Here is a 57,419-nt window from a genome sequence, read left to right as displayed (position 1 = left end):
CGAGCTTGACCTGGTCATAACCGCGTGCACGGACCCAACCGCCCTTCGGGGTAGCTGCGGCGCGCTCGGCAAGTGTCGCCATCAAGGCGGCCAGCGTTGGTGCGGCAGCGGGCGTTGCATCCACCCAGCCCATGGTGATGCCGGTGGAGATCAGGTGCAGGTGATTGTCGATGAGGCCGGGGCTGGCAAAGCGACCCTCAAGATCAATGACCTCGGTACGCGGCCCCCTGAGGCTCAACATGTCGGCATCGCTGCCCGTTGCAAGAACCTTACCTTGCCACACGGCAACAGCCTCGCTGATGCCCTCCTCCCGGCCGCGCCAAATGCGGCCATTGTGCACGATAAGATCGGCTTCGATTGCGAATGCCATTCACAGCTCCCCCTGTGGGCACCGGACGAACCGGTACCTATTTCCTCCACACACAACGTGGAAGGTTGTGGCTGACTTGGCCAATTCGGTTTTGGCACCACCCCATGCGAAATCGGCATACCCATTTTGATTGAATGACTTATGATCGTTTTCCGGGGTAAACAGGATCGGGGGAACGGTTTATGGAGATCAAGTGGCTGGAGGATTTCGTGACGCTTGCCGATACGTCCAGCTTTTCGCGGGCTGCTGAATTTCGCAATGTCACGCAGCCGGCCTTTAGCCGGAGGATCAAGCAGTTGGAGAGTTGGCTAGGCGCGACACTGATCAGCCGCGCCACCATGCCGGCCGAACTCACCCCCGCCGGACGTAATTTCCTTCCGGTCGCACAGGAAGCAATCCGTACCTTCTATGCAGCGCGTGAGACATTGCGCCCGTCGCACGAACCTGGCCTCATCCGCTTTGCCGCGCTGCATACGCTGACGGTCACTTTTTTCCCGGGTTGGGTGAAGGCGCTGGAAGACGCGGGCAGTACGTTCAGCACCTCGCTCATCCCTGACCGCGGTGGGATCGAAGCCAACCTCGATGCGCTTGTCAACGACGAGGCGGATTTCTTCCTGACCTATGCCCATCCGGAAGTGCCGTTTCACCTTGATCGCGGTCAGTTTGCCTCTCTGACTGTCGCTCATGACCGGCTGATCCCGCTGGTTTCGCCGGAGATCGTACTGTCGGGCAATGTACAGCCGGGCCGCAATCTCATTGACCGCGCTGTCGCGCAGCCGCGATTGGCCATTCCCTGCCTGAGTTATGGCCTCAATTCCTTCTTCGGGGTTGCGCTATCGCGCCTTTGGCTACGCCGCCCGCCCTTCCGGCGCCGCACGACACACGAAAATACAATCAGTGCTGGGCAAATGAATATGGCTGTGACGGGCGCAGGCGTATGCTGGCTGCCGGAAAGCCTGGCGCGCGACGAAATGCAGGCTGGCCGCCTGGTGCCCGCATCGGTAGACGAGGGCTGGAATCTCGACCTCGAAATCCGCCTCTATCGCCACGCCGCGAGCCGCAACAGAAAGGTCGAAGACCTCTGGCGCACAGCGGGGCAACTGTTGGAACGCGTGCCGGTCTGATCAGACCTTGAGGAAGACCAGTGCCCGCAGGATTTCGGCAAAATCCCTGTGTTCGAAGGCGACCGCACGGGGCCCGTGTGCACGAGCGCCGGGATACCAGCCGGCGCGATACGCATCCGTCGGATTGTTGAATTCGATGACCACCTCGTAGTGCTCCGGCATTGCGGGCAGTGCCTGCGCGAAATCGCCCGAGAGCGCCAAGGCTACGCCCTCGCGGATAAGGCGCCGCGACCATGCAGGCGAGATGGACGTTGAGGCGCGGCCCCGGCCGTCCAGCGTCTCCACGGCCGCGAGGCCCGGCACCATGGCCCGTGCCTCCGCGCAAATGCCGTCATCACCGGCCAGAAAAACGGAAGGCACCCCATAACCCGCAGCACACAGCGCATTGACGGTAAACTCGGACGCAACCTCGCCATTCAGCAGTAGCCGCGAAATGCGCAGGTTGGACGTATGGGCAAGCGGATTGGCCTCGCTGCCTGCCTTGGAGTGGTAGCCGGTATAAATGGCGGCGGCAAAGCCTTCGTCGAGCCCGAACATCATGGAGTCCGGATGGCCTGACCAGCCGCGCACGATCCGCGCGTAATCAGGCAACCGGTCGAGAATGAGATTGCGACCGCTGTCGTGGGCGTCCTTGATGACCACTTCCGTCGCGCCGGCAGAACGCGCGCCCTCGCAGGCGGCGACCACTTCGGCAGTCATCAAGGCCCGGAATTCGGCCCAGTCCGGGTGCGTGCGCTCGGTCTCGTCCCAATGGGCAATGCCGGCGGTTCCTTCGATATCGGCGGAGATAAAGACTTTCATGGCGTGGGGTTCTCCTTCAACCAGTCGGCAAGAGCGGGATAAATCCGGCCGTTGCGGGCCGGTGTGGCGGGGGCCATGCAGAGCGCGTTCAACACGGCCTCCTGCGTCGTCTCGGTGGCGGCTCGAAAGGCAATGTCGATGTTCTCATCGGCAAGCCGTTCCTGCGTGGCGAATGGTGTTGACGGGTCATGCGCCACCGGATCTGCGGTGGTGAAACACAGGACGACATCGCCACTGCCATGACCCCAGAAGGCGCCGAGCCGCGCAAGTCCTGCACCGCCGCGCCGCGCAACCCGTTGCAACTGGCGATCGCCGAGTGGCAGGTCTGTTGCCATGACGATGATGACCGAGCCCTGCTCGGGACTGGCAGGCGCGCGCGGATCGGGACGGCGGCCGTCTGGCAGGACGAGATCACCCGTTGCGCCGAAATTGGCGAGCACCAGAGTGCCGAGCGTGAAGTTGCGCTTGCCGATCCGCATTTGCCGCGAGGCCGTACCGATGCCGGCCTTGAACCCAAAGGCGGTCATACCCGAACCGGCACCCACCGCGCCCTGGTCCACAGGTCCAGTGCTGGCAGCGAGCAGCGCAGCTTCGGCGTCGGCTGATGTCACTGCCATCGCCTGAATATCATTGATGCTGCCGTCATTGCATTCGCAAACGAGTGCGTTGACCGTGGAGGTCTTTCGTCCGATGGCCGGATTGGCGGCGATGGCGCGGCGGATCAGCGCTTCCGTGCAGGCCGCAACCCCGAACGTGTTGGTAAGCAGGATCGGCGTCTCGATCGTTCCGAGTTCAGCAACCTGCATCAGGCCGGCCGACTTGCCAAAACCGTTGATGACCTCGACGGCGGCGCGTGGCTTCACGCGAAAAATGTCGCCGGCATGAGGCACGATAGCCGTCACGCCTGTGAAAAGCCCATCGCCGCGTACAGAGCTATGGCCAACCGAAACACCCGCGACATCGGTAATGGCATTGCCCAGACCCGGCTCAAGTCTCCCCTGCGGGATCAGTCCCAATTCGCGTGCCGTCTTCATGTTATCCCCCTGTCGTTCCGCCGTTCCTAGACCGGAACGCCCGCTGCTTCCAGATAGAGGGCCTGGAGTTTTCTGGTGATGGGACCGGGCTTACCGTCTCCGATCATTCGGCTGCCGATGCGCACGACGGGCATGACCAGGCTTGAGGCAGAGGTCTGGAAGGCTTCGGCGGAGCCTTGTGCCTCTTCGGGCGTGAAGGCGCGTTCCTCCAATTGTAGTCCCTCTGTGGCACAGAGCCGCGCAATGGCGCGCTGCGTGCAGCCCGGCAATGTTGCCTGCGAGGCGGCACGGGTCAGAATGCGTCCGTCGGCGGTAATGACATGAGCCGTCGATGATGCGCCTTCCGTCACCAGCCCGTTCTCGACCATCCAGACATCGTCGAAACCACTACCGCGCGCCGCCTGCTTGACCATGACCTGGCCGAGCAACATCGTCGTCTTGATGTCCCTCCGTTGCCAGCGCGGATCGTCCACCAACTTGACCGCTATGCCGTGCTGCTGCGCTTTCGTGCCCGTCAGCGTCTTCGCCTGGGTGAAGCCGACGAGACGCGGAGCCAGCGCATCGGAATAGAAAAAGTCACGATCCGCTTCGCCGCGCGAGACCTGCAGATAGACAGTGCCATCCTGCAGGGCGTTGCGCGCAATGAGTTCTGCCTGGACGCTGGCAATTTCCGCTCGGGAAAAAGCAAGGGGAATAGCAAGCTCCTTCAGTGAGCGTTCCAGGCGGTTGAGGTGCAGGTCGTTATCGATCATCCGCCCTCCGATCACCGCTGTCACTTCGTAGACGGAATCGCCGAACAGGAAGCCGCGATCAAAGAGCCCGATGCGGGCCTCCTCCTCCGGTACGAATTGACCGTGCACATAGACGATCCTGCCCATCTGTTCCTCTTGCCGCGCCAGTTGACCTTGGTGCGGACCATAGAAACGATTTGCGGCAGCTGACCAATTCAATTTGGGCAGCACCCTATGCAAAATTAGCCTAGGGCTTTAATTTTCAACCGGTTGGCGCCATTACGCGCACCGGTCATAGCTGATCCCGCGCGCCAGCCAGCAGCCAAGCGTCAGCCCGATGACATGACCGTCTTCATCGCGAATGACCTGCAACGTCCAGTCACCTGGCGCGGGCGCGTCCATGGACCGGCGCGTCACGACGATCCAGAGATCCGGCCCTGCAGGCCTGATGATCTCAGGCCGCCGATACCCAAAAAACCTTCCGCCGTGAGATAAGCGGCGCCGTCCCGGTGCTCAATGACGATATCCGCCGCAAGCTCCGCCGAACGGTAGCGCCCTGCAATTTCCACATCCGCGACTGGCGTCGCGGCGGGCACCGGCACCAGTCTTTCGGAAAAATTCTCCTGCGGGCGCTGCATGAGGAGATCTGCGCCCTCTTGACTGACGCTGACGTCAAGGGAGGCAAGCTTCCCCTCTGGCGTTTCCTGCAGCGCCTCGACCGAAGTCCCGAAGCGGAGGCTTACCGTTTCGTATCCCGTTTCAAGCCGCGCAAGCAGGCCGGTCTCATGGCTGATCCATTGGCCCGCATAGCGTTTGTGCAGCGGCCGCGATACGGGATGCGGCAGGCCGAGTGCGGCCCTCAGCACCTGCTGAGCTGCTCCATGGGCATCGCCCTGGTGGTTGAACATGACCACAACGGAAAGCCGCGCTTGTGTCGAGCAAATCCGATGAGCGCGGAAGCCGCGCAGGGCACCACCGTGACCGGTAAAGGTGAAATCACCAACCTGCGAATGCTTGAGGCCGAAACCATAGGCGGCAGGTGTCCCATCGCGGAAGCTTTGGGGTGCCGCGATCCGCTGATAGAGGCTGTCCGGGTCCTCGCGCGTCGCGTCAATCCAGCATTCATAGGCAAGCATGTCATCAAGCGAGGCGGAAATGCCCGCATCGCCCCGCCAATAGATCCCATTTTCCGCCGGCAGGTATCCCGTTGCATCATTGCCTTCATAACCGGTCACGCCGTCTTCCGGCTGCCTCGTATCAGCGGTCAGCGTGGCGCCCGCCATACCGGCCGGTTGCCAAACATGCCGGGCATAGAGCGCTTCGAGCGCCTCCCCGGAAACCTCTTCCACCAAATCGGCAATGAGCCGGAAATTTCCGTTGCTGTAGGAATAGCGCGTACCCGGCGCAAAGTGCGCGGTGCGCGTGCGCCAGAGGACCGACGTTCCATCCGCCCGCGAGAAGGTTTGCTCAGCCTTTGCGCCATGCAAAACGGTCAACGCCCAATAGTCACGCAGGCCAGACTGGTTGTTGCAAAGGTCGCGCACAAGCGGTAGCGGCCCCTCGAAATTCGGCAGGTGGTCTGCAAGACGTGCATCCAGATGCTCGGGCTGCCCGCAGGTTGCCAACAGGGTCGCGCAGGTGAATTGTTTCGAGATTGAGCAGATTGGCAGCCGTGTCTGCGGCGTCATCCGGCTTCGCGTATCGAGGTTGGAAAAACCCCAGGCATGGCGGGCGATGACACGCCCTTGACTTACCACGCCAACAACGCCGCCAGGCCCCTGGAACTGAACGGGAATGCTATCCATTTCCGCATGGAACTGCTTGCCGTCGATCATGCCCTGCTGAACTTTCGTCTGCTGCGAAGCCGTGCAACCAGCGCTCGCCCTGATTCTATTTTTTGGGATACTGTTCCATGGCTGATGGCATCGCAACGGGCAAAATCCTGCTTCGATATTCTCGCGATTCTGTTTCCCGTTGCTCGGTCAATCACCGGCCCGTCAGTTGATTACGGCGTGGGAACGTGCTGCCACGGCGCTTGGCGGTTTCATTGTTGCATCGCCGGAAATGAGATTTGTCTATCCTGCCGTCAACAAGGACTGGGCAAACTGCGGGCGTTCGTCTCGTCGCCGGTCCGCCCGCCGGACGGCGCACAACCTGCTCGCCAGTTTTATCGCCGCTTAGACAAACGTCCTAGCCGCTCTGACACAAGCGCCTTCCAGTATTTTCTGTAATATCTCTGTTTGAATGTCCGAGTTGAAACGGCTGGCCGCTCTTTCCATGGCGGCATTGCCATATTTCCTGCGCAAATCCTCATCCGCAGCCAACAAAGCCATCGAGCTTGCCATCCTGCCAACGTCGCCCTCGTCAATGAGGAGTCCCGTCACCTTATCGATCACAAGGTCCGAAATTCCGCCCACCGGCGTTGAGATTGTGGGTAATCCACATGACATAGCTTCCACAATCGAGACGGGAGATCCCTCTTTTCTCAGAGAATGCTGAATGAAGATGTCATGCTTCGCCATTTGATGCGCAAGTTCAAGCTGGCCTACGTAACCATGAAAAATAACGCGGTTGGTTAGATTCAGTTTCGCGACCAGCTGTTCAAGATCAGAGCGCTGAGGACCATCACCGAAAACACTCAGGCGGGCTGCCGGGAAAATTTTAAGAAATTTGGAAAATGCAGCAATCGATAGGTGGCAACCTTTTTCCTCTGCCAATCGAGAGGCCATAATGAAATTTAGCTCTGAATTGCCGAGATCACGTACGGGATGGAATACGGAGATGGGCGCTCCGCACGGTACGACGTGTATCTTATGACTGGGAACACCATGTTTGAGGAGCCAATCACGTTCTGCATTCGTGACAACAACCACCGCAGCGAAATGTTCCAGGCAGGCGCGTAGACTCCAGCGATACCATCTGTTGGTTTTAAATAAAAAGTCGCCGTGCAAATAAGCGACAAGAGGTACCTTTTGTTCAAGGGCAACCGGCAATAGTCGCATCGCCATGTCACCAAAATAGCAAAGTATAACCCCTGGATGTAGTTGCGCCATTAATTCCGCGATCTGCCGGCGCTCCTTTCCAACGGATGCGTAGAAGTTCCCGGACATGGCCGTTCTGGACCTGTGAAGCCAACGGCCACGGTTATCATAAGGGGCTGGGTCGCCGGAAATTTGGAATTCTTCGAAATCGTTTCGTGGCTGACTGACTGTGTTCTCGCGTTTCCACCAAACGACTTGCTTCTTAAATCCTTGGATCCCGCTCACTTGCCGCCATATCCATGGTTGGCCGCTCGCACCGAATTGACGCGTCACTATCATGAGGTTTGGGCAAGGCGGAGCTGACCTGCCAGGTTCGTTGGTAGGCATCTGTTGCTTCATGGCAAGCGTCCTCAATTGTCAATCAAGCTGCGCATTTGGGCGCCTTGGAGAGCGGGGAAATATCTGCAAACATTTCTTTAAATTCAGCTTGACCCACGATTTTGAAAGTCGTGAAACCGGTGATATCGACAGCCCGTATCTTTCCAGATCTTTGCAAGCTTCACTTTCGTTCAAGTTTAATGCGGCGCTTGCGTAGTTAAACGCCTCTTTGGCAAGCATATATATCGACTTTTTATGTGTAAAAACCGGGACTTCCATCAAGTGGGAGTTTTCCTTGAAGAAATAGCGCAATGCTGCTTCTCTTTGGATCAGGTCCGGAAGCCAACCGTGAACCTGATATGATTTTGACATGTTCGTTTTGTGTTGCCGGTAGATTGCCTGATATTCGTTCAATATCCCGACGGAGCCATGGGCGGCAAAGCGGAGCCACATCTCCATGTCTCCCGAATGCGGAAGCTCCTGCTTGTATCCGCCGAGAAGCTTTTGGAGCTTTGTTCGGACAACGGCAGTCGGAGTAGGGACAATGTTTCGCGCGGCGGCTAACCTTATGAACGCGTGCCCGTGTAGAATTTGAGTCTTGCTAGGCGTTCGAGGGAAGTGCTCACCCGCCTCCTCAATCCGCTCATCGTCCCAGCGGTGGGCTCTGCCAAAAGTAAACCCGACCTCGGGGTTGGCATCCATGACGGCTGTCGATAATGCGAGAGAGTCCGGCATCAAGAAATCATCGGCCGATAACAGGAGGGTGTAATCGGCTTCCGCCCAATCCAACCCCTCATTGTATGTGCGTATATGCCCAATGTTAGAACTGTGCCTTGTATGGAGCACATTATTGTATTTACTAGATAATTCTGAGGCTATTTCATACGTATCGTCCGGTGAATTGTCGTCTATGATGAGGACCCTGGTGTCTACTCCGGCTTGACTGACAACGCTTTCAACGCTTCTGCGAAGGTATTTCCCGTAATTGTAACAAGGAATAACAACATCCACGGTTGCCATTTATCTGTATTCCTTCCCACTTGCGGTGTAGTGAATTGTAATTATTATTTAATAACGTGAATATATTTCGGTATAATATTTATAATATACTTGTATGAATTTGTTTGTTGGCGCGATTTTGAGGTCGCTTTCGACGTTTCGAGCGTCTCGAAAATGCTCCAATTGTGGGATCCCTCTCGGACTCAAATGGCAGCACGCGGAATGTATATGGCTCAACGGTTTCGGTGGGCATATATGCGCCCTCCCTTGGTGTGTTTGCACGACACAATATCAACGGCGCTCTTGTGGGAGCAATTACTCCATTGTGATGAAGCTCAGTTGGCGGGCTCATGACGGCGTATGAGGTGGTTATCTTTGTCGCTTTGGAGATGGTTTCAAACCAATGAAGGTTATGGCACTTATCCCTGCGCGACTGCTGAAACGCTCGATGACGGTATGCGAGCGGACGTTCAAGCTAAAAGAAGCCGATGCCCGATCGTATGGTTATAAGCCGGAGATCGCTCATGTGACCGATAAATTCGCTGCATTGCCAACAGCCAGCACGCTCGGGGGCGTTGCCCCTGGACTAGCCAAGTTGAAAATGTGGATGGCAGCTCTGTGCAATCGCCGATCAACATGCGGGCCTCTCGTCTGAGATGATCTTTCAGGATGCAGAGCATCTCGTCCAGTAAACCAATTCCTGTCTCGATGGGACATGCTGGATTTGATCGCTCCCCCTCGCAATCTGCCAAACTAGTGCCTGGTCAGAACTCCGAAACCTTACCCCACGACATTTTACTGAAACGCTCCAGCTTATAGTGAGCCGGATCCACCAATGTGGCCTGCCCGGTCAGCATCTGCGCGACAAGCAAGCCCGCCCCCGGGCCGATGCCAAATCCGTGCCCGGAAAAGCCGGCCGCAATCATGAAGCCCGGAATATGATCCACCGCGCCGATCACTGGCACACCGTCCGGGGTGCTGTCGATATACCCGGCCCAGGTCGCCTGCACCGGGTTTGCAGACAATCCCGGCAACAGCTTTCGCGCTCGTGCCAAAGTGTCCTCGGCAACCGCGCGGTTCGGCCGCGGATCGAGAATGCGCGCACGTTCCATTGGTGTCGGACGATCAAGCTTCCATATGCGGCGGCTCTCGTGGCCCCAACCCCAGCCTTGTAGGCTGCCGGCCGAAAGATTGCCCCAGCGGCGGGCAAACATCGGCAGAAAGGCTTTCGCGTAGCGAATGTTCTGCGGCGTCGGGTCCAATTGCGCGCGGCCGGAAACTGCCAGCGTCCAGCCACCATCGCCGCGTGCCGTTACCGATACATCCTTGGTATGAAGCGCTGGCGGAATATCGCCTGCGGCGCCGGGGCTGATGGAAAGAATGGTGGAGCGTGTCGAAGCCTGCGGCATTCCGATACCCAGTTGATGACAGAAGGACGACGCCCAGGCGCCGCCGGCAACAACCACCTGCGATGTCGCGATCATTCCCTTTTCCGTCACCACACCGCTGACGCGACCGGCTGAAAGTTCCACGCCCCGCGCCGCGCATTCCTGTAGAACGGCGCCACCGTACTTCATCACACCGAGTGCCAGAACGGGTGCGGCGCGGGCGGGATCGGCGATACCGTCATCCTGCGAAAACACGCCACCCTTCCAGGCTTTACCGGTTGCCCGGCCGCGTTCTGCCGCCTCCTGTGGGCTCAGCATGAAGGTGCGCACACCTTGGGTGATGGCGAAGTCGCGCCATTTGGCCCAGCCTTCGATTTCACTTCCGCTGTCAGAAAGATAGGTCAGCCCACAACGACGGAAACCGGCGTCCTCGCCGATCTCCGCGGCCAGCCTGTCCCAGAGTTCGAGGCTTTTCGTCGCCATCGGCAGTTCGCGGGCATCGCGGTTTTGCTGGCGGCACCAACCCCAGTTGCGGCTCGATTGCTCGGCGCCGATCCGGCCCTTTTCCAGGAGCACGACGTTGAGGCCTGATCGTGCCAGATAATAGGCGGCGGAGGTGCCGACGATTCCGCCCCCGATCACCACTGCATCGGCACGGGCCGGTACATCGGTTCCGGTGGCAATCGTCATCAAGGGCGCAGGCATGAAACTCTCCAGAGAATACAGGCAGTGTCGTTAGCCCACGACCGCAGTCCGGTCGCGGTGGAGATAAGGATGTGTGCGGCAGACACTGCGCTGCCGCATCTACCGGTATTAGCGGATCCCGGCGCGGACATCCGGATCTTCGAGTGTCAGATCAAGTACATGGCGCGTCCGCTCGATAATGGCATCGATCTCCGCGTTGGTGCAGCAGAGCGGCGGTGCATAACCGATGACGCCCCAGGCGAAGGCGCGGATGACGAGGCCTGCATCCCAAGCGCGATCGAAGATGCGCGCCGAAGGCAGAGAAGCGGCCGGCAGTGGCGTCTTTTTGGCCTTGTCGGTGGTCAACTCGATTGCAGCCAGCATGCCGCGGCCGCGCACATCACCGACCAGCGGATGATCCTTGAGCGAATGCAGGCCGGCCTGCAGGCGTTCACCCATACGACGGCCGTTTTCCAGCAGTCCACCTTCGTAGAGATCAAGGACAGCGAGGCCCACGGCGGCGGAAACCGGATGCGCGGAATAGGTATAACCATGGCCCACAGCAGTCTTGCCGGCACCATCAGCGATTGTCTGATAGACCTTTTCCGACATGAATACTGCGCCCATCGGTACATAGGCTGAAGTCAGGCCCTTGGCAGTGGTGATCATGTCCGGCACGATATCGTCTTCGCTGCAGGCAAAAAGCGGACCGGTGCGGCCGAAAGCGGTGATGACCTCATCAACGACGAAGAGGATATCCAGTTCGGCGCAAAGAGCGCGCATCGCCTTCATCCAGCCCTTTGGCGGCACGATGACACCACCCGAGCCCTGGATCGGTTCGGCATAAAACGCCGCGACACGCTCGGGACCGCCCAGTTCTTCGACCTTGGCCAGCAGTTGCGCCTTCGACTGTGCGATAATGTCAGTCGCGCCCTCCCCCACCGGGTTGCGATAGGGATAAGGCGACGGAATTTTATGCTGCCAGTCGTAAGGAACACCGAAACCAGCATGGAAAGCCGGGATGGCGGTTAGGCCTGCACCGACTGTAGAGGAACCGTGATAGCCATATTCCAGCGTTACAAACTGGTCTTTCTGCGGCAGGCCGCGAGCGTGCCAGTAATAACGGACGAAACGCACGGTGCTGTCTACCGCATCGGAACCACCGAGTGTAAAATAGACATGGTTCAAGTCACCCGGTGCATGATCGGCTAGACGCGCTGCCAGCCGGATCGCCGGTTCCGAACCGAGACCGAAATAGCCGGTCGCATAGGGCAGTTCGCGCATCTGCTGCATTGCAGCCTCAATGACGCTTTCCTGGCCATAACCGGCATTGACGCACCAAAGGCCGGCAAAACCGTCAATCAACTCCTTACCGGAAGCATCACGCACTTTGGCGCCCTGCCCGGAGGCCAGCACGCGTACGCCTGCCGCTTCATGACCACGCCAGCTGGCAACCGGATGGATAAGGTGACGGCGATCGAGTTCGACGAGAGAATTGGACAGCATGATCGTTTCCGGTTGTTTAGCCCGACCCGCACGTTCAGGTGAGCAATGGAGCCCTTTGATTTGCTCCGATTATCCGGCCTGGATCGCGCACTGTCCGATTGATTGACCGGCTGGCACGAAAGATTGCGCTGTTCGCAATCGATGAAGCCGAAGGATATGCCGCTCATGGTTCGGTTCATCATCCATCAAGGACAGGGCGCAGTCTGGCCTTCCGCAAGATCGTTCCGCGGCAACAGCAAGATACGGTGTTTTGTGCTTTCGCCGGCCCGCAATGCGGCCGGTCCATCTTCGATACGCCCCTAGGATTTGTCCCAGGAGCCCGGGAGGCTCGCCAACGCTCGCAACACAGGAATTCCCGCCATGACCTTCCGTCCGAAGTTCGTTACCTTCGATTGTTACGGCACGCTCACCAACTTCGACATGGCGGGCGCGGCACGGCGCATTTACGGCAACGACCTGCCGGAGCCGGAAATGCTCGCTTTCATCAAGAGCTTTTCCGCCTACCGCCTCGACGAAATTCTTGGTGCCTGGAAACCCTACGCGGACGTGGTTCACAACGCCGTCGAGCGCACCTGCAAGAGGCATGGCGTGATGTTCAAGGCTGACGATGCCAAGCGCATCTATGAGGAAGTGCCAACCTGGGGGCCGCATGCTGATGTGCCAGCTGGCCTGGCCGCCGTTGCCAAGGAAATCCCGCTCGTCATCCTTTCCAATGCGATGAAGAGCCAGATCATGTCCAATGTCGAAAAGCTTGGTGCGCCCTTCCATCTGGTTCTGACGGCAGAAGAGACCGGCAGCTACAAGCCGCAGATGAATGGCTTCGAATACATGCTCGACACGCTCGGCTGTGGCCCGGAGGACATTACCCATGTCTCTTCCTCGTTCCGCTACGACCTGATGACCGCGCACGACCTCGGCATCACGTCGAAGGTCTGGGTCAACCGCAAGCACGAGCCAGCCAACCCGTTCTACGAATATAGCGAAATCAATGACATCGGCGGTCTACCAGGCGTCTTCGGCCTGTGAGGAGATGAGATGAAATACCTCTCCTACTGGCACGATACGGCTCCCACCTTCGAAGCGGCATCGCTCGATGCCGGCGGCGGCAGTTTCGACTATGCGGTCATCGGCGCGGGGCTCACCGGGCTTGGTGCCGCGCGCAAGCTGGCTCAGGAGGGACATTCCGTCGTGGTACTTGAGGCAGAGACCGTTGGCTTCGGGGCCTCGGGCAGGAACGGCGGACATCTTAACAACGGCATTGCCCACAGTTACGCCCATGCCCGTGAGACCTTTGGCGCCGATAAGGCACGGGCGATCTACAGGGCCTTCGACGATGGCATCGCCACCATCGAGCGGATCATTGCGGAAGAAAATATCGACTGTAACTTTCGCCGTTCCGGCAAGCTGAAGCTCGCCTCGAAACCGGCCCATTACGAAAACCTCGCCCGCAATTTCGAAGCACTCCACAGCGATGCCGACCCGGATACGGCAATGCTCAGCCGCGCCGACCTGGTGAACGAGGTCCGCTCAGACGCCTTTCACGGTGGCATGCTGCAGACGAAAAGCGCAATGATGCATATGGGGCGTTTTGTCAGCGGGCTGGGAACCGCCGCCGCCCGCCACGGTGCTGTCGTTCACGAGCATACGCCGGTAACGGGGCGTGAGCGCGAAGGCAATGTCTGGCGACTGAAGACGCCGCACGGCGATATTCTCGCTGGGAAAGTATTGCTGGCGACCGGAGCCTATACCACCGCGGCCTTCCCTTTTTTCCGCCGCCGTATCATTCCGGTCGGCAGTTTTCTGATCGCCACACGGCCGCTGACGGATGACGAAGTGGCGGCAACGGTGCCGGGTCAACGCACCTACGTCAACACTATGAATGTCGGCAATTATTTCCGTCTCGCACCGGACAACCGGCTTATCTGGGGCGGACGTGCACGCTTTTCGGCAAGTTCGGATCAACGGTCGGATGCCAAGGCCGGCGCCATCCTGCGCGACAGCATGGCAAAGATCTTTCCGCACCTAGCTGATATCGGCATCGACTATTGCTGGGGCGGACTGGTCGATATGACCAAGGATCGCTATCCGCGCGCCGGCAAAGCCGACGGTCTCTATTACGCCATGGGCTATTCCGGCCATGGCGCACAACTCGCCACCCATATGGGTGAAATCATGGCCGATCTGATGACCGGCCGCATCAACCGCAACCCCTGGGATGGTCTCGCCTGGAACGCTGTTCCCGGTCATTTCGGCAAGCCTTGGTTTCTTCCCCTGGTCGGCGCCTATTATAAGGCGCTCGACCGCTTCCAATAAATTCAGGAGCAATACATGAGCCTTCTCATCAAATTCGATCAGTCCAAACTCGGCACGCCGACGGTGAAGAAATGTGATCCGGACAAGCTTATCGAAGGTGATCCCACTTACAGCACATGGGCTTTCGACGATGCCCGCAGCGGCGAAGTCATCACCGGCATCTGGGAAGCCACGCCGGGTTCAAACCATTCCATCAAGGGCGAAAAATTCGAGTTTTGCCATTTGCTCGAAGGTGTTGTCGAACTGACCGAACAGGGCCATGCACCGCGCATTTTCCAGAAGGGCGACAGCTTCATGATGAAGCCCGGTTATGTCGGTACCTGGAAGACGATAGAGACCGTTCGCAAGATCTACATCATCGTCGGTTGATCTGAACAAACAAGCTCCCCCAACGATTAGGCCCGGAGACATCGCTGTCTCCGGGCTTCTTTTTGATCCTTGCAATGGAAGTTGAAGCGTCAGCACAAGGCCTGGCTGGCCAACGCATAGACGCGCGCCTCGCCAGCCACATCGACACCTTCGGCTCCTGGCCGCGTCATGGCGATACCGCCGCCGACATGCACCAGCCCAGCTGCTTCGACCAATGCGGCGTCACCTGCAGCAGCCTCTGTCAGATCGATACGCAGAAACTCTCCTTCGTGGCGTTTTATGGAGGCGTTGAGAAGAATTCGGTACGCCTCATCGTCACGCGCCACCAGCGGCCCGAGAATGTAACCACGGCCGAACGGGCGGGAGGCGGCGAAGCCGCGCAAACCGTTTTGGTCGCGAAGTAGCAGAAACGGTTTTTCGGCGATCAGTTTCGCCATCAGCGCACTCCGATCCAGGCCGAGCGCTGCCTTGTCGAGGGCGATCAGATCGGCGAGATTGTCGTGGGTCGCCTCGCTCACCTCTGCCGTCGCGGCGACGGCTTTGACCAAACCTTGATGCTGCCGGATTCTTCCAGTCGCGACGAAGCCGAGTTTTTCGTAAAGCGGCAGACCCGACTGGGTGGCGATCAGCCGGTATTCGCGCCCACCCGCTTGCTCCAGGAGCCTTTCAATCAGCCGGCGGCCGAGCCCAAGACCACGCAGGGCCGGATCGACAATAATCATGTTACAGGTGGCAGCCGTATTGCCATAGGGCGTCAGCACCGCCGTTCCCACCAGCTTGCCGTCACGGATCGCACCGACGCCCTGGCTGATATCCAGCAAGAACTGCCAGTCTTCCACGCGATGCGGCCAGGATTCCTGTGATGAAAGGCGTTGAGCTTCCACCGTATCGGCAAGGCCCAGATCGACGATGGTGATGTCAGAAGCGGTAATGGTCTGCATGATGCCTCCACTGCGATAACACCCGATCATCGCACACGTTGTCCGGTGTAAGGCTTCGGCGAGGGCGTCATGGCCGCATTTTCTGCCAAGTTTTGGAGGTGTGCCGGCTATTGCTGCCTGAGGGCGGCATACCGCCTGCGATCGCGGATCAATATCCGTGGTTCGGATCGACAAGCCCCTTGGGTATTTCTCCAGAAAGATACCGGCGAATGTTGGCGATCGTCGCTTCGGCCGCGCTTTCCGGCCGGCTGTGACCGGCGATATGCGGCGTCAGCACCACATGCGGATGCGACCACATCCGATGGCCGGGCGGCAGCGGTTCCGGGTCGGTCACATCCACGAAAGCGCCGGAGAGATGGCCGCTGTCGAGCGCATCGAGAAGCGCGTCTTGATCGAGATGGCCACCACGACCCGCATGCACGAGGCCGGCACCCTTCGGCAATTGTGCGAAAAGACCAGCATTCAGGATATGGCGGGTCTCCTTCGTCAGCGGCAGCAGGCAGACGAGGATATCGGTCCCAGCCAGCATGTCGCGCAAACCATCGGCTCCATTGTAGCAATCGACACCCTTGATGCTTTTTTGCGTGCGGCTCCATCCTGAGAGTTTGAACCCGAAGGGCTGCAGCGCATTGACCGTCGCCATACCGAGTTCGCCCATGCCGAGAATACCGACTCGCCGCTGGTCCGGCCAGACGAAATCCCGCGTCTTCCAGATCTGTTGCCGCTGCTGCGCCAGAAATGCCGGCAGATCACGATGCAGACCGAGCACCCCCATGACCACGTAATCACGCACCAGCGTGGTAACGCCCTCTTCGATCATTCGCACAACTTTTGCACCGGGCGGAATCTCGGCGCCGGTCATCTGGTCGATGCCCGCACCTGTCGAGAAGATCAGTTTGAGATTGGGGTATCGCGCAGAAAGATTGTCCGGGAAAGTCCAGGCCATCAGGTAGCGCACATCGGCCGGATCGGCCTCCTCTGCCGAGCCAGCAAAGCCAATCTCCGGCATGTCGCGCTTAAAAATCTTGCGAAATGTCTCGACGCGTCCCGGATAGGACAGAATCTGAAAAGTCATTGCTTCTCCACAGGCTTTGAGGCACTCCCGCGCTCGACAGGCGGGGCTCTGCCCAAGAAGGTTCAGTCTTCCAAATCGGTGATGCTGAGGACCACTGCCAGAAGCGCATGCAGCGATTTCAGCTGCCCTTCGCGTTCCACGTCGATCCATTCGTCAAGCGAATGCACCCGGCCGCCGGCATCTGGACCGAAGCCCGAGCCGACGCAGACCGCCGGCACGCCGAGGCTGATCGGAATGTTCGCGTCGGTGGACGACGCCATCAAGGACGGTTCGAAACCGAACGCTTTTATCGCGTCGATGCTGGAGGTGACGATCGCCGAATTCGCGGCAACGGTACCTGCCGGTCGATGGCCGATACGCCTGGCTTCGACGGTGACCGGGCCGGACGAAATGTCAGCGCGGGCGTTTTCGGCAGCAACCGCGTTTTCGAGCATGGCATGGAACTCGCCGTCAATCCGGTCCAGCTCCGATTGCGAGAGCGAGCGAAGATCGAGTTCGAACCACACGGTTTCAGGCGTTGCGTTGATCGAAGTGCCGCCGCCGAACACGGATGGGGTCGCCGTCGTTTTGGGTTCGGTTGGCAGATACAGTTTCGACAGGCCGGTCAGCACTTCCGCCATGGCATAGGCGGGGTTGACTGTGCCGAAGGCGCCGTAGCTGTGACCGCCCGGGCCATTAAAAGTGACGCGGTAACGGTAGGAACCGACCGCCTGATTGACGATACTCGCCATCTCCGGCCCATCGACGGAAATGAACGCGTCAATTCGGTCTCGATATTTACCTTCGGTGAACAGGTGACGGATACCGCGCAGGTCGCCCTTGCCCTCTTCGCCGACATCACCAACGAACAGGATCGTCTTTTTCGGCCGGATACCGGACTGTTTGATGGCCCGCATCAGTGTCAGGTTTGCCGCAAGACCGCGGGTGTCGTCACCGATACCCGGCGCGAAGAGTTTTGTGCCCTCTCGGCGGACAGTGACGTCGGTTCCCTCGGGAAAGACCGTATCGAGATGCGCCGCGACAACCAGATACCCGTCATTGCCGGTGCCGCGGATCAGGCCGCAAACATTGCCGATCTCGTCGCTGGCGACCTCTTCGAGCCCGGCCTCCCTCATCATTTCCAGATAGGCGGCGGCCTTGCGCTCTTCCTTAAAGGGTGGAGCAGGGATTTCGGTGAGCGTGATCAATTCCGCAATGAAACGGTCAAAACCGGCATCGATATGGTCGAGAGCCTGTTGGAAACCAGCGTGTTTGAGAACGTTCTTAGTCACCACATTGGTCATGAAGCAGCTTTCCTTGATATGTTCTTGTCAGGCATCGCGGCACAATTCCGCACCGAGACCGCGCAGCATCGCCATGCAATCCCGCAATTCGGACTGAAGGATAAATTCATCCGGCCCATGCGCCCGCGCAATGTCGCCCGGTCCACAAATGATCGAAGGAATGCCGGCCTGATGGTAAAGGCCCGCCTCGGTACCATAACTGACCGCTTGCACGGAAGACCTGCCGCTCAGCCTTTCCATCAACTCGACAAACCCTCGATCCTCACACGGCGGCAGTGCCGGATAGCTGGAGGTTTCCCGCCATGCCGCCGAGAGGTTACGGCCCGCTGTTTTCGCTTCGGCATTGAGCGCATCGATGTGTTCGATGATCGGCGCGCTTAGCGAACGTGGGTCGATACCCGGTATCGCACGTGCTTCGAACTGAATTTCCGCGCTATCGGGAATGATATTGACCGCCGCTCCACCCCGCACGACACCGGCCTGACAGGTGGAATGGGCCGGTATGAACCGCGCGTCAAAAGGCCCGTCATGTTCCATGCTCTCGGCCATGCCACGGATATGCAGCAGCATATCGGCTGCGGCGTAAATGGCATTTTCGCCGAGCGTCGGATTGGAGGAATGCCCCGCCTTGCCGGTGAAGCGCAGTTCCAGCGCCTGCTTGCCCTTGTGTGAAAGAACCGGGTGTATGCCGCTCGGCTCGCCGATGATAGCGCCCATTGGCGGTGCGCATAACTCCGGCAACCGGGCAATCATATGCCCAACGCCGCGACAGCCGATTTCTTCGTCATAGGAAAAAGCCAGATGCACCGGCCGGCGCAACTGCATGGCGGCGAACTCCGGTGCCATGGCCAGCATGCAGGCGAGAAAACCCTTCATGTCGGTCGTGCCGCGTCCTGTCAGCTTTTCGCCATGCACGGCAAGCCGAAATGGATCGGTCGCCCAGATCTGATTGTCGACAGAAACGACATCGCTGTGGCCCGAAAGGATGTAACCCGGTTGGTCACGCGGGCCGATCGTCACAAACAGGTTGGCCCGATCCCCTTCCGGCCCCGGCAGCAAGCTCACTTCGACGCCATCATGCTGGAGATGCGCGAGCAGGCAATCGGTGACCACGCCATTCGGCGTGCCGGGCAGCGAAGGGATCGCCACCAGATCCGCCAGTATTTGCTGAACACACATCCGGGCCATCATCCTTGCCAATCACAGCCCGCCGATATGGAACGTCTTGGTCTCAAGATATTCCTCGATACCGAGCTGCGAACCTTCGCGGCCGAGGCCCGATTGTTTGATACCTCCGAACGGCGCAACTTCCGTCGAGATCAGGCCAGTGTTCAGCCCCACCATACCGGTCTCCAGCGCTTCTCCCACGCGAAAAGCCCGTGCCAAGTCGCGCGTGTAGAAGTAGGACGCCAGGCCGAAGGGGGTATCGTTGGCAATGGCGATGGCCTCCTCTTCCGTGTCGAAACGGAAAAGCGGAGCCACTGGCCCAAATGTTTCTTCCTGCGCCAGCATCATCTGCATATTGGCGCCGCTCAGAACAACCGGCGTGACGAACTGCGCGCCCTCAGGCCCGGGCGCGGCTGAAGAGACAATTCTAGCGCCCTTGGCGAGCGCATCGGCGACGTGGCGGCTGATCTTTTCCACCGCCGCCGTGTTGATCATCGGCCCGATATCTATGCCCTCCGCAAGACCGTCGCCAACCTTCAAGGCCGAAACACGTGCCGCCAGCTTTTCCGAAAAGGCATTGTAGATGCCGGATTGAACGAGAATGCGGTTGGCGCAGACGCAGGTCTGGCCGCCATTACGGAATTTCGACTGCAGCGCACCTTCGACGGCGAGATCGAGATCCGCGTCGTCGAACACAACGAACGGCGCGTTGCCGCCGAGTTCCAGCGACAGCCGTTTGACCGTGCTGGCGCATTGCTGCATCAGAAGCGAACCAACCCGCGTCGAGCCGGTAAAGGAAAGTTTTCGGACAACCGGGCTGGATGTCAGCACACCGCCGATCACCTCGGGCTTGCCTGTCAACACGTTGACGACACCGGCCGGAATGCCGGCACGCTCGGCCAGAACCGCCAGCGCCAGCGCCGAAAGCGGCGTGAAGTCAGAGGGCTTTATGACGACCGTGCAGCCGGCAGCCAGTGCCGGCGCCACCTTGCGGGTGATCATCGCATTCGGGAAATTCCATGGCGTGATGATGGCGCAGACGCCCACGGCCTCTTTCATCACCATGATCCGGCGGCCCGCCGTCGGTGACGGGATCGTGCTACCGGCGATGCGGCGCGCTTCTTCGGCGAACCATTTGATAAAGGCATTACCATAGGCGATTTCGCCGCGCGCTTCGGTCAACGGCTTGCCCTGTTCGAGCGTCAGGATACGAGCGAGATCTTCCGTATGCCCGGCCAGCAGCGCCGACCAGCGCTCCAGCAGTTTTGCACGCTCGGCAGCCGGTCGGGCACGCCATTCCGGCAGCGCCCTTTCAGCCGCGGCAATCGCTTCGACAGCATCTTCAGCCGTGCAGTCCGGCACATGCGCAATCATCTGTCCGTTTGCCGGATTGACCACGGCCATGCGCGCTCCATCGGAAGCATCACGCCATTCGCCACCAATCAGGCAGCCGGTTCTCAGAAGGGTGGTATCGGAAAGCCCAAGCATGAAAAGTGTCCTTTCGTCTTGATCCATATGTGCAACGCAAAGCGCGGGCGATCCTGCGGTTCTTTTCCGGAGGTGGGCAGAATATGCTGTGCTTTCGAAGGAGACCGGCAGCAAATCACGGGCGGGTCTGCGACCCTTGTGCGAAAGACATGAGGAGACACGGATGGGCGCTCACAAGATTGCATTGATCCCCGGTGACGGGATAGGAACCCCGGTTACGCAGGCGGCTTGGCAGGTCGTTTCACGCGCTTGCGCGCTTGGTGGCGCTGAATTGGACGGAACATGGTTCGACTGGTCCTGCGATACCTTTCTGAAGACCGGGCGTATGATGCCGGAAGACGGGATCGAGACACTTCGTGGGTTCGACGCCATCCTGCTCGGCGCCGTTGGTTGGCCGCAGAAAGTTCCGGATTCGGTTTCGCTGCATGGGCTGCTTCTGCCCATCCGCAAGAATTTTACCCAATACGCCAACATCCGTCCGCACCGGCTTCTGCCAGGAGTGGTTGGCCCGCTGCGAGCCGGAGATTTCGACATTCTCTGCATCCGCGAAAATACCGAGGGTGAATATTCCGGTGCCGGTGGCCGCGTGCATCAGGGCACAAGCGACGAAGTGGCGGTCGAAACCTCGATCTTCACCCGCAAGGGTGTGGAACGCATTCTCCGTTTCGGTTTCGAACAGGCTCGCAAGCGCCGCGGCAAGCTGGCTTCGGTGACCAAATCGAATGCCCAGAAATATTCGATGGTGTTCTGGGACGAAGTGACCGATCAGTTGGCCGCCGAATATCCGGATGTCGAGGTCTCGCGGTATCACGTCGATGCGATTGCCGCCCGTTTCGTCATAGCACCCGAAACGCTCGATGTCGTCGTCGCTTCCAATCTGTTTGGTGATATCCTCACCGATCTCGGTGCCGCCATCCAGGGGGGACTCGGCTTTGCGGCTTCGGCGAATATCAATCCTGACCGCAGCGCGCCATCGATGTTCGAGCCGGTTCACGGTTCGGCGCCGGATATCGCCCATCTCAACATAGCCAATCCGATTGCAACGATCTGGTCGGCAGCGATGATGCTCGAGCATCTGGGCGAAACCGCATCGGCCGCCCGTGTGATGGCTGCGATCGAAGCGGCCACTGCAGCTGGAATCGGCACCCAACCGGGCCAGAATTCGACCGGCGAAATCACCAAGGCAATCATCAATCAGATGTCTTGATAGGCGATGAAGGTAACGCGCCTGCTCCGTTATTCTGGAAACAGGGTGCGCAGCGGCAGGTGCCGTTTCACGAAGGGTGATTTCATAACGATGAAGCTGAAATATTTGTCGATACCGATCTCGGCTTCGAGCAGGCGCTCCATCAGTTCCTGATAATCGGAAATACTGGCTGTGACGAATTTCAGCAGATAATCATAGCCGCCGGAAATGAGATGGCATTCGATTGCCTCCTCGACCTTTTCGATCGCCTGTTGAAAACGCGAAAAATCGTTCTGGCGATGATTGCTGAGCGTCACCTCGGTGAAAACCGTCACGGTGGGGCCGAGCTTCGCCAGGTCGATATGGGCGGAATAACCGGTAATGTAACCGACCTGCTGCAGCTTTTTCACCCGCATCAGGCATGGGCTGGGCGACAGGTGAACGAGGTCGGCAAGTTCAACATTGGTCAGGCGGCCGTTCTTCTGCAGCTCGTGCAAAATCCGAATGTCAATGCGATCAAGCTTCACGTGCGTTCCCTTGTTTTATCGAGCCTTTGAGACCATCCCCGGAGTGATATCCGGGCCTTGGCGATCCTGCCGGAACACGAAGAGCGTGTCGCAGGCCTCCCGTTACCTCTCTTATGTCATCCCAGCGCTTGGTTGGCCAATCCATACACCGTCAGTTCCGGCTCTGTGCCGACCGGCTCCAACTGCATCGTGGTGACATGATCAATAAGCGCAAGCCCCGCCTGTTCAAGCGCCGCCTGCAGGGGGCCGTTCGGATGGCGGGTATCCATGCGCAGAAAATTGCCTTCGTGCAAGGCGATCAGCGGCCGGATCAGACTGATGGCATCTTGTTCGCTTGCTGCCACGACCGGGCCGAGCACATGACCGCGGCCAAAGCGGCGACACAGAGCATAGCCGTGGATCTTTCCATGGTCTTCCAGAACCATCGCTTCCGACAGCGGCAGAAGATGATCGATCACATGGCTGCGGTCCGATCCGAAACCACGGCGATCGGTCTCGATGACCGCCTGCCGATCCGCATCTGTCATCGGGCGCACACGGGCGTCTTCGCCCGGTAGTGCGATGGCCACCCCTTGATGTTGCAGTACCAGCGCAAAGGGCTGAAAACCCATGGAAAGGTAGAGATTGTATGCCGCCTTGGTGGCATTCAGGCGGCGTACCTTGCCTTTTGTCCGCTGCAGCATTTCATCCATCAGCCATCTGGCGGCGCCATGATTCTGAAGGCGTGGCGAGGTGATCACCATGCCGATATTGGCAACGCCTTCGCCGAGTGGAAACAGCATGGCAGAACTCACTGGCCTCCCGATCTCATCGAACGCGATGACCCCTTCACCAAGCGCCAGCGCAACGGCCCAATCTTCCGGGCGATGCGGCCAGTTCACGGCAATCGAAAGCTCATGCAGACGCGGAATGTGCTTCTCTTCCATAGGGACGAGCTGAAGCTCGAAATTGTCGATTTTTCTCGTTTCCATCCCGGTATCCGCTTATGGCCGCCTCTAACAGAACGACAGTCTAGAGACGAACGGCAGCATTTTCCGCGCTTTAATCTTGGTTACGCATCATTTTCTTCTGCAGCGATTTCAGCAGGCCGGCGCTCAAGGCGCAAATGCGCAGTATCTACGGCGGGCCAAGGCCGATACGGCATAAATGCCCACGCGCTTTCCGTTAGCCTGTCAGCACCATGGCCGGGCTCCCGCCGTCGGCCGATTGCTCAAGAACGGATGGACCTGCGCATGACACTCTCCTTTGATCCTGCCACGCTTCGTCTCCCGAAAGGTCATTATATCGGCGGCCGTTACGTCGAAGGCGCAGACGCGCTGGAAATCCTGCGACCGAGCGATGGCAAACCGCTGGCTGCCATCCCGGTCGCCGATGCGGCCCTGGTGGACGAGGCCATCCGGATTTCGGCGAAGGTGCAGCGCGAGTCCGATTGGGCGACCTGCATGCCCCGCGATCGCGCCCGCGCCCTGCATCGCTGGGCTGACCTCATAGACGAGGACGCCGATTATCTGGCCCAGTTGGAGGCCGTGTGCTCGACAAGACCGATCACCCAAGCGCGCCAAAGCGATGTGGTCGCCTGTGCCGACCACATCCGCTTCTTTGCCGAGTTTGCCGACAAGGCTGGCGGTCAGGTGGTTCCGACGGCCAACGCGCAGATGGGCATGATCCTGCACGAGCCTTATGGCGTGATCGGCGCGATCGCTCCTTGGAACGTGCCGCTTTCGATGGCCGCCTGGAAGCTCGGACCGGCTCTCGCCGCCGGTAACGGCATCGTCATCAAGCCCTCGGAAATGACGCCTTTTTCGACGCTCTATCTCGCCGAGCTGGCAGTGAGGGCTGGCATCCCCGCCGGTCTCGTCAATGTCGTGCTCGGGGATGGTCCAGTCACAGGCACTGCCATCACCACGCATCCGTTGGTCGGCAAGATCAGTTTCACCGGCTCCACCCGCGCCGGTGCGCAAATCATGCAGGACATTGCCCGCACCGGCATCAAGCCGATGACGCTTGAGCTTGGTGGCAAGAGCCCACAGGTGGTGTTTGCCGATGCCGATATCGATCTCGCCGCCGCCTGTATCGCCCGGTCGATCACCGGCAATGCCGGTCAGGTCTGCGTGGCCGGATCGAGGTTGATCGCCGAAAAGCCGGTGGCGGAAGAGCTCGCTGCCAAGATCGCTGGTCATATGACGGCGATGCGCCCGGGCAAGACATGGGATGAAAGGACGATCTACTCGCCGATCATCTCTGAGGCACAGATCACCCGTATCGAAACGATCGTCGATGCCGCCCGCTCTGCCGGTGCCGAGATCGTTGCCGGTGGCTGCCGGATGGAATCCGATGGCTATTTTTATGCTCCGACCATCCTTGCCGGGGTGGACGAAAACAATCCGGCGGTGACGGAAGAGATTTTTGGGCCTGTTCTCAGCATCCAGACGTTTGAAAGCGAAGAACAAGCCACTGCACTCGCCACGCATCCGACTTACGGTCTGGCATCGGGTCTATTCACCCGCGATCTATCGCGGGCGATACGGATGTCTCGCAAGCTTGAAGCCGGCACCGTCTGGGTCAACCGCTACGGTCGTTCCCGCGACATGATCCTGCCGACCGGCGGCTACAAGAGTTCGGGCCTTGGCAAGGATCTCGGGCGCGAGGCTTACATGGGCGCGATGCGCACCAAATCGGTCCTCATCGACCTCTGATTCCGCAAACGCACAATGGCCCGGTGCGACCCTGGCCATTGTGCGTTTGTATCGACATCTTCAACGTCAGGCGTGAGCGAATTTGCGCACCAGTTCCGGGTCCTGCTTCAGGTTGTCGAGCCATCCCGGATCGAGCGTCGGCAGCGACGAGGCCAGCAGTTTCGTGTAGGGGTGACGTGCCTCGGCGTGCAAATCGGCCGCCGCAAAGGTTTCCAGCTTCTTGCCGCCGAACATCACCATTACCTCGTCGCAAAGCGATTGCACGGTGTGGATATCGTGGCTGACAAACAGATAGGATAGATGCAGTTCGCGCTGTAGCTCCTTCAGCAGTTCCAACACCTTGGCGGCAACGACGGTATCCAGCGCCGAGGTGATCTCGTCGCAGAGCAGCACGTCGGGCTTGGCAGCCAACGCACGGGCAAGATTGATACGCTGGCGTTGACCACCCGACAGTTCGCGCGGAAGCCGGTGGCGGAACTGCGCCGGCATGCGAACCATGTCCAGGAGTTCGATCACCTGTTTGTCGCGCGTCTCGCCCTTCATGCCGTGATAGAAGGTCAGTGGCCGGCCGATGATGTTGCCGACTGTCTGCGCCGGATTGAGTGCGGTATCCGCCAATTGGAAGACGATCTGCATTTTGCGCAACTCTTCCTTGCTGCGGGCACTGACCTGCGGCCGAAGGTCTTTCCCATCGAGAACGCAGGCGCCGGAAGCCGCCGGCAGCAGGCCGGCGGCAACGCGCAGAAGCGTGCTCTTGCCGCAACCGGATTCGCCGATCACACCGAGCGAATGCCCCCGTTGCAGGGCAAAGCTGACACCGTCAACCGCGATGATATGCGGCTTGCCGTCGCTTTTCATATTACCGTAGCCGGCAACGACATCGCGCATTTCCAAGACCGCACCATTGGCGAGGCGCGATCCGGCCGCTTTGGCTTCCACCGGCTCGAAAGCCGAAATCAACGCCTGCGTATAGGGATGCGCCGGGGCTCCGACGATCTGCTCAGTCTTGCCGGCTTCCTGAATCTCGCCGTCCTTCAACACGATGATGCGATCGGAAATCTGCGCCACGACCGCCAGATCGTGAGACACGTAAACGCCGGTCATGCCGCGGTCGAGAATAGCCGACTTGAACGCCTTCAGGACCTCTATCTGGGTGGTGACATCGAGTGCCGTCGTCGGTTCATCGAAAACGACCAGCTCCGGGTCTCCGAGCAGTGCCATCGCTGCCGCCAGGCGCTGTATCTGGCCGCCCGATACCTGATGTGGATAACGGTCACCGATCGTTTCTGGCGAAGGCAGAGAGAGGCTTCTAAACAGGCCGATCGCCTTGTCACGCGCAGATGCCTTGTCGAGAATGCCGTGAATTTCGGCAACTTCGACGACCTGATCCATAATCTTCTTGGACGGATTGAATGAAGCTGCCGCACTTTGCGGAACGTAGGACACTTTGTTGCCGCGCAGTTTTCGACGCGCGCCTTCGTCGAGCGTGATAAGGTCGACGCCGTCAAACAGCACGCGGCCGCCGGAAAAATGGCAGCCCGCACGGGCATAAGCAAGCAGCGACAGAGCGATCGTCGTTTTGCCTGAACCGGATTCGCCGATCAGTGCCAGCACCTCGCCGCGACGGACATTGAAGGAAACACCTTTGAGGATTTCTATAGTGCGGCCGCTGTCGGTGGTGGCTGTAACCCGAAGGTCTTTGATACTGACCAGCGTTTCGCCCGCGGTTTTTGGATATTTGGTCATGGTCTACTCCAACTGGTCGCGGATGCGCTGCGGCAGGTTATCGATCAGAAGATTGATGGCGAGGGCAAGGCTCGCCAGCGCCAGTGAAGGCACGACCACGGCCGGCGATCCGTAGGAAATGCCGATCATGTTCTCGCGCACAAGCGCCCCCCAGTCCGCGTTGGGCGGCTGCACGCCAAGACCAAGGAAGCTCAGGCCCGACAGAAGCAGAATGATGTGTACGAAACGCAGGCCGAGATCGGCCATGATCGGTCCGGCGATATTCGGCAGGATCTCGTGGATCATTATATAAAAATGTCCCTCCCCGCGTGCCCGGGCAGCGGAGATGAAGTCGAGAGCATTGACGTTGACGGCCATCGAGCGGGTGAAACGGTAGCATCCAGGGAAGAAAATGACGGTGATGGCGCCGATCAGGATCGGAATGCTGGAGCCGCCGCCTGCAACGATGACCAGCGCCAGTAGCAGGTTGGGAATGCCGACAAATGTATCGATGGCACGGCTGAGGATTGTGTCGAAGACACCTCCGAACGCTGCCGCCAGCAGGCCGAGTGTGATGCCGATCAGCGCGGCAAGAATTAAGCCAACGAAAGCGATGCCGATCGTATAGCGCGTGCCGACGATCAGGCGGGAATAGATGTCACGGCCGAGATAGTCTGTGCCGAGCCAGTATTCTTTGCTCATCGGGCCGAAATAGTCGTAGCTGACCATATCGCCGGCCGGATAATGAACCAGCAGCGGCGCAAAAAGAGCGACGATAATCCAGAACAGGACAACGAGCAGACAGACAGCGGCGATGGGCCGGATCTGGAAGCGGATCTTGCGTCGTGGCGCGGTGGAAACGGTCATCAACGCAACCTCGGATTGGACAGGATGGCGATGATATCGGCGGCGGTGATCAGCACGAGATAAAAGCCGCAGAAAATCATCGAACAGGTCTGGATAAGCGGCATGTCACGGGTAGAGACGCCATCCACCATCAATTTGGCAAGGCCCGGATAATTGAAGACCGTCTCAACGATGATGACGCCGCCGAGAAGGCCTGACATGCTGAGCGCGACGGAATTGACGATGGGCGCGACGGAGTTCGGTAGCGCATGGCCCAGCACCATGCGGCTGCGCGAGGCGCCCTTAAGCATGGCCATTTCGACGTAAGGAGTAACCATGGCATCGGCGATCGCTGCGCGCGACAGGCGGATCATCTGTGAGCAGCTGCCGAACACCAGAACCGAAACCGGCATGATGTAGGCAAGCACAACAGTATGCAGGTCCGCGGTGGTCGGAATGAAAGACAATGCCGGCAGCCACTGCAAATAAACCGACAGCCACATGACCAGCAACGTGGCGATCATGAATTCCGGGAAGGACACGAGCATGATGGCGACGGACGAGATTGCCCGGTCAAAAATTGAACCCTTCCAGATCGCCGCGAAAATGCCAAGACTGAGCGCCAATGGAATGGTGATCGCCATGGTGACGGCAGCAAGCGTGAGCGAGTTGGGGAGACGTTCCGCCACGAGACTTGCAACCGGCCTGTCGGATACGTGCGAATATCCCAGATCACCAGTGAGCAGGCCAAAGATCCATTCAAAATAACGCAGGATGGCTGGCCGGTCGAGGCCGAGCGTTTCCCGCAACTGCGAAGCAGCCTCCGTCGTGACGGCTTGGCCGAGCAATTCCTGCGCCGTATCCCCAGGCAGCAACTCCGTAATGAAGAAGACCGCCAGTGATACGAGGAACAGCGATAGAATGGCGACCGCCAACCGCCCGCCGATCATCTCTAGGATGCGTTTATTCATATAGGCTGCGCCTCTTGCTCAGTCAGGGAATCCAGTGCCGCAAACCCGGCAAACAGGATGCGCGGTCTCCCGCGCATCCTGTTTAATCAGGCATCAAGCCAGACGGTATCGGCAATATTATAGCCCTGAAGCATGCCGAGCGGATGCGGATTGAGACCGCCGACCTTGGTGCTCATGGCATCGGCGCTGGCGATATAGGCGGGGATGATCGTTGCGGCGTCCTTTGCCACCATCGCCTGCATCTCGCCGTAGATCTGCTTGCGCTGGGCTTCGTCCAGAGAACCGCGTGCTTCGAGCAGCATCTGGTCGAATTTCGGGTTGACGTAGCGGCTCTCGTTCCAGGCGGCATCCGACTTGTAGAGCAGTGAGAACAGGATATCGGCGGTTGGGCGGGCATTGATATTGCCGAAGTGGAACGGTGCCTTGATCCACTGGTTCGACCAGTAACCGTCAGCCGGCATGCGCTGCACGTCGATCGTGACGCCAATCTTGGCGGCATCCTGCTGCAGCACCATCGCCATGTCCGGCGAGGCCTTGGCGGCTTCCGAACAAACCAGCGGGATGCCGACACCGAGAAGGCCGGCCTTTTCGAAATGGTGCTTGGCGCGTTCCGGGTCGAAGGCCGGCGGCACGACTTCGGCGTTGAAATAGCGGCTGGCACGCTGGATCGGCTGATCGTTATGCGGCTCGCCGAAACCACGCAGAACCGCGCGGTTGATGGCATCGCGGTTGATGAGGGCGCGAACGCCGTCGATGAAGTCCTTCTTCGAACCCGGCTCCATGTCCATGCGGATATTGAGATTGGTATAGCTGCCGCCGGGCGCGACCATCAGGCGCAGATTGGGGTTGGCCTTGACGAGCGGCGCCGAGCGGGCATCCATCGAAGCGCCGATATGGATATCACCCGAAAGCAGTGCATTAAGGCGGGCGTTTTCGTCCGGGATACCGAACATCTCGATGCTGTCGACGAAAGCGGCATCCGACTTGAAATAGTTGGGGTTCCGCTTGCCGACGGTGCGGATGCCGGGCTCAAACACTTCCGTTATGTAAGGACCGGTACCGACTGCCTTGGTGAACTCCGTCGTGCCATCGGGGATGATGACGAAATGGTAGGTTCCCAGGATTGCCGGAAGGTCGGCATTGGGCTGATCGAGTTCGATACGGACCGTATTCTTGTCCACGGCTTCGATCTTGGTCATCGCCTTGGCAAGGGCATTGGCGCGCGAGGTCAGTTTCGGATCGACATGGCGGCTCAACGAATAGACCACGTCGGCGGAATCCATCGTCTTGCCATTGTGGAAGGTGACGCCTGTCTTGAGCTTGATCGTCCACACCTTGGCGTCCGTGGTATCGAAGCTTTCGGCCAACTCCATCTGCGGCGTGAACGAGTTATCAAGCACCGTCAGCTTGTTGTAGAAGGTCGACATGCGCATGTAATCTCCCTGGGCGGAGGCGCGCACCGGGTCCAGCGTATCGGCCGTCGAGGTGGAATTGAGCGCGACGCGCAGTGCGCCACCGCGCTTCGGCGTCTGGGCAACAGCATTTCGTGCTGAGCCGGCGAACATGCCGGCGGTGGCGGCAACGACGCCGCCGGCGGCCAGCATGCGAAGGAGATCGCGTCGGGTCGCACCGCGACGAATGGCATTCTCGACTGCGCTGTCGTCGTTCCGGTTAAAGCGGGACTTATCGAACTGATGTGTCATGGCGATGCTGTTCCCTATTGTTATTGATTGGAGGGTTGCCTTTGCATCTTTGCCCTCCCCGAGGGGACTGGCAAAAAGCAGAGAAACTCCGCCCGCTCACTATGGCGCGCCATTCGATGAAAGTTACGCGGTTTTCAGGACTGCGACCGCATAATGTTTTATGAAATGTTGGCGGACAGGCGTTGTGTGCTGTGCGTCACAGTTCACCCCCATTTCACCTGTGGCCTGTTGATTATGGAATGGTCTGCCCCTCCGAGGGCATTGAGTGGTTCCGACCGGCGTGGTGCATCGCTTCCAACCCGGAGGACGCCTGTTCTTAGATGACGATGACTACGCTGCCTTTGCCTAGCTCCGGGCGGATTTCAGGGGCTGTGGCATTTCTGCAGGTCGATATTATCCACCAACTCCACCATGCTTTGTTAGCCTGTTGCGGGTAGAAGAGGCACGCGCCTGAGTGTTGCCCCGTAAATCAGTTCCTGTCTCAGTGGGACATGCCGGATTTGATCGCTTCTCCCGCAAATGCCTCGCCGCTTTGCACCTGGGGCAGGTCGTAATTTCTACGCGACTTCGCTTTCATTTTCAGCAGGGACAGCAATTCATAGCCTCCCGTCCATCGGCCGAAGCCGCTCCCGATGTTGATATGACCGGCTGGCCCAAGGTTTCTGACCTGCGTCTTCCAGAGGCGGGCGTAGAGGGAGAGGCTTTCCAGAGGCATATAGATATCGTTCAAGCTTCCGACAGTGATTGTTGGAAAGGGCAGAGCGCGTGTGGGCATCCGGCCAAAATGGATTGCACCTGGATGGAGTTTTTCCGTCGTCGACAGATCGCACGGCGCAACCAGCAATGCACCTTTGATCAATCTCGCCGTGGGCCTGTCTGCACATTTTGCCGCCAGCAGGCAGCCAAGACTATGGGCGACGATGTAGGCTGGCCCTTCGTGAATCAGCACCTCTTCAAGGCGGTTCGTCCAGGCTTCAACTCTCGGAGATTTCCAGTCGTCCTGCTCGACCAGCCGGCTTTCGGTGTTATCATTAAGCCAGAACCGCTGCCAATGCCCGTCATCGGACCCGTTCAACCCAGGCAAGATCAGGGTGGGTGTCATATGTTTGTTCCTCACTGTTGAGCGCCGTCAGCTTTGGAAATAGGGAGACCGCTCCAGTGCAGAGATTTCCTGTGAAATCTCGGTTATGCGCTCGCGCAGATCACACCGTGCCCGGTAACCCATCCTGGAAAAACCTGCGTCGTCCAGGTCCAGTTTCGCTTCCAGTTGATCCCTCAGGGTCTGAAGGCGGTCAAAATGTCTGATCAGGCTCATTATGTCCTCACGTCTGCAGAGCGCTTCCCATGACCTGCCGATCCGGGTAGAGGGAATATTATTGTCCATAAATTCAGTAGACAAAAGAAACGACCGGCTATCGATGATCGCGATTGCGGAAATTCGCCACTGCTGTTCATGGAGTGCGTAGAAAAACGCGACGGAGAATGTGTTTTTCAGCTTCCGGCATGGCGTGGACATCCATGCCTGCCGGGACCCTCCGCCTGCGGAGGCTTTCCCCATGCCCCATGAGCCTCAGCGGATGGACAGGCTTCACTGTGGGTACAAAAATGCGGATTGGGATCAGACTTTGGACAAAACGTTTAATTTCGAGAAGGCTGCGGGATGTCATTCGTTGTTTGCAGGTGTTGCATCGAGCATACTGACAACGGTTGAAGTTCCAGATGCCCTCTCCTCCCGGGCCATCTTTTCAACTGTTCCCTCTGGAGGTTGATCCTTCAAAACTCAGGGTCTCCGTTTACTGGAGGCCCTTTTTTCTGGCTTGGTCTTGAAGCTCAGGCACATCTCAACCTGACGGGAGCCTTGGCACCCGATGGAACGTCGATTTGAAGTAGCGTAGCCCGATATCAAAGTGATAATGGAGCGATGCGGTTTGAGGGCTCCTAACCGGTTTTTGTCCGCCGGCGCAAAATCTCGATCTCGTGGTGCTCAAGCGCGCGGGCTTTGCCTTTCGCCAGGTCACCCAGCTTTATGTCGTCGATTGCCACCCGGATCAAACGAAGGCATTCGATATCCAGCCCTTTGAGCATTCTGCGGATCTGCCGGTAGCGGCCCTCCCGCAATTCGACTTCAAGCCACGTGTTTTTATCTCCTGCGCGCAGGATCTTGACGGATGAAGCGCTGAGCATTTCGCCGCCCTCGCTGACGCCGTGGCGCATCTGGGCAATCATGTCATCGGTCGGCATGCCCTTTACCTGCACATGATAAATCTTCCCGATATGGGTGACCGGGTCGAGCAGGCGCTGAGCGAGCACCGTATCGTTGGTGAACAGCAGCAAGCCCTCGCTCGCCTTGTCCAGGCGGCCGATGGGGGAAAGAAAAGGGTTGTCCATCTGTGCGAGGCAATCAAAGACCGTTGGCCGCCCTTCCGGATCGACCCTCGTGGTCACCATGCCCCTTGGCTTGTTGAGCATGAGATAAACGCTGGCTTCTGCAACAATGCGAACACCGTCGACCGCGATCAGGTCGGTATGAACGTCTGCCCATGTCAGGATATCAGTGACCACCCGGCCGCCGAGTGTCACGCGCCGTTCGGCCACCAGCTTTTCGGCTTGTGTGCGGGAGCAATAGCCAAGTTTGGACAGTGCACGGCAGATGGTTGCGCGCGCGCCGTTATCAGATGCCTGTTTTGCCAAGACGAAGTATTCCAGGAGCTTTGCTGTCTGAACTGCGTTTAGACAGGCAATATTGTTTGCTACTGCGCCGCCCATCTGCAGGGCGTTGCGCGATCAAACGTGGATGGTATCGAAATCCCGAAAAACTGCAACGGGTGCTCCATAATGGCCGAGTGATGTTGTCAGAAATCTGGCCGTCCCGAACGTCGGGCCAGGGCTTCTCAATCGTTCAGGATAAGTGCCGGTTTTCGAAAGTTTACATTCTTGCCGAAGGTAGATCACGATACGCGGCATCATGCCGTCGCATTGAGCCAAGCTTGGCCCGAAGTCAAGCCGCAAGCGCTGTCCCATGGCGGCAACTCTTCAGGCGGGGCGGTATCTTGGTGAGGATGACAAGGACAAGCACTATCCCTTTGCTGCGGCCACAACCTGATGCTATTTCGATGGAATATGGCAAATGAGGAAACCGGTGATGGCGTTCAGGATGAAGGAACCCAAGACTGCGCAAAAGGCTCGCACTCCTACGGAGCGCATTGGCGGGAGCCTTGTGACCTCCACGGTCCGTTCCTTGGAAGGCTGCGTTGGCCAGCGACACTTAACCGTTTAAATTATGCTGCCAGCCATCCGATCCCACTACCAAGGCCTAGCCCTTTACGGAGTACATCATGTCGAATGAAATGCAGGGTTTACCGGTTGGACAAGACGCTGGGCGTGGCGCCTACGTATTGGCTGCCACCTGTGATCTCAACGGTTGCTTTCGCGGCAAGCGTGTTGAGGCGGCATCGCTCGACAAGATTTTGAAGGGCGGTATCCGTATGCCGATGTCCTCCATCGGTGTTGATATCTGGGGCACGGATGTCTTTGCAAATTCCCTGACGCTGGATCAGGGCGATCTGGATGGCATTTGCGAACCGACGGAGCGCGGGCCGATCCCCTTGGCCTGGTCGGCAACGCAGGCGCAATTCGTGCCGATGTGGATGCGGATGGAAACCGGTGAGCCGTTTTTCGGCGATCCGCGCCGCACGCTGGCCGATATCCTTGACAGGTTTCAAGCGGTTCACCTGACCCCTGTCGTCGCGACGGAAGTCGAGTTCTATCTGATCGATCCCAAGTCACCGCGGGCCAAGCCGCTGACCCGGATGCCGGTCGGCCATGCGGATGCCAAGGATACGATCTATTCGCTGGAGGAACTGGCCGAGGTCGGGCCTTTCCTGGATGATGTCTATGCGATGGCTGCCGCATGCGGTGTCGCCGTCGATGCCGCGACCTCAGAGAGCGGGCCGAGCCAGTTCGAGTTCAACCTGATGCATGGTCCTGATGCTCTGAAGGTGGCCGACGATACAGTTTTCTTCAAGCAGATCGTTCGCAACATGGCGCGCAAGCACGGGTTTGCTGCGACCTTCATGGCCAAGCCCTACCCTGCCCATTCCGGCAGCGGCTTGCATGTGCATTTCAGCATCGTGGATGCGCAAGGCCGCAATGTCTTCGATAATGGCGGTCCCGAAGGCACGGTTCTGATGCGGCAGGCCGTGGCCGGACTGATTGACGCCATGCCCGATTGCACCGCTCTGTTTGCGCCCCACCTGAATTCGTTTCGCAGGCTCTGCCCGGATAGCCTGGCGCCCACCACGGCCGCCTGGGGTTACGAAAACCGCACGGCCGCCATCCGCATTCCTGGCGGCCCTTCTGTCGCCCGCCGCATCGAACACCGCGTCGCTGGCATCGACGCAAATCCTTATCTTGCCATCGCTGCCATTCTGGGGGCGGCGATCGACGGGATCACCCGGCACGCTGAGCCGCCTGCGCCAACGGCAGGCAATACCTACGCCAGCGATGCGCAGTCCCTTCCCGCAACATGGCCGGCTGCTCTCGATCTCTTCGAGCAGAGCGAGATCGTCAAACGGATTTTCCAACCGAAACTGATCGAGATGTTCTCCACCTGCAAACGCCAGGAACTTGCCGTGTTCAACCGCGATATTTCCGACCTGGAATATGCGAGCTACCTGCTTAGCGTCTGACGCGAAGCATGCCAGCAATTCAACGTCGCAACCAACGTCAAAGGATTGTCGTTGCGTTGTGGCGCGAGGGCATACGCCGATCGGTTCCTGCAAGTTGAACCGATCTGTCTGTGCGTTTTGTCATAGTTGAAACAGTCAATCCTAATTTTCTTAAGTGGACCACGACCGCCGGGCTCAGCAGCATGCGGCCGCTCATTATCGGCTTCTTTTTTGGTAAATGCGGCATTTTGGCGCATGGCTGTCTTGACCAATCGGATGCGGCGCAATATTCGTTGGAGGAAAATAATTTGCCTTTAAGGCAACATTGGACTTGAAGGCGTATTCTGGGAGGAACGCATGATAATCCACGAGGCAGGTGCCGACGCGCACCTTGCGACGCGCATCGACCGGATGCATTCCCGCGACAGGGCCGGCCTGATTGTCTTTATAACCGTGCTGTGGTGCACCATGGTGTTCGCACTGGTGACGATCTGGCCGTACATCTCCGTACCTGCCATCCGTATCATCCTGACGGCCGCCTGTGGTCTGGTCTTGGTGTTCAACACCGCTGCCATCGTGGCGATGCTCCGGCACTATCACGAGGACAAGCATTTCATCTACGGGCTCGACCTCAAGCATCTCGATGAGATGCGCCGGCGCCGGCGTTAGGAGGAGATTATGGCTTACAAACCGCCGAAGCAGAGTTTTGCCGGGCAGATTTTCGACGTCATTACCCTTCTGGTCCTGACCGTCGGTGCGCTCTATCTTCCACTTTATCTTGGCCTGGCAGGTGCGGCCAAAACACCCGCGCCTATCGCCAACCCGACATGGGAAGCCCTTGGACAGAACGCCACCGAGCAGCAGCAATGGGCAGCCCTAGGCGTCACTGATCCGGCCGCCGCCAACGATATCATCACCGCCCGTTTTGACTATTCGTTCAGCTGGATGGCCCTCGTGGTCATGGCAATCCTGGTGATCGGGTATTTCGTGCTGGTGGTGCGGTTGTCTGACAAGGAATATCGCGACGTCATTGCTGAACGCTTCGGCGTCAAGAAGAGATAGTGGGGCTCCAATGGATATCTGGACTATTCTGGAATATGCGGCATGGGCCCTTTCGGCGCTCTTTGCCCTTTTGATGCTGTCGGACATGATCCGCATCGATACGACCTATGACAATGAGCTGCTGACATCATCCCGCGAAGGTGAGATCGAGGCGGCAGCTGAACGTCACACGCTGTGAGGGCCTGGACATGGTAGACACCAAAACTGCTCCCGGTCAGCCTGAACGGCTGCAATTGCTGCGCGTCCTTGGTCCCGCCCATATCTGGGCACTCGGCGTCGGCATTGTTCTCGTCGGCGAATATATGGGATGGAATTTTGCCGTCGGCAAAGGCGGCATGATTGCCGGCCTGATCGCCTGCTGGGTGGCTGGCCTGCTTTACACCTGCGTGGCAATGATCGATTCCGAGGTGACATCGACGGTTGCCGCCGCCGGCGGCCAATATGCGCAGGCCAAGCACATCGTCGGGCCGTTGATGGCCTTCAATGTCGGGCTGTTTCTGGTCATGGCCTATACGATGCTGGAGGCTGCCAATGCCATCACTATCGGCTTCCTGCTCGATACGGTGGCCGGAATGCAGGGCCATAGCGGCCTGCATCAGCAGCCGTTCATCGTGCTTTGCATCATGTTTCTGGCATGGCTGAATTATCGCGGCGTTTTGGCAACGCTGACATTCAATCTCGTCATCACCGCCATCGCCTTCATGGCCATCATCGCCCTGTTCCTGTCGGTGCAGTTCGGCGTGTCGAGCGTTCCGCTCGATTTCTCGGCGGTGACGACCGATCCTATGCCTTATGGTTGGATCGGTATCCTGGCCTCGCTGCATTTCGGCCTCTGGTATTACCTCGGCATCGAAGGCACCTGCCAGGCTGCCGAGGAAGTGCGTTCACCTGCCCGCTCTCTTCCCTACGGCACCATGGCCGGCATCATGACGCTGCTGATCGCCGCGACCATGACCTGGTATGTCTGCTCCGGGCTTATTCCTTGGGAATATCTCGGCCAGGCCGGCACACCGCTGTTTGATGCGGCGCGTGTTACGGGCAATCGCGGGCTGATGGTTCTGCTCTTCATCGGCACGATGTTCTCGACGCTCGCTTCGGCAAACGGCTGCATCAACGATGCGTCACGCGCCTGGTTCTCGATGGGCCGCGACCGTTATCTGCCGATCTGGTTCGGTGCCGTGCATCCGGTTTATCGCACACCGTATCGCTCGATCATCTTCCTCGTGCCGATTGCCTTGATCTTCGCGCTCGGCGCGCCGCTCGACCAGGTCGTCACGTTCTCGATCCTGTCCGGGCTGCTGGGCTACACGTTCATGACCTTCAACATGGTGATGTTCCGCAAGAAATGGCCTCTCGATACGATCAAGCGCGGTTACGTCCACCCGATGCATCCGTTGCCGACGATCGTGCTTCTGATCTTGTGCGCCACCGCCTATGTCGCCGTCTTCCTCGGATACGGGACGCAGCTCATCGCGATGGTCAGTTTTTATATCATTGCATCGCTGTGGTTCCACTTCCGGCGCTACCGGTTCGTGCGTCGAGGCGACCAGTTCACCATGCCCTGGCCACGGCCGGAGGGGTATTGATCTGAACACAATCCGCAGCCTGATCAGTGGCTGCGGGTCCAGTATCCGGAGGGAACAGGGTTGACGATCTATTATCTGCTCTTCGCCTTTGCCCTTTTGGCTGTCGCCTGGTTCGTCCGCGCCGCCATCCGTGGACATCGGCAGGCCATGCAACAGCGCGGCCGGTTGCTCGACGAAGCCCATGGGCTGCTCACCGAACCGGGCATCAGCATTGCAGCGGATCAGTTTCCCATCGTCACCGGATGGATCGGCGATGGCCGCCATGTCAGGATCGAACTGATTGCCGATACGATGGTGACACGCCGCCTGCCACAACTCTGGCTGAAGGTGACGTTGTTTGAGCGTGCTGCACGGGACTGTCCGTCACTCGGCGCGCTCGCCCGTCCAACCGGTTCGGAATACTATTCGCTCGTTCACGGCTTTCCGGAATGGATGAGTCCGCCCCAGATGGGCATTTCCTTGCTGATGCGTGGTGACGGACGGGCGAACGCTGAGCAGGCGGCGCTGGCCGGGCGGCATTTCCAGCGCCTGTTTGCTGACCAAAAGGTCAAGGAGGCGGTGATTACCGCGAAGGCGGCCCGGCTCGTTTATCAGGCATCGCAAGGGGAGCGTGCGGCGCACATGTTTTTGCGGCAGGCACGGTTTTCGCTCGAGACGGTTCCGGCTGCAACGATCGCTCAGGCCATTGCGCTGACGGCAGGCCTGAGTACGATTTACGCTGAAGCAGACAGTGTGCCTGTCTTGCAAGTTGCTTGAAGGCTGCTCGTGTCGAAACCGATAAATCCCTATCTCGTTCTTCTTCTGTCGATCATCCTGCCGGGTGCCGGCCATGTCGCCGTCGGCGAAGCACGCCGCGGGCTGGCATTCGCGCTGTTCGTCCTGTTGTTTTCGTTCCTGACCTACATGACCACCACGCCGGAACAGTCCTTTATCGGGAGACACGCGGGCGGTCTGTTCATCTGGGCACTGTCGATCCCCGATGCCTATCGCCGGGCACGGATACGGTTTTCGGTTGGATCGTGACTACATTGGCCGCCGCTGTCCCGTCGATGCCCGCTCGACCAGATGACAGGCGAGTTCGACGCGGCGCGGCGGCATCGGCAGGCCCGAGAGGCTGTCGCGCAAAAGGTCGAGCGCGACCGAGCCGATCTCGCGCATCGGGATATGCATTGTCGTCAGCGGCGGGTTGAGGAAGGATGCCTGCGGCAGGTCGTCCATGCCCATGACGGAAACGTCGCCCGGCACCGAATAGCCCCGCTGCTGGACGCCCATCATCGCGCCGACGGCGAGACTGTCACCTGCGGCCAGAACGGCGGTAAAATCAAGCCCGCGCGCCGCGATCCGTGAGGCAATGGCCTGCGCTGCCAGTTCCGGCAGCCAGTCCTCGACCGGAACGACCAGATCCGTGTCTGCGGCAAGCCCGTGATGCAACAGCGCATCCTTCCAGCCCTCATAGCGCCGCTCAATGGTGCGTCGCCCCGGCCGCATCAGAAACAAGATGCGCTCATGACCAAGCCCGATCAGGTGATCGGCGGCCAGCCGCGCGCTGGACCGGTTGCAGGGCGTGACGCTGGAAAGCCGCATGAACGGATCGTCGCTGTTGAGCAGTACCACCGGTTTGTCGAAGCCGCGGGTCGCGGCCAGCATGCCCTCGTCATCGACCGTTAGAAACAAGAGGCCTGCAACCTGCGGATCGTCTTGCGCCTCCTTGAGAACCGCCAGTTCCTCGTTGCGGTCGGCAATTGGCCGTGTGACGATCTCGAGACCCAGTGCTTGTGCCCGTTCCTTCAGTCCTTCAAGCACGTAGAGCGTGAACTGGTTGCGGACATAATCGATCATCGCCGCACTCGACGCGGCCAGAATGACCTTCTGGCCCGCGACCGCTGTCGGGATGACGTAATTGGCAATCTTTGCCGCTTCGAGCACCTGCTGGCGGATTTCCGGCCGCACCCCTTTTTCGCCCGCAATCGCCCGCGACGCTGTGCTCAGTGAGACGCCGCACGCCTCGGCAATGTCCTCCAAGCGGACCCGCCTGCTCTTCTTTCCGCGTTTGCCCGCGATGGGTTTGACAGCCATATCGATCTCCGTTGCATCAACATGAGAAAAATTTTCAGATTGCGCAACAAAATTCGACGTGCATTTATTTCGCCAACGAGCCGCCCTGAAGAGCGGCACATGTGGAGGAGCATTCATGGGTCCAGATGGCCGCGATATCAGCAATGGTCTCGATCGCCTTGTCGCCGGAACAACCGGCCTCAAGCATGACGGCCGTTTCCATGAGCCCAATCTCGATGGCACTGCCGGCGACTATATCAGCTTCGACAGCTGGGAATGGCCGCAGGGCGTCGGCCTCTATGGCCTGATCAAGCTCTGGCTTTTCACCGGCCGCGACGATCTGCGCCAGCTTGTCGAACAATGGTATGCGCAACGCATCGAAGCAGGCCTGCCGCAGCTCAACGTCAACACTACCGCGCCAATGCTCGGCCTGTCAGTCCTCTGGGCAAAAACCCGTGATCCACGTTGGCAGCCGGTTCTCGATGAATGGGCAAACCGGGTGCTGGCGGAGCTTGGCCGCACGCCGGAAGGCGGCTTCGAGCATCATGTCTCCGACAAGGTCAATCACGACGAGCTTTGGGATGACACGCTCTATATGGTCGCCCTGTTCCTCGCATCCTATGGTCAGGCCAGCGGTCGCCGTGAACTGGTCGATGAAGCCTCGCGTCAGTTTCTCGTTCACACCCGTTATCTTGCCGACACGCACACCGGTCTCTGGTTCCATGGCTGGACATTCGATGGCCGCCACAACTTCGCCGAAGCGCGCTGGGCACGCGGCAATGCCTGGATCACGGCAGGCCTGCTCGATCTCTTTGATCTCGCCGAGCTTGCCAAGCCCGTGAAGGATTTCCTGCAAGGTGTTCTGGTCGCGCAGGTCGATGCGCTCTTGTCGCTGCAGGCTCCATCCGGCGCATGGCGCACGCTGCTCGACGATGCCACCTCCTACGAAGAAATTTCCGCCACCGCCGGGATCGGTTACGGCCTGCTGAAGGGCTACCGCCTCGGCCTCGGCCCGCCGGCTTGGCGTGAAGCTGGCCTCAAGGCCTTACAGGTAGTCATGGATAACATCGACGAGACCGGCACTGTCGGAAACGTTTCCTATGGCACCCGCATGGGCCATGACCTCCAGTTCTACAAGGACATCCCCATTCAACCGACCGGCTATGGCCAGGCACTTGCCATCCTGTGCCTTTCCGAAGGCTTACAGCACGTCGGCCAAGAAGGACAAGCAGCATGACGATGAAGATTTTGTATGGAGCAGCCCCGGAAGACGTCAAAGGTTATGACACGGAAAAGCTCCGCAGCGCTTTCCTGATGACCGACCTGTTCGTGCCGGACGCAGCAAGTTTCACCTATACGCATGTCGACCGCCTGCTTCTCGGTGGCGCGATGCCGGTTTCCAAAAGCGTGACGTTCGGCTCTGGCGACGAAATCGGCACACCCTATCTCCTGTCGGCGCGTGAAATGGGCATCGCCAATCTGGGCGGCACCGGCACTATCACTGTCGATGGGCAATCCTTTACGCTGGAAAACCGCGACGTGCTCTATCTCGGCCGCGGTGCCCGCGAGATCGTCATGACGAGCCTTTCGGGAAAGACCCCGGCCCGTTTCTACATGAACTCGGTCCCAGCCGGCGCCGACATTCCACACAAGCTGATCAGGAAATCGGAATCGAAGGCCGTCGATCTGGGCGACGGCCGCCGGTCGAACAAGCGCCGCCTCGCCATGTATATTCACCCGGAAGTCACGCCGTCCTGCCTGCTGTTGATGGGCATTACCGATCTGGCCGAAGGCAGCGTCTGGAACACCATGCCGCCGCACCTGCATGAGCGCCGCATGGAAGCCTACTGCTATTTCGACATGGCGGCGGAAGATCGCATCATCCATCTGATGGGCCGCCCTGAAGAGACCCGCCATCTGATCGTCGCCAACGGTGACGCCGTCTTGTCACCCGCCTGGTCTATCCATATGGGCGCCGGCACCGGCCCCTATGCCTTCGTCTGGGGCATGACCGGAGAAAACCAGGAATATAACGACGTGGCCCCGGTAGCCCTGGCAGAGCTGAAATGACCCCGATGAGATCCCTGATGAACCGCAAACTGAACGCTGGCGATGCCATCCGCTACTGGCAGCTCGGAACGATTGCCGAAGAGCGTTTCGACGTGCCGGATGCGCCGATGAAGGGCGAGATGGACCCGTTCTTCTTTCTCACCAAGCATAAGAACTTCATTCCGCATGAATATCCTTGCCGCACGATCTTTGCCGAAACCTATCGTGGCAAACGTCCCGATGTCCGTGGCGCTTTCGAAGCCGCCCGCTGGTGGCTGCCTTTCGGTTCCCCACGGCTCGACCTCTCCGGCTTCTGGTTCCGCCCGACCCGGCTTGCCATTTTTGCCCGCACATTCATTGCGGCTGAGAAAGCCGGAACCGCCAAGGTTCGCCTCGGCACTTGCGGCGGCGCGGTCCTTTGGCTGAACGGCGAGGAAGCTGGTTGGATGGCTCCCTATAGCCGCAATCTCGAGGCAAAGGCCGAGTTCGAATTGCTGCTGCAGGAAGGCCTGAACGAGGTCACGATCTTCTTCGATGATCTCGCTGAACGCGACGCCCGCTATTTCTTCCAGCTTGACTATCTCAATGGCCCGGCGGCGAGCGTCGCCGTTCCTGTGCCGGTCGAAGGCAAGGTGGCTGAGACAATCGAGGCCGCCCTCGACAGCATGCATTTTGAGCGCACGGCTTATTTCGAAGGCGATATCACCCTGCTGCTTGCCGAGCCTCTGCCCGTGGATGTCGATGTCAATGTTGCGGTCGAAGGCGACTTCATGTCGACCGAACGCTTCGACTACGATTTCACCCTCAAGGCGGGTGCTGCCCGTCTGGTGATCGGTCCTTCCGAAAATGCCCCTGCCGATTTCCGTCACTTCCGCATCACGCTGAAAGCCGGCAGCTTCGTTGCATCGCGCTCGCTCGGTATCGAAATCTGCCACACCGCCCGGCAGGGCACTGCACCGGCGGCGCTTGCCGAACGCATCACGGAGACGCTCACCGAAGTCTCGGAATTCTCCGAACGTGACACCGTTCGAGCATTTGCACGGCTCGCCAGTGGCCGCTCCGGCGCCGATACCGATGCGATGATCGAGGAAATTCTGCCGTCGATCGAGGATTGCCACGATTGCGCCGATTTCTCGCTCGTGCCGCTCCTGTGGTCGCGTACCGTCTGGGGCAAGGACATCGGCGACAAGACCCGCGCCCGCATCGATCGTGCCATCCTCGATTTCCGCTACTGGATGGACGAACCCGGCAACGATGTTCAGTGGTATTTCTCCGAAAACCACGCCCTGCTATTCCATACGTCCGCCTATCTCGCCGGACATCTGCTGGCCGGTGAAACCTTCGCCCGCTCCGGCCGCAAGGGGACCGAGCAAAGCGCCGTTGGTGCCGCCCGCGTGCGCGCCTGGCTCGATCATTTCGAGGCTTGGGAGATGGCGGAGTTCAACTCGGCGCCATATTTCCCGATTGATCTCAAGGGCCTGACGGCACTCGCCGCGCTGTCGCCCGATGCGGATATCGCCGAGCGCGCCAAGAAAGGGATCATCCGCCTGTGCGAAGTCATCGCCCGCTCCGCCCACCACGGCATGGTCACGGCAGCGCAGGGGCGCTCCTACGAACACACGCTTTGCGCCGGCCGCTCGCTGGAGCTTTCGGGAGTCGCCCGCCTGCTGTGGGGCGCCGGCTGGTATGGTCGGCGTGTCCATGCTCTGCCGCAGCTTGCGGTCTGCCTGCGCGATCACGGTTTGATCATTCCCGAAACACTCGCCGCCGTTGCCAGTCATCAAGCCGGCGAACATCAGGAATGGCGGTTCGCCCAGGGCCAGGACCGGTTTGCCGCGCTCTATCACTACAAGAGCCGCGATTTCGCCATGGGCTCTGCAGCCCACTACCGCTGGAATGAGTGGGGTTATCAGGAAACCGTCCTGCATCTGCGTCTCGGCAAGCGGCCGGAAGCAGCCGTCTGGATCAACCATCCCGGCGAGACCATTCAGTTCGGGTACGGCCGGCCGTCCTTCTGGGGTGGGTGCGGCACCCTCCCTCGCGCCCACCAGTACCGGGGGCTGGCCGTACTCGACTTTTTGACCTTCGAGGAACAACCCGATTTCACCCATGCCTGGTTCCCGGTCGCCGAGTTCGACGAAAGCAGCGTGAAAGGGCGGGTGGCTTTGGCCCGTAGCGGCGGCGGCGCGGTCATTCTGCTCGGCAGTACCGAGTTGCAGCCGGTGACGACAGGCCCATCAGCCAATGCGGAACTGCGCCAATATGGCCAGAACACCCGCTGGATCGTCCGTGTTTGCGAATCCTCGGATCTCGCTGGTGTCGAAAGCCGGTTCGCCTCGCTATCCGTTGCGGAGACGGCAGACGGCTCGCTCGTGGTCGAAGACCCCGATTATGGCACGGTCACTTTCCGCAAGGATGGATCGGTCGAGGCCGAAGACCGGACGATCGTTCCGAAGGATTTCACGGTCGCAGGCGAGGTTGCCATGTTGGCCGCACACTAAAGGCGAAGCGCCGGCAAGGAGAGCCGGCGCCCGTTCAAATGCGGGCGAGGAGAAGCCTGCACCCAGAGGAGGAGGAAGACAATGGCAACGACAAGGACAAAAACGATGCTCGCGGCATTCGCCGTCGGGCTTTTGACCTCCACGGCGGCATTGGCCGGGGATGTGCGCATCATGTGGTATTCCGACGGCGTCGAGGGCGAGGTCCTGAAAGACCTCATCGGCCGCTTCATGAAGGACAACCCGGATATCAAGGTCACCATCGACAATGTGTCCTACAGCGTTGTACGCGAACAACTGCCGGTGCAGCTCGAGGCTGGCGACGGCCCGGATATTGCCCGCGTTACCGCTCTGAAGGCGCTCAGCAAACACTGGCTGGATCTGCGGCCACTGGTTGCCGATGCCGCCTATTGGGATACGAATTTTGGCGATCAGGCCGACTGGATGCGTCCCGACGGCACCGATCAGATTTCCGGCTTCATGACGCAGATCACGCTGACCGGCGGCTTTGCCAACAAGACGCTGTTCGAACAGGCCGGCGTTGCCCTTCCCGGCAAGGATGCCACATGGGATGACTGGGCAAAAGCCTCCAAGCAGGTCGCCGAAAGTCAACAGATACCCTTCCCGATGGCGCTCGACCGCTCCGGGCATCGCTTGACCGCGCCTGAGCTCGCTTTCGGTGCCAATTATATCGGCGCAGACGGCAAGCCGGCACCGATCGATGAGGCCTCCAAAGCCTTCATCTCCAAGTTCATCGGCTGGATCGAAGACGGCACGATGAGCAAGGACGTCTGGGTATCGGCTGCGGGCTCGACGTATCGCGCCGGCGCCGACGACTTCATTAACGGTCAGGTTGCTTTCTACTATTCCGGCTCCTGGCAGGTGCCGAACTTCTCCACCAAGATCGGTTCGAACTTCGATTGGGTTGCGACCGGCAGCCCCTGCGGCCCGGCAAACTGCACCGGCATGCCGGGTGGTGCCGGTCTGGTAGCGATCAAGTACACCAAAAATCCAAAAGACGTCGCCAAGGTCATGGACTATCTGGCAAGTGAGCCGGTCGTGAAGGAGTTTTCCGAGCGCACCCTGTTCCTGCCGGCCCACAAGGGCGTGATCGAAAAGGGACTGGACTTCAAGACTGACGATGCACAGGCAAAAACGGCGCTTGGCATCTTCGTTACTGCATCGACGTCGTTGGCAGACCTCGCCCGCAAACTGCCCGGTTGGGCCTGGTCCGATACGATCTACGGCGCCCTCGTCACCCGAGTCAGTCAGGCAGCGGCTGGTGAAATGACCCTGGAGGAGGCCTATACCCGCATCGACGCGGATATTGCCGCCAAGGTCAAGGACTCGGCTCTCTAAACAGCGAAACGCGGGCGGCGGCGGGCTATCCCCGTTCAGCCGCCCGTTTCGTATCGCCGGTGATGGCCGGACGTCACCGCCGTTCATCCGGCAAGGGGAAAGTGATCAACGATGGCAGACATAACCCGCCAGACCAGCGAGAGCCGGACAAGCCAGAGCCTGGGCGAAGCCGCCATGATGCCGGTACGCCTTGCCATGGGCGTCATTGATGCCCCTTTGCGCTGGGTTCAGAAGACGTTTGGCCTTGGCGGGATGGCGGCATTCTTCCTGCTGCCCAACATGCTGATCTTCGGCATCTTCGTGCTTCTACCGTTCTTCATCAATTTCGCCTATTCCATGACCGGCGGCTCGGCGCTTTTCCTGTCGGATCGCACCTTCGTCGGGGCCGATCAGTATACGCGGCTGTTCGACTGCTCGAACTATCTGGCCCCCAATACATGTGCTGAAGATACGTTCTGGACGGCGGTCGGCAATACCGGCTGGTTTGTCATCCTCCAGGTCACGTTGATGATCGCCGTGTCGCTGATCACCGCCCTGATCCTCAACCGCAACCTGATGGCCCGCAGTTTTTGGCGCGCCGTGTTTTTCTTTCCGGTGCTGTTGTCACCCGTGGTCGTGGGCCTGATCTGGAAATGGATCCTGCAGCGCCAGGGCCTCCTCAATTTCGGTCTCTACGGTTTCGGTTTCGACCCGCATGTCTGGCTCAACGACCGCAATTGGGCCTTCGCCGCCACCGTCGGCGTTTCGATTTGGGCGCATATGGGCTTCTACACGCTGATCATTCTCGCGGGCCTGCAGGCCATCCCGAAGGATCTGTACGAGGCTGCCGAGATGGACGGAACGCGAGCGATGCGCGTCTTTAGCCGCATCACCCTGCCTCTCCTAATGCCGAACCTGCTCGTTGTCATCGTGCTGGTGCTGATCCGCGCTGTACAGATCTTCGATGAAGTCTATGTGCTGACCGGCGGTGGGCCTGGCACCAGCACGCTGTTTGTCACGCAGTACATCTACGAGACCGGCTTTGCCGCCCAGTTGCGCAATCCCGGCCTTGCGGCTGCTGCCTCGATCCTGATGGGACTGGTGCTCGTTGTCCTCACACTCATGCAACTCGGCCTCAGCCGTTCCCGCGACAAGAAGGGAGCTCGCAAATGAGCCGCGTTACCGAATTCCTGTTTCGCCGCAAGGGTGGCAAAGGCTGGCACTGGACGGATATCGTCACTTGGGTCTGGCTGGTCGTGGGTCTGTTCGTGATGTTCGGCCCGGCCGTCTGGCTGACCGCATCATCCTTTAAGTCACCGGCGGCCCTTGCTGAATTCCCGCCGACAATCCTGCCTTATGTCACCCAGAAAGTGACGGTCGAAGGCTATGACAAACCGCTCGATCTCTACACAGCGACGTTGGAAGACGGCAGCACCGCGACACTCGCTGAAGTGCGCCGCATCGGCACCGTCAGCCAGATGGTCGATCCCAAGAAGCCGACGGAGATCGTCAAGGTCAACATCGCCAAGCGCGCGCCGGTCCGGGAGATGTCGTTCGCGACCGAAAACTACACCGAGCCCTTCACCCATTTCGATTTCGTCCGCTACCTCTGGAACTCCGTCTTTGTCACGGTGACGGCAACGCTGATCACCCTGGTGGTCAATTCCATGGCCGCGTTTGCGCTCAGCAAATACGAGTTCCGCGGCCGGACATTCGCGATGCTTCTGATCCTCGCGACACTGATGGTGCCGCTGTCGGTCATCATGGTTCCGCTCTATTCGATCGTCTCGGCGCTCGGCCTGTTCAACAACCTCTGGGGCGTGATCCTGCCGACGGTGGCGACACCGACCGGTGTGTTCATCCTGCGGCAGTATATGCTGACGATCCCCGACGAACTGCTCGACGCTGCTCGGATGGACAAGGCATCGGAATGGCAGATCTATTGGCGGATCATCCTGCCGTTGACCGCACCGGCGCTCGCCGTGCTTGCCATCTTCTCCGTCGTCTGGCGCTGGAACGATTTCCTCTGGCCGCTGATCGTGCTGTCGCGCAAGGAACTCTATACGCTGCAAGTGGGGCTGAGCATCTATTCCGGCGAACTCAATGTGCAGTGGCATTTCATCCTGGCGATGACCGTCGTGACCATGATCCCCGTGGTTCTGGTCTTCCTCTTCCTGCAGCGCTTCATCACCACCGGCATCGCCGGAACCGGCCTGAAATAAGGGTGCATCATGGGACACATCAAACTCACCAATATCACCAAGTCGTTCGGCGCGATCGACGTGCTCCATGGCATCAATCTGGAGATCGCTGATGGCGAACTCGTCGTCTTCGTCGGACCGTCCGGCTGCGGCAAGTCCACGCTGCTGCGAATGATTGCCGGCCTTGAGAAACCAACCGGAGGCGAGCTCGCCATTGACGGCAAGGTGGTCAACGCCATCCCCGCCGCCGATCGCGGCCTTGCCATGGTATTCCAGTCCTATGCGCTCTATCCGCATATGAGCGTGCGCCAGAACCTCGCCTTCGGTCTCGAAAATACCAAGATGCCGAAGGCGGAGATTGCCACGCGCATCGCCGAAGCGGCCCGCATGCTGGAAATCGAGCACTATCTCGACCGCCGCCCCGGTCAGCTCTCCGGCGGCCAGCGCCAGCGCGTCGCCATCGGCCGGGCGATCGTGCGCCGTCCCGTCGCCTTCCTGCTTGATGAGCCACTGTCCAACCTCGATGCCGAACTGCGCGGCTCGACCCGCGCCGAACTGGCGGCTTTGCATGCGCGGCTGTCGGCAACGATGATCTACGTCACCCACGATCAGGTCGAGGCGATGACTTTGGCTGACCGGATCGTCGTGCTGCGTGCCGGACGCATCGAACAGGTCGGCACGCCGATGGAACTCTATAACTCCCCGGCGAACCGCTTCGTCGCCGGCTTCATCGGCTCACCGCATATGAATTTCCTCGAAGGCTCGGTGGAACCCTCGTCTTCCGGCAAAGCCGTCGCCACCTTTGCAGGCGGCAACAGGCTGGAACTGCCGGTGGCCGCCAGCAGCCTTGCCAACGGCTCCGCCATCACGCTCGGCGTCCGACCACAGCATGTTTCGATTGGCAACGGCGGCGAAGGCATTGCGGCCAAGATCAAGCTGGTCGAAGCGCTCGGTTCCGAGACCATCGTCCACACCGATGTCGCCGGTCAGAAAATCCTGGTCGTGGCGCCAGGACAGCATAACCTGACACCGGGGGCGGATATCAATCTTTCGTTGTCTTCGGCCCCCCTCCATCTGTTCAACGAGAAGGGGTTGCGTCTTGAGCACGCTGTTTGATCTCTCCGGCACGGTGGCGCTGGTTACCGGCGCGCGAACGGGACTTGGCCAGGGCATGGCACTTGCGCTCGCACGTGCGGGCGCCGATATCGCCGCCCTCGGCTCCAGTCCGATGCCGGAAACGGCCGAAGCCATCCGGCAGACCGGCCGCCGGCTTCATGCGCTTGAAGTCGATCTCTCACAGAAATTCGACGCGAAAGATATTATCGCCTCGGTTGTCTCTGAACTCGGTGGCATCGATGTTCTCGTCAACAATGCCGGTATCATCCGCCGCGCCGATCTGCTCGATCATTCGGAAGAAGACTGGGACGACGTCCTCGACGTGAACCTGAAGTCGGCCTTCCTACTGTCGCAAGCCGTTGCCCGGCATATGGTCGAGACGAAACGGACTGGCCGCATCATCAATGTCGCCTCGATGCTGTCTTACCAGGGCGGCATCCGCGTGCCAGCCTACACAGCCTCCAAACACGGCATTGCCGGCCTGACGAAAGCCATGGCCAACGAGCTTGCCCCGCACGGCATCACCGTCAATGCCATAGCGCCCGGTTATATGGAAACGGACAATACCGAGGCCTTGCGCAACGACGCCAACCGTAACGCCCAGATCTCGGCCCGTATCCCGATGGGCCGCTGGGGTACACCGGACGATCTTGCCACATCCGTTCTATTCCTCGCCTCGCCGAGTTCCGGCTACGTCACCGGCATCACCGTTCCCGTCGATGGCGGCTGGCTCGTGCGCTAATGTGGGGATCGCAGATGCCTATCGCCATTGAACGGCTGAAGACCCTGCTTAGCGTAACGAAATCATCGCTGGATCTCGTGGCATCAACTGTCGTGGAGCATGACGATTACGCCGTCGAACGCCTGCGGTTTCGCCTGCCCGGCGGCGAAGAAATCCGTGGCTTCCTGACGAGACCACCCAGCAGCGCGAGACCCGGCCCAGCCGTCCTCTACGCCCATGCGCATGGCGCCCGCTATGATATCGGCGCCAGCGAACTGATCGATGGGCGGCCTGCCCTCCTTGATGCTCCCGGCCCAATCCTCGCCCGGGAAGGCTACGTCACGCTCTGCATCGACATGCCGACGTTCGGCGAACGCGCTCATGTCACCGAAAGCGCCGCAACCAAGGCGGCCCTCTGGCACGGCCGGACTCTGTTTGGTCAAATGCTCGGCGAGCAGGCCGCCGCTCTGAGCTGGCTTGCCGTACGCCCGGACGTTGACCCCACTCGTATCGGCATGACCGGCATTTCGATGGGCGCAACGCTCACCTATTTCCTGGCGGCCATCGACACACGCATTACGGCTGCCGCGCATCTCTGCTGCTACGCCGATTTTGCGACGCTGGTCGAGACCGGTGCACATGACTTGCATGGCCATTATCTTACCATCCCCGGACTTCTCGCAGAGACCTCGACCGGCGAGATCGCGGGCCTGATCGTCCCACGGCCGCAATTGATCTGTGCCGGGCTGGACGATCCGCTCACGCCACCACTCGCGATCAAGCGCGCTTTCATTCAGACGGTGGCCGCCTATGAAACAGCTGCTGCTACAAATGCCGTGACATTGTTGGAAGAGGCTGGCGTCGGACATCGGGAAACGTGGTCAATGCGGGGTGCAGTCCTCGGCTTCTTCAAGCGCCACCTCTCGTGATCACTCCGTTGAATAGCATCGGCTAAGGCAGCAACAGGCGATGTTCCCATTGTTGGTCCATCGGTACAGCCATCGACGGTTGATCCACCTCCCAAAACGCCCACGGTCGTGGCCTGTCAGCCGCCGAAGCGCACTGCGCAGAAGTTCGGCGAAAGATTCGATGCCGAAGAGTTTTCTGTTGTGGCAAATGAAAAATCTGATTTACTGCCATTTCGATAATTGGCTTTTGGGGGATATTGCCGATGGTGTCGACTCGCAGAGATATGTTGCTTGGCGGTCTGGCGTTACTTGGAGCCGGGACTGTCCCGAATCCGGTGTTTGCCGCAGCTGCTTCCTATTTTTCCGGTACGGCGGTCGATAACGGCGTCACGTTCCGGACGACCAATTTTGCCAAGATCGACAAGCAGTGGCGCCGCCAGGTCGTCAAGTATTTCAGTAGCGAGCCGATCGGCACAGTTGTTGTCGATACGAGACACCATTTTCTCTACGTGATCATGGAGAACAAGACGGCAATCCGGTACGGCGTCGGAGTCGGCCGTGATGGCTTCAAGTGGTTTGGCCGCGCCACGATTGACCAGAAATCCCTGTGGCCACGCTGGACGCCGCCAGCCGACATGCGCAAACGGCATCCAGAATTGCCTGAATTTGTTGATGGAGGCTCGCCGAAAAACCCGCTCGGCCCGCGGGCCATGTACCTCCACCGCGATGGTGTTGATACCGGTTACCGCTTTCACGGTACATTGGAGCCGGGCAGTATCGGCAAGGATGCCTCCAGCGGCTGCATCCGCATGTTCAACGAAGACGCGATCGACCTTTATCAGCGTTGCCCCATCGGCACGGCTGTGCAGGTTCTGCCGCATATTGCCGACCAGGCTCCCCAGGTCAGTGACGCCACCCCGGTCGAATAAGGAATCCCTGATGTCTGTTATGATCGGATACGCGCGGCACCTTTTGGCTGCGGCCACGCTCCTGGCGCTCGCCGCCTGCAACACCGCCGATATCGCCTCCGTCGAAGAGCCCGCGGCAGTGCCGATGACCGGCCAAACCAACGATCCGGCCCCCGGTTTCGAAACTGTCTCGGCCGGCAGTGAAGAGGATTTCATCCTCAATGTTGGCCGGCGGGTCTATTTTACGCAGGACTCTGCCGCGCTCGATTCCGTCGCCAAGGCAACCTTGGATAACCAGGCGGCTTGGCTCAACAGCAATCCGCGTTGGCTGGTCAAGCTTCAGGGATTTGCCGACGATTCCGGGTCAGGGTCCAAAATGGAGACGCTGTCGCAGAAGCGTGCCGAAGCGACGATGGCCTATCTCGCTTCGAAGGGTGTCGATCCAGGGCGCATGTGGGCCAAGGGCTATGGCAACGACCGTGAAGTTCGTGACTGCACGGATCGTTCGTGCAAGGTGCAGAACCGCCGCGTCGTCGCCAATCTGCGCACCCAGCGCGACGCAACCTAATCGCAAGAGAAGGTCTTAGCCGGAATCGACAGTTCTCTGGCGAATTGGTCCCAGCGATCGCCTCCGAGTGGATACGATACTCGATGTAGTCCGTTGCAAGCCGCGTTTCGCAACTGTCTGACCACCGTGCCCGCCGTGTCACCCGGGTGATACCCAGGTCCAGCAATTGTCCTTCGCTTAAATCATCGACTTCTCCGCGGACTGATAGGCTGCTTCCGCATGGTTTCCATCGAGCCGCCCAACCGCCTAACCTCTGGAGACGCTGTAAAAGACAGTTGGCCGTCGCGCGCTTTTCCGGCGGCTTGGAGGCTTCGGCCCGCCATTTTTCCATGGTCAGAAACGCTGCCAGTACGCCACACACCAGGCCTAGGGACAAGGGCAGTCCCTGGGGGCCGGCCGCCTGCATCGTGAGACCTGTCGCGGGTGATCCGACGATGCCGCCGACACCCCATACGAGCGCGAAAGCTGCGTTGCCGGCGATCAAGGCTTGGCCTGTGAAACGTTCGCTAAGCTGGATCAGCGAAAGGGTGTAGATCCCGAACGAAACTCCGCCCAGGCCGAAAACGAGCGGCCAGATAAGCCATGAACCGAAGGCTGCCGGCAGAGCGAGGCAGCCGACCAGTGACGCAAGAGCGCAGATCAACATGGTTCGCGCCGAGCCCACCTTGTCTGCCACGCGCCCGAGAAAAATCTGCAGCACGGCATTGCCTGTTATGAAGCAAGTGACGAGCGAAGCGATGTGCTTCTCGGTACCGCCAAGTGCTGCGCCATATACCGCCAAGAGGGAAAGCAGGGTCTGTTCGAAGGCGGCGGCCGTGAAAACCGCAAACAACAGAAGTGGCGCCAATGCGAAAAATCTGCGAACTGATGTTGTCGCGCCGCCATGAGATAGATCCGGCAGTCGTGGCACGACCGCAAGCAAGATCAGGCCGCACAAAATGAAGGCGACGATACCGATGATAAAGGGCGGCCAACCCTCGGTGCCAACCACGTGGAGCGACAGTGGGCCGATGGCAAAGCCGCTGGACACGATCGCCGAATAGAGGCCCATGATGCCGGCCCTGCGTGGCGGCGGTGTGATCGTCATCAGCCAGGTTTCGCTGATGACGTAAAGCGGGTTGGCGAAGAAGCCGAGCAGAAAGCGGAGCGGCATCCAGGCCCAGATGTCCTGTGTCCAGGCTATTGCTGCCAGGGTGCCTGCCGCAAAGACCGAGCACAGGATCGCAAACGGCGCTCCACCGATGCGGCGCACCAGCGCCGGGACGAACGGGGCGGATACAACGAAACCTAACGGTGTCATCGCCGCCGACAAGCCGATCAGGCCGGACGGCGTTCCCTGCCGTTCCAAGAGGAAGGAGAGTAGTGGGTAGGTCAGTCCTTGTGCCACGGCGAACACCGTAACGGTCGCGATGATGCCCGTCATCGGCGCCCATGGAACCTGATCCTTGCCCGCGAATACAGCGTTTCGCTGATGTTGGCGAACCTTTGCCGTATTGGGAAACTGGCGATCGGATGTCATTGCGGCATTTACCTATTGTTGCCAAAAGTGCTTGGCGATCTCCGCCTCGACCTGCCACCTTGTGAGGCCGATATCGTCCATCAGATGAGGATTGTCCCGAGATTTTTGCCGAAGCTCCCAGCGGAAGCGGTCCCGCCTGCGCCAAGTCAGGATGAGGCCTCGCAAGGTCCTTAGGCGGTTCCAGCGTGGCAGATCTTTTTGCCCTGTGGACGCATCTGCCCACGCCTCAAGATGCCGGGCTGATGTGATAGCGCAGGTATCATGCATGGCAAGCTCCATAGGTTTTGAGGCTCAAATGCCTCTGACTTGATGGAGACGGATTCTGCGGGATGCGATCAGCGCCGTAATTAAGCTCTTCCAAAACGTTCGCAAAAAGTTCCAAACGGATTATAGATTTGTCCTATGCAGGGATTGCGCTTTGCCTTTGGTCCATTCGTGCTTGATCCGGGTGCGGGAACGCTCCTCCGAAGCGGCGAACCCGTTGCCGTTGGCCATCGGGGGATTAAACTGCTTGCCGCGTTCGCCGGGCGGCCCGGCGAAATCCTAGCCAAGGGCGATTTGATGGACGCGGCATGGCCGGGTACGGCCGTCGAGGAAGGCAACCTCACCGTCCAGATCGCGCAGTTGCGCAAGCTGCTGGGGCCGCCGGTTGGAGGCGGTGAATGGATCGCAACGGTTCCCCGCATCGGTTACCGTTTCATAGGCCCCATCACACAGCTCAGCGATGCGAAACGGAAACCCTTGTCGCTGCCCGACAAGCCATCAATCGCCGTGCTGCCCTTCGTGAATGTCAGCAACGATCCAGAGCAGGGCGTGTTTGCGGATGGGTTGACCGAAGACCTGATTACCGACCTTTCCCGGACCTCCGGTCTGTTCGTCATCGCCCGCAATTCGGTTTTTTCCTACAAGGGCAAGCCGATGGATATGCGCGCGATTGTCGAGGAACTCGGCGTCCGCTACCTGCTCACGGGTAGCGCAAGACGCGCCGAAGGGCGCGTTCGCATCAACGTCCAGCTGGTCGATGCGCTGAGCGGCGATCATCTGTGGGCGGAACGCTTCGATCGTAGCCTGGACGATATCTTTGCCGTCCAGGACGAGGTGACCGCCAGGATTGTGCAGGCACTCCTTGGCCATCTGCGCGCACCCTTTCCGCGCAACCGGCCGAAAAATATGGAGGCCTACGATCTCTGTGTGCGGGCGCGCAAACTGATGGATGACACGCCACAGAGTGCCAGGGAAGCGCACCTGATGTTGACGCGCGCGGTCTCGCTTGATCCGGAATATGCCGAAGCCTATCGATGGCTTGCCATGAACCAGTGGATGGGATGGGTGCATTCCGGTGGCCCAACGGAGCCTGATCGCAGCGTTGCTCTGGCGTTCGCTCGCAAGGCTGTCGCGATCGATCCCAACGGGGCAGGTTGCCGCTGGATTCTAGCCTATCTGCTCGCCTATGAGCATCGCTTTTCCGAGGCGGAGGCGGAGTTTGCCAATGCGATCGAGCTTGACCCGAACGAGGCCGATACTTTTGCGGCCTTGTCCGACATTGCGGTCCTGGCCGGGCGAATAGAGGAGGGACTTGAGTCCATCGCCAAGGCTTTCCGGCTGAACCCTTATCCCGCAAGCTGGTACTACCTGACCCTCGGCCAGGCGCAATATGCGGCCCGTGACTACAAAGCCGCTGCCGAAACCCTGCGCAATGACCAGACCTATAGCACAAGCTCGCGCCGATTCCTGGCCGCAAGCCTTGCTCAGCTGGGCCGCCTCGACGAGGCGCATGTAGAGACCGAACTGTTTCTCGTCTCCAACCCTTATTTTAGTATTCGCCACTGGGCCGAGACGGAGCCATTCCGTGACGCGGCGGTGCTTGATCATTTCGTTGATGGGTTTCGCAGGGCAGGTCTTCCAGAGTGACCTAAAACGTCTCTGTCATCTCATAGTGGTCTTCACACTGACTACGGCTCAAAGCGGGTCGTGTCATCGCGATCGCGATCGTATCCCTTCACGAGCGGAAACGGCGGCAGCCAGGATTCGCGGCGAACTGTCCAGAGTTCGTAGGTCGGGATCAGTTGGCCGGGCGTGTCCAGAGAACCGAGGTTGACTTCGATTTCGTCTGCGCTGCGTGCAAAAACGGGAGAGCCGCAGCGGGGACAGAAAAACCGCCCGGCATAGTCGCGTGTTTCGCCGGAGATTGTTACCGCCTCCTGCGGGAATATCGCGGAGGCATGAAAAATGGCTCCGTGATGCTTGCGGCAGTCGAGGCAGTGACAAAGGCCGACTCGGTATGGGGAGCCTGACGCCACAATGCGGACATTCCCGCACAGGCAACCGCCGGTGAACCGGTCCATGCTGGATCTCCTTCAAAATCAACCGCCCGGCATGTTTACGACGAACTGCCGGGCGGCTCAAGCGTGGGACTATTGGACCCGCTTCAACGCATCACCGAGCATCGAGACGATGTCTTCGATATGGGATTTTTCGGCGATCAGCGGCGGCGAGAAGGCGATGATATCGCCGGTGACGCGGATCAACAGGCCGCGTTCGAAGCAATCGACGAAGACATCGTAGGCGCGTGCGCCGGGCGCCCCATCGCGAGAGGCAAGCTCGATACCAGCGATCAGGCCGATCGTGCGGATATCCGAAACGTGCGGCAGACCCTTCAACGAATGCATGGCCACATGCCAATCGTCCTGCAGATCAACGGCGCGGGTCAACAAATCCTCGTCGCGGTAGATGTCGAGCGTTGCGATGCCGGCGGCGCAGGCTGCGGGGTGGCCGGAATAGGTGTAGCCGTGAAACAGTTCAATCTGCCCCTCCGGCCCGTGCATCAGCGCATCGTGCACCTTGCGGCTGGCAAAGACGGCCCCCATCGGGATAGCGCCATTGGTCAAGCCCTTTGCCGTGGTGACGAGATCGGGTGTCACGCCGAAATAGTCGGTGGCAAAAGGCGCGCCGAGGCGTCCAAAGCCGGTAATGACTTCGTCGAAGATCAACAGGATGCCGTGGGTCGAGCAGATCTTGCGCAGCCGCTCAAGATAGCCTTTCGGCGGGATCAGAACGCCGGTGGAACCGGCAACCGGCTCGACGATGCAGGCGGCGATCGTTTCGGCGCCATGCAGGGCGACCAGCCTTTCGAGATCGTCGGCAAGCTCGGCGCCATGCTCCGGTTGTCCTTTGACGAACGCATTCTTGGCAAGATCGTGCGTGTGGCGCAAATGGTCGGTGCCGGGAACAAGCGGGAAGACGCGGCGATTGTTGACCAACCCGCCGACGGAAATGCCGCCGAAACCGACGCCATGATAACCGCGCTCGCGGCCGATCAGCCGTGTCCTCGTCCCCTGCCCGATCGACCGCTGAAAGGCGATTGCAATCTTGAGGGCGGTGTCGACGGATTCCGAGCCGGAGCCGGTGAAGAACACGCGATCGAGCTTGCCATCCGGACCGCCGGGCGCAATCTCCGCCAGCCGCTCGGCAAAGTCGAAGGCGATCGGGTGGCCCATCTGGAAGGACGGTGCAAAGTCCAAATTGAGCAGCTGGCGCTCGACGGCAGAGGCGATCTGGCGGCGGCCGTGACCGGCATTGACGCACCAGAGGCCGGCGGTGCCATCCAGAATTTTCCGCCCGTCGATGCTGGTGTAATACATGCCTTCGGCCGAGGCGAGCAGGCGTGGCGCCGCCTTGAATTGGCGATTGGCAGTGAATGGCATCCAGTAACTGTCGAGTACCGGGGTGTTTGGCTTGCTGTGCTGGTTCATGGCGACCTCCTGTGAGAGTGCGATGACGCCATGATTTTATATGCCCAAACAAGTCCTTTTCTGTTGAGCCATAAGTCATTGAAAAAGCTTGGTGGGGGTTGTAATAGTTTCGATATTTCGAACATGCGAAACAGGAAAACTCATGTCGGTCGATATCGGAAACCGGTTGCGCCATGTGCGGCTGC

General features: G+C 59.5%; 52 protein-coding genes and 2 pseudogenes (2 of these 54 cut by a window edge). 26 read left to right on the top strand and 28 right to left on the bottom strand.

Annotation, left to right across the window (positions count from 1 at the left end):
• A protein-coding gene (locus ASC96_RS07305) for an amidohydrolase (RefSeq protein ID WP_060502379.1) crosses the window boundary here: on the bottom strand, nucleotides 1–370 show its 5' end (the start). 1,256 nt of this gene lie to the left of the window's left edge; only the first 370 of its 1,626 coding nucleotides appear in the window; it begins with the start codon at nucleotides 368–370; its stop codon lies beyond the left edge, outside the window.
• Nucleotides 371–552: 182 nt separating this feature from the next.
• Between ASC96_RS07305 and ASC96_RS07300 the strand changes: the two genes are divergently transcribed.
• Nucleotides 553–1,494 (top strand): LysR family transcriptional regulator, encoded by a 942-nt coding sequence (locus tag ASC96_RS07300; RefSeq protein WP_060502378.1) that lies wholly within the window; start codon nucleotides 553–555, stop codon nucleotides 1,492–1,494.
• Here the strand turns inward: ASC96_RS07300 and ASC96_RS07295 are convergent, their stop codons facing one another.
• From ASC96_RS07295 to ASC96_RS07250, 8 genes and pseudogenes are all read right to left on the bottom strand, one after another.
• Nucleotides 1,495–2,295 carry a M55 family metallopeptidase gene (locus tag ASC96_RS07295; protein WP_060502377.1) on the bottom strand — a complete coding sequence of 267 codons (801 nt, stop codon included), beginning with the start codon at nucleotides 2,293–2,295 and terminating at the stop codon, nucleotides 1,495–1,497.
• Nucleotides 2,292–3,329 (bottom strand): P1 family peptidase, encoded by a 1,038-nt coding sequence (locus ASC96_RS07290; protein ID WP_060502376.1) that lies wholly within the window; start codon nucleotides 3,327–3,329, stop codon nucleotides 2,292–2,294. The genes ASC96_RS07295 and ASC96_RS07290 overlap by 4 nt, the downstream gene beginning before the upstream one ends.
• 26 nt (nucleotides 3,330–3,355) lie before the next feature.
• Nucleotides 3,356–4,207 carry a D-amino-acid transaminase gene (locus ASC96_RS07285; RefSeq protein ID WP_060502375.1) on the bottom strand — a complete coding sequence of 284 codons (852 nt, stop codon included), beginning with the start codon at nucleotides 4,205–4,207 and terminating at the stop codon, nucleotides 3,356–3,358.
• 132 nt (nucleotides 4,208–4,339) lie between these two features.
• Nucleotides 4,340–5,865: pseudogene (locus tag ASC96_RS07280) on the bottom strand (D-aminopeptidase).
• A 372-nt stretch (nucleotides 5,866–6,237) separates the two neighbouring features.
• Nucleotides 6,238–7,326, bottom strand: a complete 1,089-nt coding sequence (locus ASC96_RS07270) for a glycosyltransferase family 4 protein (RefSeq protein ID WP_162246332.1) — start codon at nucleotides 7,324–7,326, stop codon at nucleotides 6,238–6,240.
• Between the two features lie 132 nt (nucleotides 7,327–7,458).
• Nucleotides 7,459–8,439: a glycosyltransferase family A protein gene (locus ASC96_RS07265; RefSeq protein ID WP_060502372.1), complete on the bottom strand. Its 981-nt coding sequence runs from the start codon at nucleotides 8,437–8,439 to the stop codon at nucleotides 7,459–7,461.
• A gap of 743 nt (nucleotides 8,440–9,182) precedes the next feature.
• Entirely contained in the window at nucleotides 9,183–10,511 is a 1,329-nt protein-coding gene (locus tag ASC96_RS07255; RefSeq protein WP_060502370.1) for an FAD-binding oxidoreductase, read from the bottom strand.
• 108 nt (nucleotides 10,512–10,619) lie between these two features.
• Nucleotides 10,620–11,996, bottom strand: coding sequence for an aspartate aminotransferase family protein (locus ASC96_RS07250; protein ID WP_060502369.1), 1,377 nt, complete (start codon nucleotides 11,994–11,996; stop codon nucleotides 10,620–10,622).
• Nucleotides 11,997–12,356: 360 nt separating this feature from the next.
• On the opposite strand from ASC96_RS07250, the gene ASC96_RS07245 reads away from it, so the two are divergent.
• Genes ASC96_RS07245 through ASC96_RS07235 form a run of 3 tightly spaced genes read left to right on the top strand, consistent with a single transcriptional unit; the run spans nucleotide 12,357 to nucleotide 14,678 of the window.
• Nucleotides 12,357–13,022 (top strand): haloacid dehalogenase type II, encoded by a 666-nt coding sequence (locus ASC96_RS07245; protein WP_060502368.1) that lies wholly within the window; start codon nucleotides 12,357–12,359, stop codon nucleotides 13,020–13,022.
• A gap of 9 nt (nucleotides 13,023–13,031) precedes the next feature.
• Complete coding sequence (locus ASC96_RS07240) at nucleotides 13,032–14,309, top strand: FAD-binding oxidoreductase (RefSeq protein WP_060502367.1); 1,278 nt, start codon at nucleotides 13,032–13,034, stop codon at nucleotides 14,307–14,309.
• A gap of 15 nt (nucleotides 14,310–14,324) precedes the next feature.
• Nucleotides 14,325–14,678: a cupin domain-containing protein gene (locus tag ASC96_RS07235; RefSeq protein ID WP_060502366.1), complete on the top strand. Its 354-nt coding sequence runs from the start codon at nucleotides 14,325–14,327 to the stop codon at nucleotides 14,676–14,678.
• 89 nt (nucleotides 14,679–14,767) lie between these two features.
• Here the strand turns inward: ASC96_RS07235 and ASC96_RS07230 are convergent, their stop codons facing one another.
• The 5 genes from ASC96_RS07230 to ASC96_RS07210 all read right to left on the bottom strand — a co-directional run bounded on the left by ASC96_RS07230 (nucleotide 14,768) and on the right by ASC96_RS07210 (nucleotide 20,632).
• Nucleotides 14,768–15,619, bottom strand: coding sequence for a GNAT family N-acetyltransferase (locus ASC96_RS07230; RefSeq protein ID WP_060502365.1), 852 nt, complete (start codon nucleotides 15,617–15,619; stop codon nucleotides 14,768–14,770).
• A gap of 148 nt (nucleotides 15,620–15,767) precedes the next feature.
• Nucleotides 15,768–16,694, bottom strand: coding sequence for a glyoxylate/hydroxypyruvate reductase A (locus tag ASC96_RS07225; RefSeq protein WP_060502364.1), 927 nt, complete (start codon nucleotides 16,692–16,694; stop codon nucleotides 15,768–15,770).
• 62 nt (nucleotides 16,695–16,756) lie between these two features.
• Nucleotides 16,757–17,977: a M20/M25/M40 family metallo-hydrolase gene (locus ASC96_RS07220; protein ID WP_060502363.1), complete on the bottom strand. Its 1,221-nt coding sequence runs from the start codon at nucleotides 17,975–17,977 to the stop codon at nucleotides 16,757–16,759.
• Between the two features lie 27 nt (nucleotides 17,978–18,004).
• The gene (argE, locus tag ASC96_RS07215) at nucleotides 18,005–19,156 is read right to left on the bottom strand and encodes an acetylornithine deacetylase (protein WP_060502362.1); all 1,152 of its coding nucleotides are present in this window, start codon (nucleotides 19,154–19,156) and stop codon (nucleotides 18,005–18,007) included.
• A gap of 21 nt (nucleotides 19,157–19,177) precedes the next feature.
• On the bottom strand, nucleotides 19,178–20,632 hold the full coding sequence (locus tag ASC96_RS07210; RefSeq protein ID WP_060502448.1) for an NAD-dependent succinate-semialdehyde dehydrogenase: 1,455 nt from the start codon (nucleotides 20,630–20,632) through the stop codon (nucleotides 19,178–19,180).
• Nucleotides 20,633–20,795: 163 nt separating this feature from the next.
• On the opposite strand from ASC96_RS07210, the gene ASC96_RS07205 reads away from it, so the two are divergent.
• Complete coding sequence (locus ASC96_RS07205; RefSeq protein ID WP_060502361.1) at nucleotides 20,796–21,839, top strand: tartrate dehydrogenase; 1,044 nt, start codon at nucleotides 20,796–20,798, stop codon at nucleotides 21,837–21,839.
• Between the two features lie 29 nt (nucleotides 21,840–21,868).
• On the opposite strand, the gene ASC96_RS07200 is transcribed toward ASC96_RS07205, so the two are convergent.
• Nucleotides 21,869–22,345: an Lrp/AsnC family transcriptional regulator gene (locus ASC96_RS07200; protein WP_060502360.1), complete on the bottom strand. Its 477-nt coding sequence runs from the start codon at nucleotides 22,343–22,345 to the stop codon at nucleotides 21,869–21,871.
• 116 nt (nucleotides 22,346–22,461) lie between these two features.
• The gene (locus tag ASC96_RS07195) at nucleotides 22,462–23,316 is read right to left on the bottom strand and encodes a GNAT family N-acetyltransferase (protein WP_060502359.1); all 855 of its coding nucleotides are present in this window, start codon (nucleotides 23,314–23,316) and stop codon (nucleotides 22,462–22,464) included.
• Between the two features lie 261 nt (nucleotides 23,317–23,577).
• On the opposite strand from ASC96_RS07195, the gene ASC96_RS07190 reads away from it, so the two are divergent.
• Entirely contained in the window at nucleotides 23,578–25,041 is a 1,464-nt protein-coding gene (locus tag ASC96_RS07190; protein WP_060502447.1) for an aldehyde dehydrogenase family protein, read from the top strand.
• Nucleotides 25,042–25,107: 66 nt separating this feature from the next.
• Here the strand turns inward: ASC96_RS07190 and ASC96_RS07185 are convergent, their stop codons facing one another.
• From ASC96_RS07185 to ASC96_RS07155, 7 genes are all read right to left on the bottom strand, one after another.
• A complete protein-coding gene (locus ASC96_RS07185; protein WP_060502358.1) occupies nucleotides 25,108–26,787 on the bottom strand; it encodes an ABC transporter ATP-binding protein in 1,680 nt (559 codons plus the stop codon).
• Between the two features lie 3 nt (nucleotides 26,788–26,790).
• Nucleotides 26,791–27,633, bottom strand: a complete 843-nt coding sequence (locus ASC96_RS07180) for an ABC transporter permease (RefSeq protein ID WP_060502357.1) — start codon at nucleotides 27,631–27,633, stop codon at nucleotides 26,791–26,793.
• A complete protein-coding gene (locus ASC96_RS07175; RefSeq protein ID WP_060502356.1) occupies nucleotides 27,633–28,583 on the bottom strand; it encodes an ABC transporter permease in 951 nt (316 codons plus the stop codon). Before ASC96_RS07175 ends, ASC96_RS07180 begins: the two co-directional genes overlap by 1 nt.
• A gap of 86 nt (nucleotides 28,584–28,669) precedes the next feature.
• The gene (locus ASC96_RS07170; RefSeq protein WP_060502355.1) at nucleotides 28,670–30,286 is read right to left on the bottom strand and encodes an ABC transporter substrate-binding protein; all 1,617 of its coding nucleotides are present in this window, start codon (nucleotides 30,284–30,286) and stop codon (nucleotides 28,670–28,672) included.
• A gap of 481 nt (nucleotides 30,287–30,767) precedes the next feature.
• Nucleotides 30,768–31,388 carry an alpha/beta fold hydrolase gene (locus ASC96_RS07165; protein WP_060502354.1) on the bottom strand — a complete coding sequence of 207 codons (621 nt, stop codon included), beginning with the start codon at nucleotides 31,386–31,388 and terminating at the stop codon, nucleotides 30,768–30,770.
• Between the two features lie 27 nt (nucleotides 31,389–31,415).
• Entirely contained in the window at nucleotides 31,416–31,844 is a 429-nt protein-coding gene (locus ASC96_RS33735; protein ID WP_244481929.1) for a hypothetical protein, read from the bottom strand.
• 380 nt (nucleotides 31,845–32,224) lie between these two features.
• Complete coding sequence (locus ASC96_RS07155; protein WP_244481927.1) at nucleotides 32,225–32,977, bottom strand: pseudouridine synthase; 753 nt, start codon at nucleotides 32,975–32,977, stop codon at nucleotides 32,225–32,227.
• Between the two features lie 644 nt (nucleotides 32,978–33,621).
• On the opposite strand from ASC96_RS07155, the gene ASC96_RS07150 reads away from it, so the two are divergent.
• From ASC96_RS07150 to ASC96_RS07125, 7 genes are all read left to right on the top strand, one after another.
• Complete coding sequence (locus tag ASC96_RS07150; protein ID WP_060502353.1) at nucleotides 33,622–34,974, top strand: glutamine synthetase family protein; 1,353 nt, start codon at nucleotides 33,622–33,624, stop codon at nucleotides 34,972–34,974.
• A 336-nt stretch (nucleotides 34,975–35,310) separates the two neighbouring features.
• Nucleotides 35,311–35,622 (top strand): hypothetical protein, encoded by a 312-nt coding sequence (locus tag ASC96_RS07145; protein ID WP_060502352.1) that lies wholly within the window; start codon nucleotides 35,311–35,313, stop codon nucleotides 35,620–35,622.
• 9 nt (nucleotides 35,623–35,631) lie between these two features.
• On the top strand, nucleotides 35,632–36,015 hold the full coding sequence (locus ASC96_RS07140) for a hypothetical protein (protein ID WP_060502351.1): 384 nt from the start codon (nucleotides 35,632–35,634) through the stop codon (nucleotides 36,013–36,015).
• A gap of 10 nt (nucleotides 36,016–36,025) precedes the next feature.
• Nucleotides 36,026–36,193, top strand: a complete 168-nt coding sequence (locus ASC96_RS32510; RefSeq protein ID WP_162246331.1) for a hypothetical protein — start codon at nucleotides 36,026–36,028, stop codon at nucleotides 36,191–36,193.
• A gap of 10 nt (nucleotides 36,194–36,203) precedes the next feature.
• Nucleotides 36,204–37,601, top strand: a complete 1,398-nt coding sequence (locus ASC96_RS07135; RefSeq protein WP_060502350.1) for an amino acid permease — start codon at nucleotides 36,204–36,206, stop codon at nucleotides 37,599–37,601.
• Between the two features lie 60 nt (nucleotides 37,602–37,661).
• Nucleotides 37,662–38,357, top strand: a complete 696-nt coding sequence (locus tag ASC96_RS07130) for a hypothetical protein (RefSeq protein ID WP_112834654.1) — start codon at nucleotides 37,662–37,664, stop codon at nucleotides 38,355–38,357.
• A 9-nt stretch (nucleotides 38,358–38,366) separates the two neighbouring features.
• The gene (locus ASC96_RS07125; protein WP_060502349.1) at nucleotides 38,367–38,624 is read left to right on the top strand and encodes a hypothetical protein; all 258 of its coding nucleotides are present in this window, start codon (nucleotides 38,367–38,369) and stop codon (nucleotides 38,622–38,624) included.
• Here ASC96_RS07125 and ASC96_RS07120 read toward each other — a convergent pair whose 3' ends face one another.
• Complete coding sequence (locus tag ASC96_RS07120; RefSeq protein ID WP_060502348.1) at nucleotides 38,625–39,677, bottom strand: LacI family DNA-binding transcriptional regulator; 1,053 nt, start codon at nucleotides 39,675–39,677, stop codon at nucleotides 38,625–38,627. It lies immediately after the preceding gene.
• 115 nt (nucleotides 39,678–39,792) lie between these two features.
• On the opposite strand from ASC96_RS07120, the gene ASC96_RS07115 reads away from it, so the two are divergent.
• The 11 genes from ASC96_RS07115 to ASC96_RS07065 all read left to right on the top strand — a co-directional run bounded on the left by ASC96_RS07115 (nucleotide 39,793) and on the right by ASC96_RS07065 (nucleotide 51,963).
• Entirely contained in the window at nucleotides 39,793–40,893 is a 1,101-nt protein-coding gene (locus ASC96_RS07115) for a glycoside hydrolase family 88 protein (RefSeq protein ID WP_060502347.1), read from the top strand.
• Nucleotides 40,890–41,726 carry a 5-dehydro-4-deoxy-D-glucuronate isomerase gene (gene kduI, locus ASC96_RS07110; protein ID WP_060502346.1) on the top strand — a complete coding sequence of 279 codons (837 nt, stop codon included), beginning with the start codon at nucleotides 40,890–40,892 and terminating at the stop codon, nucleotides 41,724–41,726. Before ASC96_RS07115 ends, kduI begins: the two co-directional genes overlap by 4 nt.
• A 17-nt stretch (nucleotides 41,727–41,743) precedes the next feature.
• Entirely contained in the window at nucleotides 41,744–44,206 is a 2,463-nt protein-coding gene (locus ASC96_RS07105) for a hypothetical protein (protein WP_244481925.1), read from the top strand.
• A gap of 81 nt (nucleotides 44,207–44,287) precedes the next feature.
• Nucleotides 44,288–45,562, top strand: a complete 1,275-nt coding sequence (locus tag ASC96_RS07100) for an ABC transporter substrate-binding protein (RefSeq protein WP_060502344.1) — start codon at nucleotides 44,288–44,290, stop codon at nucleotides 45,560–45,562.
• 111 nt (nucleotides 45,563–45,673) lie between these two features.
• The gene (locus ASC96_RS07095; protein WP_060502343.1) at nucleotides 45,674–46,714 is read left to right on the top strand and encodes a sugar ABC transporter permease; all 1,041 of its coding nucleotides are present in this window, start codon (nucleotides 45,674–45,676) and stop codon (nucleotides 46,712–46,714) included.
• A complete protein-coding gene (locus tag ASC96_RS07090; RefSeq protein ID WP_060502342.1) occupies nucleotides 46,711–47,763 on the top strand; it encodes a carbohydrate ABC transporter permease in 1,053 nt (350 codons plus the stop codon). Before ASC96_RS07095 ends, ASC96_RS07090 begins: the two co-directional genes overlap by 4 nt.
• 9 nt (nucleotides 47,764–47,772) lie before the next feature.
• Nucleotides 47,773–48,858, top strand: coding sequence for a sn-glycerol-3-phosphate ABC transporter ATP-binding protein UgpC (gene ugpC, locus ASC96_RS07085; RefSeq protein WP_060502341.1), 1,086 nt, complete (start codon nucleotides 47,773–47,775; stop codon nucleotides 48,856–48,858).
• Nucleotides 48,842–49,600: a 2-dehydro-3-deoxy-D-gluconate 5-dehydrogenase KduD gene (kduD, locus tag ASC96_RS07080; protein ID WP_060502340.1), complete on the top strand. Its 759-nt coding sequence runs from the start codon at nucleotides 48,842–48,844 to the stop codon at nucleotides 49,598–49,600. Before ugpC ends, kduD begins: the two co-directional genes overlap by 17 nt.
• Before the next feature lie 14 nt (nucleotides 49,601–49,614).
• Complete coding sequence (locus tag ASC96_RS07075; protein ID WP_060502443.1) at nucleotides 49,615–50,508, top strand: dienelactone hydrolase family protein; 894 nt, start codon at nucleotides 49,615–49,617, stop codon at nucleotides 50,506–50,508.
• Between the two features lie 242 nt (nucleotides 50,509–50,750).
• A complete protein-coding gene (locus ASC96_RS07070) occupies nucleotides 50,751–51,416 on the top strand; it encodes a L,D-transpeptidase (protein ID WP_060502339.1) in 666 nt (221 codons plus the stop codon).
• A gap of 10 nt (nucleotides 51,417–51,426) precedes the next feature.
• Nucleotides 51,427–51,963, top strand: coding sequence for an OmpA family protein (locus tag ASC96_RS07065; RefSeq protein WP_060502338.1), 537 nt, complete (start codon nucleotides 51,427–51,429; stop codon nucleotides 51,961–51,963).
• A gap of 286 nt (nucleotides 51,964–52,249) precedes the next feature.
• Here the strand turns inward: ASC96_RS07065 and ASC96_RS31570 are convergent.
• Nucleotides 52,250–53,386: pseudogene (locus ASC96_RS31570) on the bottom strand (MFS transporter); the annotation flags it as partial.
• Between the two features lie 108 nt (nucleotides 53,387–53,494).
• The gene (locus tag ASC96_RS33730; RefSeq protein WP_244481917.1) at nucleotides 53,495–53,749 is read right to left on the bottom strand and encodes a DUF1127 domain-containing protein; all 255 of its coding nucleotides are present in this window, start codon (nucleotides 53,747–53,749) and stop codon (nucleotides 53,495–53,497) included.
• Between the two features lie 135 nt (nucleotides 53,750–53,884).
• Between ASC96_RS33730 and ASC96_RS07050 the strand changes: the two genes are divergently transcribed.
• Nucleotides 53,885–55,393 carry a winged helix-turn-helix domain-containing tetratricopeptide repeat protein gene (locus tag ASC96_RS07050; RefSeq protein ID WP_060502336.1) on the top strand — a complete coding sequence of 503 codons (1,509 nt, stop codon included), beginning with the start codon at nucleotides 53,885–53,887 and terminating at the stop codon, nucleotides 55,391–55,393.
• Nucleotides 55,394–55,434: 41 nt separating this feature from the next.
• Here ASC96_RS07050 and ASC96_RS07045 read toward each other — a convergent pair whose 3' ends face one another.
• Nucleotides 55,435–55,827, bottom strand: coding sequence for a GFA family protein (locus ASC96_RS07045; protein ID WP_060502335.1), 393 nt, complete (start codon nucleotides 55,825–55,827; stop codon nucleotides 55,435–55,437).
• Nucleotides 55,828–55,896: 69 nt separating this feature from the next.
• Nucleotides 55,897–57,234: an aspartate aminotransferase family protein gene (locus ASC96_RS07040; RefSeq protein WP_060502334.1), complete on the bottom strand. Its 1,338-nt coding sequence runs from the start codon at nucleotides 57,232–57,234 to the stop codon at nucleotides 55,897–55,899.
• 142 nt (nucleotides 57,235–57,376) lie between these two features.
• On the opposite strand from ASC96_RS07040, the gene ASC96_RS07035 reads away from it, so the two are divergent.
• A protein-coding gene (locus ASC96_RS07035; protein WP_060502333.1) for a cupin domain-containing protein crosses the window boundary here: on the top strand, nucleotides 57,377–57,419 show its 5' portion. Its footprint extends 506 nt past the window's final position; the window shows 43 of its 549 coding nt (coding positions 1–43); it begins with the start codon at nucleotides 57,377–57,379; its stop codon lies beyond the right edge, outside the window.

It is taken from the genome of Rhizobium sp. Root1204, assembly GCF_001424965.1.
In the GTDB taxonomy this organism is placed as follows: Bacteria; Pseudomonadota; Alphaproteobacteria; order Rhizobiales; family Rhizobiaceae; genus Pararhizobium.
This window is presented reverse-complemented; position numbering and strand designations above follow the sequence as displayed.

Excerpts from the sequence above, each read along its gene's own strand:
- ASC96_RS07190 (WP_060502447.1), top strand. The coding sequence starts at position 23,578 with ATGACACTCTCCTTTGATCCTGCCACGCTTCGTCTCCCGAAAGGTCAT.
- ASC96_RS07115 (WP_060502347.1), top strand. The coding sequence starts at position 39,793 with ATGGGTCCAGATGGCCGCGATATCAGCAATGGTCTCGATCGCCTTGTC.
- ASC96_RS07175 (WP_060502356.1), bottom strand. The coding sequence starts at position 28,583 with ATGAATAAACGCATCCTAGAGATGATCGGCGGGCGGTTGGCGGTCGCC.
- ASC96_RS07240 (WP_060502367.1), top strand. The coding sequence starts at position 13,032 with ATGAAATACCTCTCCTACTGGCACGATACGGCTCCCACCTTCGAAGCG.
- ASC96_RS07210 (WP_060502448.1), bottom strand. The coding sequence starts at position 20,632 with ATGCTTGGGCTTTCCGATACCACCCTTCTGAGAACCGGCTGCCTGATT.
- ASC96_RS07045 (WP_060502335.1), bottom strand. The coding sequence starts at position 55,827 with ATGGACCGGTTCACCGGCGGTTGCCTGTGCGGGAATGTCCGCATTGTG.
- ASC96_RS07145 (WP_060502352.1), top strand. The coding sequence starts at position 35,311 with ATGATAATCCACGAGGCAGGTGCCGACGCGCACCTTGCGACGCGCATC.
- ASC96_RS07265 (WP_060502372.1), bottom strand. The coding sequence starts at position 8,439 with ATGGCAACCGTGGATGTTGTTATTCCTTGTTACAATTACGGGAAATAC.
- kduI (WP_060502346.1), top strand. The coding sequence starts at position 40,890 with ATGACGATGAAGATTTTGTATGGAGCAGCCCCGGAAGACGTCAAAGGT.
- ASC96_RS07295 (WP_060502377.1), bottom strand. The coding sequence starts at position 2,295 with ATGAAAGTCTTTATCTCCGCCGATATCGAAGGAACCGCCGGCATTGCC.
- ASC96_RS07135 (WP_060502350.1), top strand. The coding sequence starts at position 36,204 with ATGGTAGACACCAAAACTGCTCCCGGTCAGCCTGAACGGCTGCAATTG.
- ASC96_RS07225 (WP_060502364.1), bottom strand. The coding sequence starts at position 16,694 with ATGACTTTTCAGATTCTGTCCTATCCGGGACGCGTCGAGACATTTCGC.
- ASC96_RS07205 (WP_060502361.1), top strand. The coding sequence starts at position 20,796 with ATGGGCGCTCACAAGATTGCATTGATCCCCGGTGACGGGATAGGAACC.
- ASC96_RS07165 (WP_060502354.1), bottom strand. The coding sequence starts at position 31,388 with ATGACACCCACCCTGATCTTGCCTGGGTTGAACGGGTCCGATGACGGG.
- ASC96_RS07100 (WP_060502344.1), top strand. The coding sequence starts at position 44,288 with ATGGCAACGACAAGGACAAAAACGATGCTCGCGGCATTCGCCGTCGGG.
- ASC96_RS07070 (WP_060502339.1), top strand. The coding sequence starts at position 50,751 with ATGGTGTCGACTCGCAGAGATATGTTGCTTGGCGGTCTGGCGTTACTT.
- ASC96_RS07250 (WP_060502369.1), bottom strand. The coding sequence starts at position 11,996 with ATGCTGTCCAATTCTCTCGTCGAACTCGATCGCCGTCACCTTATCCAT.
- ASC96_RS07120 (WP_060502348.1), bottom strand. The coding sequence starts at position 39,677 with ATGGCTGTCAAACCCATCGCGGGCAAACGCGGAAAGAAGAGCAGGCGG.
- ASC96_RS07150 (WP_060502353.1), top strand. The coding sequence starts at position 33,622 with ATGTCGAATGAAATGCAGGGTTTACCGGTTGGACAAGACGCTGGGCGT.
- ASC96_RS07075 (WP_060502443.1), top strand. The coding sequence starts at position 49,615 with ATGCCTATCGCCATTGAACGGCTGAAGACCCTGCTTAGCGTAACGAAA.
- ASC96_RS07235 (WP_060502366.1), top strand. The coding sequence starts at position 14,325 with ATGAGCCTTCTCATCAAATTCGATCAGTCCAAACTCGGCACGCCGACG.
- ASC96_RS07180 (WP_060502357.1), bottom strand. The coding sequence starts at position 27,633 with ATGACCGTTTCCACCGCGCCACGACGCAAGATCCGCTTCCAGATCCGG.
- ASC96_RS07245 (WP_060502368.1), top strand. The coding sequence starts at position 12,357 with ATGACCTTCCGTCCGAAGTTCGTTACCTTCGATTGTTACGGCACGCTC.
- ASC96_RS33735 (WP_244481929.1), bottom strand. The coding sequence starts at position 31,844 with ATGGGGAAAGCCTCCGCAGGCGGAGGGTCCCGGCAGGCATGGATGTCC.
- ASC96_RS07105 (WP_244481925.1), top strand. The coding sequence starts at position 41,744 with ATGAACCGCAAACTGAACGCTGGCGATGCCATCCGCTACTGGCAGCTC.
- ASC96_RS32510 (WP_162246331.1), top strand. The coding sequence starts at position 36,026 with ATGGATATCTGGACTATTCTGGAATATGCGGCATGGGCCCTTTCGGCG.
- ASC96_RS07300 (WP_060502378.1), top strand. The coding sequence starts at position 553 with ATGGAGATCAAGTGGCTGGAGGATTTCGTGACGCTTGCCGATACGTCC.
- ASC96_RS07095 (WP_060502343.1), top strand. The coding sequence starts at position 45,674 with ATGGCAGACATAACCCGCCAGACCAGCGAGAGCCGGACAAGCCAGAGC.
- ASC96_RS07140 (WP_060502351.1), top strand. The coding sequence starts at position 35,632 with ATGGCTTACAAACCGCCGAAGCAGAGTTTTGCCGGGCAGATTTTCGAC.
- ASC96_RS07255 (WP_060502370.1), bottom strand. The coding sequence starts at position 10,511 with ATGCCTGCGCCCTTGATGACGATTGCCACCGGAACCGATGTACCGGCC.
- ASC96_RS07050 (WP_060502336.1), top strand. The coding sequence starts at position 53,885 with ATGCAGGGATTGCGCTTTGCCTTTGGTCCATTCGTGCTTGATCCGGGT.
- ASC96_RS07170 (WP_060502355.1), bottom strand. The coding sequence starts at position 30,286 with ATGACACATCAGTTCGATAAGTCCCGCTTTAACCGGAACGACGACAGC.
- ASC96_RS07230 (WP_060502365.1), bottom strand. The coding sequence starts at position 15,619 with ATGCAGACCATTACCGCTTCTGACATCACCATCGTCGATCTGGGCCTT.
- ASC96_RS07065 (WP_060502338.1), top strand. The coding sequence starts at position 51,427 with ATGTCTGTTATGATCGGATACGCGCGGCACCTTTTGGCTGCGGCCACG.
- ASC96_RS07090 (WP_060502342.1), top strand. The coding sequence starts at position 46,711 with ATGAGCCGCGTTACCGAATTCCTGTTTCGCCGCAAGGGTGGCAAAGGC.
- ASC96_RS07040 (WP_060502334.1), bottom strand. The coding sequence starts at position 57,234 with ATGAACCAGCACAGCAAGCCAAACACCCCGGTACTCGACAGTTACTGG.
- ASC96_RS07290 (WP_060502376.1), bottom strand. The coding sequence starts at position 3,329 with ATGAAGACGGCACGCGAATTGGGACTGATCCCGCAGGGGAGACTTGAG.
- argE (WP_060502362.1), bottom strand. The coding sequence starts at position 19,156 with ATGTGTGTTCAGCAAATACTGGCGGATCTGGTGGCGATCCCTTCGCTG.
- ASC96_RS33730 (WP_244481917.1), bottom strand. The coding sequence starts at position 53,749 with ATGCATGATACCTGCGCTATCACATCAGCCCGGCATCTTGAGGCGTGG.
- ASC96_RS07185 (WP_060502358.1), bottom strand. The coding sequence starts at position 26,787 with ATGACCAAATATCCAAAAACCGCGGGCGAAACGCTGGTCAGTATCAAA.
- ugpC (WP_060502341.1), top strand. The coding sequence starts at position 47,773 with ATGGGACACATCAAACTCACCAATATCACCAAGTCGTTCGGCGCGATC.
- ASC96_RS07220 (WP_060502363.1), bottom strand. The coding sequence starts at position 17,977 with ATGACCAATGTGGTGACTAAGAACGTTCTCAAACACGCTGGTTTCCAA.
- ASC96_RS07195 (WP_060502359.1), bottom strand. The coding sequence starts at position 23,316 with ATGGAAACGAGAAAAATCGACAATTTCGAGCTTCAGCTCGTCCCTATG.
- ASC96_RS07285 (WP_060502375.1), bottom strand. The coding sequence starts at position 4,207 with ATGGGCAGGATCGTCTATGTGCACGGTCAATTCGTACCGGAGGAGGAG.